This is a genomic window from Haloarcula sp. JP-Z28 (assembly GCF_011440255.1).
In the GTDB taxonomy this organism is placed as follows: Archaea; Halobacteriota; Halobacteria; order Halobacteriales; family Haloarculaceae; genus Haloarcula; species Haloarcula marismortui.
This window is the reverse complement of sequence record NZ_JAAOHT010000026.1, coordinates 1-46,228: the sequence shown is the minus strand read 5'-3', so window position 1 is coordinate 46,228 and position 46,228 is coordinate 1. Positions and strand designations below refer to the sequence as shown.

Sequence of the window (46,228 nt, the reverse complement as noted above, 5' to 3'; positions counted from 1 at the left end):
TCGACGAGGAGGACGTTGTTGCCCACCTCCAGCGCGGTTGCGCCGCCGGTCCCACCGTCGGGAATCAGATCGTCAGGGTTCGACGGGAGGGTAATACTGGAGTGTGGGATCGGCTGTTTCGAGCCGTCTGTCGCCAGAATGAGTCGCTTGTTGGTGACGATGAGTCGACAGGAGCGCCACTTCGGGTCGGTCACCGTGTCACCGTCGCGGACGACGTACTGGAAGTCCCCCGACGTGTCGACTAGCTTGCGTTCGTCACCACTCATAGCCGCTGGTACTACAGATTTGACGCCGGAGAATAAATAAGTACCAGCACCGTTCTCACAGCGCGACAAGCAAGCCGCCGACGACCCCGAACCCACCGAACACCGTACAGACCGCCCAGAACGGGACCTGCCGGACCAGCCGGACCAGCGCGTCGACGGTGAGGTAGCCGACGAGGGCGCTCACGACGAGCGCGACAACGGCCGGCAGCGGGTCGATTGCGGGGACACCATCGTCAACGAGAACCAGGACGTTGGCAGCGAGCGCGGCCGGAATCGACAGTAGAAATGAGAGTCGAAGTGACGACTCACCCTCGTGGCCCCTGAGCAACAGCGCACTCACCGTCGTCCCAGACCGGGAGACTCCGGGGAGGATGGCCAGCCCCTGCAACACCCCGACTAGAACAGCGTCGAACCCGTCCGGAATCTCACGCTCGCCCAGCGACAGCGCCGCAGCGAACCGCTGGAGGAGACCAGTGATGACGAGTAGGCCGCCGACTAGCGCCAGAAAGAGCCCGCCCTCTAGCTCCGAAACAGCCGCGTCGAGGACCATATACGCGGGGAGGCCGGTGACAGCGGTTGCCGCCGTCGCGATGACAATAAACGAGAGGTCCGCCGTCTCGTCGGCGAACGGGCGACGCGAGAGTTGCCGTATCGAATGGAGGATGGTTCGGACCTCGGTGCGATAGTAGGCCGTGGCCGCAACCGCCGTCCCGGCGTGGAGAAAGAGTGCGAGGCGGGTCGAAGCGGCGGGTGAGACGCCTGTGACCACCGTCGACGCGAGGGCGACACCGCCCTCGCTGGAGACCGGAATCCACTCCAGTATCCCTTGCAGCAGGCCCAGCAGAATAGCGACGAGAATCGGGTTCATACCCACGGAGCGGACGCCGCGGGACAAAGGCCGTTCGGTTCGGGCCGTCGACGTGGCAGTATATATAGCGCCGGTGTCCAAACGGGGGTATGCAACTGGGAAGTGGGGTAGTAGACCTGCTGTCGGGGCTGCCGGCCTGGCAGGGGTTTCTGGTACTCGTCGGCAGCGGGGTCGCGCTCGCGCTGGTCATCCGTGTCCTCGGTGACCGGCTGATCAGACGGGTCACCCCACACATTGAGGGCGACGTCGACGACATCGTGTTCCGTGGGATTCACACCGCTGCGTACATCTCGATCGGCCTCGGCGGCGCATACGCCGGCGCGCAGATTTACGATATTCGGCCGGCCATCGCCGTCTCGCTTGAGGCCGGGACGCTCTCGTTGGTCGTCATCGTCTGGATGGTGACGCTGCTTCGCATTGGCCGGCAGGCGTCCGCCATCGCGACAGATTCAGCGTACATCGACCGCCAGATGGTCCCCATCCTCCAGAACGTCTGGAGCGCGCTCATCTCGGGCGGCGGGGTTCTGCTCCTGTTGGTTCTGTGGGACATCGACGTGACGCCGCTGCTGGCCTCAGCGGGGATTATGGGCATCATTGTCGGCCTAGCGGCCCGGGACACGCTGGCGAACTTTTTCGGGTCGCTATCGTTGTATCTCGACGGGACGTACGCAGTCGGCGACTTCGTCGTCCTCGAAAGCGGCGAACGCGGCCGCGTCGAGGACATCTCTGTCCGCTCGACAGTCATCCGCACCCGCGACGACATTCTCGTCACAGTTCCGAATTCGAAGCTCAATAGCGCTGCTATCGTCAACGAGTCGACGCCGCGACGCAAGCGCCGGATTCGGGTCCCTGTCGGCGTCGCCTACGGGACGGACATCGACAAAGTCGAGAATATCCTGCTGGAACTAGCCGAAGCCGAGGACCTCGTGCAGGACCGCCCGAACCCGCGGGTCCGGTTCCGAGAGTTCGGCGACTCAGCGCTGAAGTTTGAACTGCTGTGCTGGGTCAGCAACCCGGCCCTGACAGCTCGTGCAACCCACGAACTCAACAGCGCGATTTACAAACGGTTCCGGGCCGATAACATCGATATCCCGTTCCCCCAGCGGTCCATCTCCATCTCGGCCGAGGAGATTCCGGGCGAGCTATTCGACCAAGCGCAGTCGAAGAGCAAACCCACAGATGACGGCGGCGTGACCGGTGAGTAAGCGAAAGCAAGGTCACAGGGCCCTCCCCGGCCCAGACGACCGAGAGGTCGAAACGCAATTACGGGGGCGACGCGTCGGCTCAGGCAATGAGTATACTTGAGGACGCCCGTTCGGCGCTTGCCACCGGGCCGCTGTGTGATTCCTGTCTCGGCCGGCTTTTCGCCGACCGGAGCTTCGGGCTGGCCAACGCCGAACGGGGCCACGCCCTTCGGGTGACGCTTGCGCTTGCAGACGACGACCCATTTGAGGAGAGCGAGGACTGCTGGGTCTGTGAAGGAGAGTGTGACCGCTTTGACTGGTGGGCCGAGCAGGCCGCAAGCGCCGTCCGCGGCTACGAATTCGACACCTACCAAGTCGGGACGAAAGTGCCGCCTCTACTCGAAGAAAACGACGAACTGCTCCGGGAGGACGTGGGGCTGGACCCCGACGCCGGAGAGGCGCTGAAGACCGAACTCAACCGCGAAGTCGGCAAGCGAATCGGCGACCTGACCGGCGCGGAGGTGGAGTTTGGCCGTCCAGCAGTCCAGCTCACGCTCGACCTCGCGACGGACGAAGTAGAGACACACGTCAACTCGGCGTTCGTCTACGGCCGCTACCGCAAACTCGAACGCGACATACCCCAGACGAAGTGGCCCTGCAACGACTGCAATGGGACGGGGCTGTGGCAAGGCGAGCCCTGTGACGGCTGTGACGGCAGCGGCTACCGCTACGACGAGAGCGTCGAGCAACTGTCCGCGCCTGTCGTCCGTGAAGCGATGGACGGCGAGGAGGCCGTGTTCCACGGTGCCGGCCGCGAGGACGTCGACGCGCGAATGCTCGACTCGGGCCGTCCGTTCGTCATCGAAGTGATGGAACCGCGCAAACGCGACGTGGACGCCGACGAACTCGAAGCCGACATCAACGATTTCGCCGACGGGAAGGTCGAAGTGACGGACCTCCACCTGGCGACCCACGAAATGGTCGAGCGCGTCAAGGAACTGGACGCCTCCAAGACCTACCGGATGGACGTGGAGTTTGGCGACGCGGTCGACGCCGACGCCCTGCAGGACGCACTAACGGAGCTGGACGGAGCGACCATCCAGCAGGAGACGCCCCAGCGAGTGACCCACCGACGGGCCGACATCACACGGACGCGAGCAGTGTACGACGCCGAAGGCGAACTGACCGACGACCACCACGCCGAACTCCGCATCCACGGGGAAGGCGGCCTGTACGTGAAAGAACTCGTCTCCAGCGATGAGGGCCGCACGGAGCCGAGCCTAGCCGGCCTGCTCGACACCGACGCCGTGGTGACGGCGCTCGACGTAATCGACGTGCAGGGCGAGGACGAACCGTTCGCGACAGACGAGTTCCTCAAAGAGTAGCGCACTGGGCCGCTTCCAACCGGAACCTGTTTTTACACCGGCATCGACGTGCCAGCCATGCGATTTGGCGTTGACGAGGCTGGGAAAGGGCCGGTTCTGGGGTCGATGTTCGCCGCCGCCGTCCGGGTCGACCCTGCGGCCCTGCCCGGCGGGGTCGGCGACTCGAAGGACATCAGGCCGGAGCGACGCGAGCGACTGGCCAAGGAAATCCGCGAATCGGCAGACGCCGTTGGTATTGCTGAAATATCTGTCGAGCGCATCGATGCCGACGAGACGGACATGAACACACTGACTGTCGAAGGGCAGGCAGAGGCCCTATCCGCGGTGGCCCGAGACGGCCTGTCAGGGACGGTCGACGCCGGCGACACCGACGCGGCGCGGTTCGGTCGTCGGGTCGCGGACGCAGTCGACACCGACGTGGCTGTAACCGCGGAACATGGAGCCGACGAGACGGACTCGCTAGTCGGTGCGGCCTCAATTATTGCGAAGGTGGCCCGCGACACCCATGTCGCAGAGCTGGCAGCGGAGTACGGCGACGTGGGGTCAGGCTATCCCAGTGACCCGACAACGCGGACCTTCCTAGCGGACTACGTTGACCGACACGGCGAATTGCCGGCGTGTGCCCGCCGGTCGTGGTCGACGTGTGACGACGTACTGGCGGCGGCATCACAGTCAACGCTCAGTGACTTTTGAGCGTCGTGAACTCGGGAGAAAGCGACCGACGGTGTCAGTCTTCGTCCAGCACGAGACTCCGGAGGATATCACCGTAGGCCGGGCGCGTCACGAGCACGCCGACCAGCACGCCGACGATGGTGATGATGGCGAACCCGGAGAGGTCGCCAAGCGAGAGGACCATCAGCGGACTCATCGCGACGATGGTCGTCGCCGCGGCCGCGCCGATGACCCAGAACGCCTTGCGGAAGCGGCTCTGGAACACGCGGCCCGTTTCAACTTTCCCCTGCTGGAGGATCTCGTCGGCGATAATGATGAGGTCGTCCACCCCCGTCCCGATGACTGCGATAAACCCGGCCAGATGCGAGAGGTTCAGCGGATACTGGACGAAGGCAACGAATCCGAGGAGGATGAACACCTCCGACAGCGCCGTGACGATCATCGGGAGGGCGACCTCGGGACGCCCGTACCGGAGATACACCACCAGGCTCACCGCGATGACGGCGAGAATGCCCGTCAGGAGGGAGCGCTGCTGGAACTCCTGAGCGAGCGCAGACGAAAGCGTCTGACTTTCGGCGCTGTCAAAGTCAAGCGGGGCCGGTAGCCGACCGGCCTTGAGTGCGAGTTCCAGCTCGGTCGCTTCAGACATATTGCTGGTCTGCATGATGAACTGCGGATTGTTGGCGAACTCACCGTTCCGATAGGACTGTCCCAGCCCCGGGTCGACACCACCGATGAACACCGGCTCGCCGTTCAGTGTCGTCACCAGGCAGTCTGCCTGTGAGTTCTGGAGGTTCTCGTGGTCGTAGTCCGAGTCGCGGCAGGTCGACCCGCTCCCGAAGCCGGCCTCGACCATGTCGTTCGCGTAGCGCTCGGCCACGCTTTGTTTGACAGTCACCGGGACGTGCGTTCCCTGCGTTTCGCTTCGCTGTGCTGCCCCGATACCCGCGAAGTCGCCCTGTGAGAGGACTTGCTCACGGACGTAGGAGCCGTTCTCAGTATTGTCGTGGACAGCGTACACGCGGACGACACCACGCTCTTCGAGCAGGCCGATGAGCTCTTCGCGCCCCCTGTCCGGGGCTGTGACGCTGATGAAGCTCCGACCACCCGGCGAGCTGACTTGCTGCACCGAACCCCCTGTCAGCGCCGATTCGCGCAGTTTGTCGTTGATGACCGACACCATGTTCTCTCTGGTGTCCCGGGTCACGCCGGGACGGACCTCACTCGGTTCGTACCCCTCGGCTTCGAGTGCGGATTCGACCTCTCCGGTGGTGACGTTGTTCGAGAACACCTCGACGGTCTCAGTCTGGTTCGAAACGCGCACGTCAATCGGGTCGAGACCCAACCGGTCCGCCGTCGCTTGTGCCAAGTCGGCCTCGTCTGCGGGTGCAACATCGACACCTTCAGCGGTAGTGCCAACGATCGGGGCCTGAATACGCGTCCCGCCGCTGAGCTGAATCCCGTACTGGAGGTTCGTCGACTGGTTCGCGGCCCCAGCTCCTTCAGTATCCGAGGTCCCTGGCGGAACGCCGGGGATGAACAGCGCGACGGCGCTGAGTAGCAACAGCGTGACCAGCGCAACGACGCGCCAGTTTTCCTTGAGTGTGCTCATCGGTTGACCCCCTCATACTTGTACCAGCGAAGCAACGTGACGTTAAGCATGTAGGTGTTCATCAGGTCAGCAGCCAAGCCCACGACGAGAACGAACCCGATAGAAGCCATCAGTTCGATACCGAATATCGTCGCCGAAATCGCCATCACCGCCATCGCCGCCATCGACGTCAGCGTCATCGTCACACCGGTCCGCATCGCGCGGTACGTCGACTCGTAGAACCCGCCAGACCGCCGGAGGACGTGGTTGTTCAACAGGATATCGGAGTCCACACTGTAACCGATGAGCATCAGCAACGCGGCGACGGTCCCCAGCGAGAGCTTGATTCCGAGCAGGTTCATTACCGCGAGCGGGATGACAAGGTCCGAAAACGCCGACAGAACGACTGCGATGCTCGGTACGACCGACCGGAACATCGCAAAGACAAGCAAACTCATCCCGAGGAAGGCGACACCGATGCCGACGACCGCTAGCCGCTGGTTCTCCTGACCGAATATCGGCGACGTGGTCCCGCTACCGAGGAACTCCATCTGATCGCTCGAACGCGCGGTTTCCTCGATTGGCTCCAGATTCGACGAATCAAACGTGATGATATACCGGTTCTCACCCTCGACCTGTTGGACGGAAACCACGGGTTCGTCGAACGTATTGTCCCTGAGCTCCGCCTGTGAGAGAGACGACTCGACGGTGAGTTCCGAACCGCCCGTGAAGTCGATGCTCGGAGACACCGGCGCACCGGTGACCAGATACCAGCCACCGAGCACCGCAAGCGCCAGACCGAGCACCACCAGCGGAACCGCCACCAGTTGGCGGTTCGAATACTGGGTGTAATCGACTTCCGGGACCTCGAACTCGAACATGACCGAACGATGTGAGACGGGCCCGAATAAGCCTTCTCAATCACTGCCGCTGACATCCGTTGTGGCGCACATCTATGCCAGTATATCACGTATATCCACCCATGTCCGAGCACGCAATCAGGGTCGAACTCTCGTATCCGGCGGACCTCAGCGGGTGGGGTCGGGACAAAGTCGACGGGTCGCCGTTCCGCGCGTACCTCCGGAAGACACACGACACCGCCGCGCCGGGCGACGTGTGGACAGAGTTTGTCGGCGTTGGCTGCTGTGGCGACACGCTGGACTTCCCGCTCCAGGTCGAATCCGTCGAGGGCGGGTCCGCGGTGACCGAAGACACCGAGTTCGTGTACACCGAGCGCGAGGCGTGTGGCATCGCCGGTGGCTGGCAGGTCCAGAGCGCCGCGGGCCCGACCGAATAAGAAGTCGAGGCGAGTGAGAGAACGCGTCAGTCCGGCAAGTAGCGCACGCTGACAACGCCCGCTGCGGTCCGAACCTCGACACGGTCGACGCCGAGCCTGGCCGCCCGCGAGAGGGTCGCCTCGTCCTCGACGACATCCGTTGCGGCCTCGGTCGTCTCGTCTTCCGGAACCGTGAGGACGTGTACCTCGCCCTCACCAGCGCGTTCGACCGTCGTTAGCTCGCCGGGGGCCTGCTCGGCCGCGATTTCGGTCGTCTGGGTCGTCGGCGCGAGGTCGACCGTCTCGACGGGAATTGTGCGCCGCTCGGCGACCTCGGTGACGGTGTAGGTGACCTCCATTGGCGGCTCCGGTTCGACTGTTCCCTCCACTACTTCGCCGGCCTCAACGCCGGGATTGTCAGACAGTGTCAGCACCTGTGAGTCTGCGACGTTCCGAAGCGTCGCCGACCCGTCGTCGGCGTTCGTGACAAGAAATGTCCCTTCAATCGCTGTCATGGACACACGTTCGTGGCGGGCGTTCTTGCCCGTTTCGACCCGGTAACGGGCTGGAGTGGTATGCCGTAAGAGTGGACAGCCGTGGACTGGCGGTGCTACTTCAACAGTCGGTGAGTCAGATATATCCCCAGCGTCGCGAGCATCGGCGGGACGACGCCGGCAATCGGCGGCAACGAGTAGAAGAAGCCGACGACAGCGCTCTGTGTCGGCTCTCGAAGCTCCGCCGGAGCGGAGGTCAACAGCGCGAGGTATATCGACCCGATGAATATGAACGCCGAAAGGGCGAGGGCGCGGTCGTAGGCGACCGAGGATGCGGTCCGTCGATGGCGGCGCGCGACGGAGAGCACTGGAGCCAGCAGCGGCGCGACGAGCAACAGTCCAACGAACAGGAAGAAGCTCCGGGAGAAGGTGAACGTCCCACCGCGGACGCTGCCGGTTTCGGCGAGTTGCGTTATCAGCCCGAACGAGAACACGAGCGTAATCGCCACGGACAGCAACAACGCGACCGGAACGTAAGCTTTGAACAGCAACGAGTCAGTGGCCCGGAACGCGTACGGGAATGCGCCGGGGAGCCCGTTGTACGGTTCGGGCTTGTCGTCGGCGTCGGCTGTGACGGACTGCTCTGCCGTCGCGTCTGTCATACCTGATGCTTAGGCAAGCGCGTGGTTAAGCGCGGTGTTGTCTGGCCAGCGGTGACAACGGAGCCACGTCTGCTGCCATGCCGTCCGGGAGTTGTTTGTACCCGCCCATCGACACCCCCAGTATGCACGTCGATATCGGAGCCGCGCTTGCCAGTGCCGCCGACCCGGGCGTCGATCGTGCGACGCTTGACGACTTGGACAAGCAGGTGGCTGTGGCCCACGAGCGAATCGAGCAGGGTCGAAACAAGGGCGAGTTCGGCTACGCCTCGCTGAACCTCCCCGAAGCAACCGATGCCGAGACCATCCACGACGCCGTCGCGCCGGTGGCCGACGCCGAATCGGTCATCACCGTCGGCATCGGTGGCTCCGCGCTGGGAGCGAAAACCATCACAGAGGCGCTGGCTGAGGACCCGGGCAGTCACGTCGTGCTGGACAACGTCGACCCGGAGCACGTCCGGCGGACGCTCGATGGCCTCTCACTCGCCGACACGGCCATCAACGTCGTCTCGCGTTCGGGGACGACGGCGGAGACGCTGGCAAACTTCCTCGTCGTCCGCGAGGCCTACGAGGACCGCGGCGTCGACTGGACCGAGCGAATCGTCGTCACGACGGGCGAGTCCGGCCCGCTCCGGGCGCTCGCCGATCAGCACGACCTGCCGACGCTGCCGGTCCCCGAGGGCGTTCCGGGCCGCTTCAGCGCGCTGTCGGCGGTCGGACTCGTCCCGCCAGCCATCCTCGGCATCGACATCGAGGGGCTGCTTGCCGGCGGTCAGAAGGCGGCTGACGACCTCGCGCCGTCGCTGTATGACTCGCCGGCCTACGCCTACGGCGCGATGGCCTACGCGCTGGAAGAAGCGGGCGCGACGGTCAACGCCGTCATGCCCTACGCCGAGCGCCTGGAGTCCTTCGGCGAGTGGTTCGCACAGCTCTGGGCCGAGAGCCTGGGTAAGGACGGGCGAGGCCAGACGCCGGCGCGGGCGCTTGGCGCGACCGACCAGCACTCTCAGCTCCAGCTGTACCGCGCCGGCCACCGCGACAAGGTCGTCACGTTCGTCCGACCGCGCGAGCGTGCCGACGTGTCGATTCCCGACCCGGACCACGAAGACCTGTCGTATCTCGCCGGAACTGACCTCGGCGGCCTCATTGACGCCGAGTACGAGGCGACGGTGGCGAGCCTGCCGGCGGCTGACCGGCCGGCACTGGAAGTCGAAATCGACCGTCTCGACGCCGAAAGCGTCGGCGAATTGCTGTACGCGATGGAGGCGGCTTGTGTCCTCGTCGGCGAACTCGCGGACGTGGAGACGTTCACCCAGCCGGCCGTCGAGTGGGGCAAAAACGCCACGCGGGCGCTCATCCGCGGCGAAGCGACGGACGAGACGGCGGTCATCGACGAGCGCGAGCGACTGCGTATCGGCGAAACGGAGTCCCTTTAGGCCGGCGCAACGGACTGCCGATAATGGACGATACCGCCGCGAACTGGGGTGTTCTCGCCGCTGGCCTCGGTCTCGTCGTACTCGTCGCCACAGAAACCGGCATCGCTGGCTGGATGACACCGGCGACGACTGTCGGCCCGGTCACCGCCCGACAGGTCGCCGCCGCCGGCTTCGTCGTCGCCGCGCTCGCCTTCTCGCTTGTTCGTCACGGCGCACTCGACGGCAGACAGGCGGGTCTGGGCGCAGCAGGCGCGAGCATCGTCACAACCCTCGCCACGCTCGTCGCCTTCTTCGGGCCGGAGTTCCGTGCTGGCGTTGCGGCGACCGTCGGCATCGCGGTCTATCTCACAGTGCTGGCCGGGGGTCTGACGGTTGCGCTGGGCTGGGCGCTGGCGACCGGCATCCCGAACGACCGGCTGTACACGGTCGCCAGAGCGCTCTCGGTCGCAACGGGAATCGGGCTGGCCGGCTTCCTCGTGGGCACGGTGTTCGCCCAGTTCGTCGTTCTCGGGGTCGCGGCCGCAGGGCTTGTCAGCGCCACGGCGCTGGAAGGCGGGACTGTCACCGGCCCCGCGTATGTCACGCTCACTATCGGCATCGGCGTCGGATTCATCGGTTTCGGGGCGGCCGTCGCCAGCCGGCTAGACCGTACTTGGACCGACCTAGACCTGCAGCGCCCCGGTCTCCGTGACATCGGCTACAGCGTCGGCGGCGTCGTCGTCCTCATGGTCGCGCTGTTTGGCTTCAGTTACCTCATTCAGGCGCTCGGGCTCGAAGCGGCCCGGAGCAGCGTCGAGGAACTGGCCCGCGAGGACCCGTCATTCCTGCTCGTGATGGTCCCACTCGCGTTTCTGACTATCGCGCCGAGCGAGGAGTTTATTTACCGGAACCTCATCCAGAAGTACCTCTACGACGATTTCGGTGAATTCCAGGCGATTATACTCACCAGCGCCGTTTTCGGTGTCGTCCACTTCGGACAGTACGCCGCCGGGACGCCGACACAGACCGTCCTCTCGCTACTGCTAGTGTTCGTCCTCTCGACGCTGCTGGGCCTGAGCTATCTCAAGACCGAGAACCTGCTCGTGCCCATCTTTATTCACGGGGCGTTCAACGCAATCCAGTTTCTCACATTGTACATCGAGATTACAGGAAATCCGGCGATCTGAGCTGTCTGACTGCTGTCTGACGGGTGTTTATGCGACCTACTGTTGTATGCGATGACATGGCTCGGCGGTTCACTATCGTCTGTGATGACGACCAAGCGCGGAGTGTCGAAACGCTTGCGCGGCGCTACGGCATCACAGAGGCGGAAGTGCTGTCGCAGCTAGTCGAGCTCGGGCTCAACGCCCGGGACAAACAGACCGTCTAAGCCGGGTTTTTCCGCGAGAGCGAACTCCCACAGATGGGACAGCGGTCGCGGTTCTCGTCGAACTCGCGGCCACAGCCAGCACACTGGAACAGCCACTCCCGCTGTTCGGAGATCCCCTCACGGGCGATAACTTCGACCGCCACATCGAGTTTCTCCGCGACGTTTTGCATCGCGTAATCGTCCGTGACGAGGCGGCTGTCGAGTTCGAACGCGGCCGCAATCAGCCGGATATCGGTTGCCGAGAGCTCCGCAAGATCACCGGTCTCGCTGGCAGCGCGCTCGATGCGCTCAACAGTGTTGTCCTCGGGAATGTGAAGGTGCATCCCAGAGCCTTCGAGCGCGTCGAAGCGATAGGCGGCCTCGTCCTCCAGTTCTTCTCTGACGAGTGGAATCGTTGCTATCTGCTCGTCGGTGTGATACTCGTTGATAAATGCCGAGGAGTCAAGAACGTACATCTAGCGTTTAACGATCATGTGGTCTTTCACTGCCTTGACCCGCTCAACCGGGACAAGCAGGCGGCCCTGGTCGCTGTACTCGAAGTTTGTGTTACGGAGCGACTCCGCGGGGTCGATAACGAGGTTGTGCAGCGCGCCCGAGGAGAAGTCCATCGTGATGTTGTAGAGACTGCCGATCTCCGCGCCATCAGTCCCCATCACGTCTTTCCCCGACAGGTTTTCTGCGAGTATTGCAGCCATACCCCCTTGTTCCGAACGAGGTTACATAAACGCCACGGGGATATCCGACGAAAGAACGATGGTCGCCGACAGCGACAGTCACGGATAGAAACGCTGGGTAAGCAAGTGTTGAGAGTCCCAGTGGAGTCGTTCTGTGACCGGGATCGCACAGTCACAGTAGGCAGCAGCCCTAAGCGGCAGGCATCCTACGAGTACGCATGGACCGGAACAGGCGTCAGTTTCTCGGCGCGCTCACGGCCGTCGTTACCGGGACTATCGCGGGCTGCAGTGGTGGCGACAGCGGTGAATCATCCCCAACAGCGACGGCCACCGCTACGCAAGTATCAGCCCGTACTGCGACAGCAACGCCGACTGATTCGGTGACGACGTCGACGGAGACCGCAACCCCAACCGAAACACCAACACCGACTGAGACTGCCACTTCGACCGAAACGCCGGCCTCCACTGGAACGTCGGTGGACGCCGAACAGGAGGTCGCCGTCGCGCCGGGAAGCTTCAGTTTCGCCCCGGAAACGTTCGAGGTCCCCGCTGGAAGCACCGTGCTGTGGGTCTGGGAGGCCGGCGGCCACAACGTCAAATCGACCGCGACGCCGGAAGGCAGCGACTGGACGGGGACGCCCGGAGACGACGGAAAGACGTACAGTTCCGGCTACGAGTACGCCTACACGTTTGAGGTCCCCGGAGAGTACGAGTACCACTGCGTCCCTCACCAGAGCATCGGCATGACAGGGTCGTTCACTGTAACCGAGTGACGCCCGCTTAGCCCCACGTTCGGTTGCGTGCGTTTGATGACGACGAACTTAACTGCCACCGACGACTCGGTTCTGACAACTTCTGGAGCCATCTATGTCTGACACGGACCCCACAACAGCCACCGACGACACCCTGCGGACGCCCATCGTCGCCGTTCTGGGCCACGTCGACCACGGGAAGACGAGCCTGCTCGACAAGATCCGCGGTTCGGCCGTCACCGCCGGCGAATCGGGCGCGATTACACAGCACATCGGCGCGACAGCCGTCCCGCTTGACGTGATTTCCGAGATTGCTGGTGACCTAGTCGACCCGACGGACTTCGACCTGCCCGGCCTGCTGTTCATTGACACGCCGGGCCACCACTCCTTCTCGACGCTCCGTTCCCGCGGTGGCGCGCTCGCCGACATCGCCATCCTCGTCGTCGATGTCAACGACGGCTTCCAGCCCCAGACGCTGGAGGCCATCGACATCCTCAAGCGAACCCAGACGCCGTTTATCGTCGCCGCAAACAAGATTGACACCGTCCCCGGCTGGAACCCTAACGAGGGGCAACCGGTCCAGCAGACGATGGACGCACAGTCCGACCGCGTGCAGACCGACCTCAACGAGAAGCTGTACGAGATTATCGGCGAACTCTCGGACAACGGCTTCTCCGCGGATATGTACTGGCGCGTCCAGAACTTCCAGGCCAACATCGGCGTCGTGCCGGTCTCGGCCGAAACGAGCGAGGGCATCCCTGACCTGCTGACGGTGATGATGGGGCTGTCCCAGCGCTACATGAAAGAGGAGATGGAAATCGACACCAGCGGTCCCGGTGTTGGGACTGTCCTCGAAGTGAAAGACACCCAGGGGTTCGGGACGACGCTCGACGCCATCATCTACGACGGGACCATCCGCAACGACGATACCATCGTCGTCGGCGGGCTGCAAGGGCCGATCATCACTGACGTGCGTGCGCTGCTTCGGCCACGCCCGCTCGAAGAGATCCGGACCGAACAGGAGTTCGAGCAGGTCGACGAGGTCGCCGCCGCCGACGGTGTCAAAATCGCCGCGCCGGAACTCGGCGATGCGATGGCCGGCGCGCCGATCCGCGTCATCCGCGACCGCGACCGAAGCGAGGTCATCGCCGAGGTGGAGGAGGAACTCGCCGAAATCGAAGTGACGACACAGGAAGAAGGGGTCGTCATCAAGGCCGACACGCTCGGGTCGCTGGAGGCCCTCTCCAGTACGCTCGAAGAGGAAGAAATCCCGGTGATGCGGGCCGAGGTCGGCGCGGTCGCACCGCGGGACGTGCGAGTCGCCGAAACGGCCGGCGAGTCGACCAATCAGGCGATTCTGGCGTTCAGCGTCGACGTGCTCGACGACGCGCGGGACCTCGCCGAACAGGAGGACGTGAAACTGTTCGAGGACGACGTCATCTACCAGCTCGTCGAGTCCTACGACGACCACGTCACCGCCATCGAGGAGGCCCAGCAGGAGCAGATTCTGGAGAACATCACCCGCCCGGCGAAGTTCCGGATTCTGCAGGACCACACCTTCCGCCAGTCCGACCCAGCCGTCGTCGGCGTCGAAATCCTCTCCGGTGAACTCCGTCGGAACGTCAACGTCGTCAGGTGGGAGAACGGCGAGGCGAACCGCGTCGGGACCCTCAAAACGATTCAGGACGAGGGCGAAGACGTCGACTCGGCTCGCGCCGGCGAGCGCATGGCCGTCTCGATTCAGGGGCCGACCGTCGGCCGCCAAGTCGAGGAAGGCGACGACCTCTGGGTCGAAATCCCCGAAAAGCACGCAAAGATTCTCGAACAGGAACTCAAGGAAGACATCTCCGTCGACGAGCGCGAGGCGCTGTCGATGTATCTGGAGAAACACCGGAACCGCGACCCCTTCTGGGGCAAATAGGCGGTACTCGGTGCGCTGTTTGCGCGAGTAATAATATTTAATTAGGAGGCGTGTCTCCATACAGACACGAATGCCTGGGTCCCTGTCGATGCCTGACCTCGTGCTTGCCAGCATCGCCCTCTCGATGCTACTGGCGTCGCTCGGTGCCGTGGTTACTTCGCTTAGTTTCATCACGGCGCTGAGTGCCGGCAGCCTCCCAGCGACCGGCTCCATCGGCTACGCGCTGTTTTATGACCCGCCGGTCACCAGCGGCGGTCACGACTGATAGCAACGACTACGCGTCACCACGACTGTGCTGCAGAAAACTGAGAGCAGCGACTGTTACTGCGCTGTCGGCGACGTGTCGTCGCCCATCACTTGCTTGACCTGCAGAGCGGCGGAGGCGGCGATGCCCTGCGCGAGGTCGTCGCGCTCGGCATCGGAGATGCTCGCGCTTTCCGGGTCTTCCGGCGTGTAGTCAGCGCTGACGACCGACCCGACCGGAGGCTGGACTGCAATTGTGGCCCGTGGGCCCGTCGTGCTGTTACTGATTTCCGAGCCGACGACGAACTCGCCGGGCAGGAGTTCGCGGGTCCGGGCGGCGACGCTCGAGAGGTCCCGGCGGAGGTTCTCGCGCTGTTCCGCGGTCAGCGTCACTTCTTCCGTCTCCCCACCAAACGACGTATTACCGTACATGAACGTTCTCTGTCTCTATGGGGGGGAGCACTAAAAACCCAGTGTCGAGCACAGTTCTGACCGGCACCGTCGGCACACGCACTACACGACGGGGTGGCTCTCGCCGTAGGTGGCGAGAACGACGGCACTGGCGTACTCGGCGTCGTCGGACGCCGATTCAACGTAGACGTTCTCCTCGACGAACTCCCAGTCCCGAAGGTCCCGACCAGCGGCCAGCCCCTCACGGATTTCCATCCGGACCGCATCCTCGCTGGTGCCGTCGACCTCGTAGAAGATACCCGGCCCGTCCTCGCTACGGGCCCAGCCGATGCCCGCCGCGCCGCGTTCACCCGGTGCGACGGTCGCCGAGGACTGGACGACCTCTAGCGCTTCGCCGGGCGGCCCCAGATCCGGCGCTGTCTCAGTCACCTCGATAGTCGGTTCGGCAGGAATGACCGACGAGAGCGAGATGAGGTTGTAGTTGTGGACGCCCGCCTCGGCGAGTGCCGCGTCGTATGCGGCCAGCGCGGTCGGGCCGGTCGCAGTCCCCCATACGACCCGAATGGTACTCATAGGCGAGAGTCGACGGTCCGTGGTGTAAGGGGTTTCGCTTCGTTATGCCGGAACGAGTCCGTAGCACATCCCCGGGCGGTCGGGGTCGCCGTCGACAGCGCGTTCTGTGTAGTAGATGCCATCAGCGGTCACCAGCGGCGCACTCGTCACGTGGCCGTGGTTCTCAATGGTCCAGGCCACCGCACCCGAGTCCCGCTCCAGTGCGTACAGCCGCCCGTTGTAGGACCCGACGAGTACGTGGTCCCGGGTGGCGACGACGCTCCCGATAATCCACCCGCCGGTGTCGTAGCGCCACAGTTCTTCGCCGCTGGCGAGATTGATTGCATACACGCGGTCGTCGTGGCTGCCGACGTAGACGGTGCCGTCGTGGACCGCTGGCGCACACATCACGTCGGCGTCGGCTTCGAAGGTCCACCGTTCCGAACCGTCGGTCACGTCGACGGCAGTGACTGTCTCAGCCCACGACGGCACGATGGCGGTCCCATCAGCAACGGCGATGGGGGCTTTCACGTCGCCGCCAGTGTCGTAGCGCCAGACCTGTTCGAGACCCGGAAACGACCACGCGTAGCAGTAGCCGTCGTTCGAGCCAAACAGCAGGCGGCCGTGCTCGCGGTCCAGTGCCACCGTCGAGTGGGGGTGGTCGGTCGGTCGGCTGTCGCGCCACTGCACGTCGCCGGTCGCGGCGTTGACGGCGACAACGCTCCCGCTCGGAGCCGCGTGCTCGACAGCGACGTACAGCGACCCGTTGTAGTAGGTCGGACTCGCGCCGATGGCATCGCCCAAGTCCGTCCGCCAGCGCCGCCGCCCGGTTCCGAGATCCAGCGCCGACAGCGCGCCGTCGTAGGCCCCGATGTAGACGGTATCGTTGGCGATGGCCGGCGTGCCGTGGCTCCCTCGCGTCGCCTGTGTAATTGTTGTTGCCCACTGGACCTCGCCGTCCGGCGCGATGGCCCGCACGCGGCCGGTGTCGTCGGCCAGAATCAGGTCGCCAGTCGGTGCCAGCGCAGGGCTCCCTTTTGCCGCGGTGTGGTCCCCGCGGTTGGCCGGGAGTTCCCAGGCCCGCTCGACAGCGTCCGGAACGGACGTATCCTGATATCCCTGGTTCAAGAGCCCCTGCCGGAACTGCGTGGCGGCGTGTTCATCGAGCGCCGTCGATGCAAGCGGATTGAACTGTGACTGACACCCCGCGACCGACCCGACTGTTGTCGCTGCGAGCGTCCCCAGAAATGCCCGCCGTGTCCGTCCGCGCTCTGTCACGGGCACCGATACCGGGCGGGGTGGCTTAAATCGCGCGGCGTTATGTGGGTCACAGGCGACCTGTGGAGTCTCGATGCAGGACCGAATGACGGCAGTCCGATCGAGACGGTTACCAGGTCTGCACGATTCGGTGAATGGTTCGTTCAAATCATGCCCCAATTCAGGTTTGTGAGCGAAATCAATCACGCAAAACAGTAGTTCCAAATTAATAAATAATATTACTATAAGATAGTTGTGCCTTCAAATCCTATTTTAGACGCTAAAAAGCCAATAGAAAAGCCTGTGTCATAAACTATAATATTTATCTTCATATTTAATAACCCCCATAATTTATAATCCATGGCTGTTTCGTGAGCGATTGTATGCAAGAGAGTTCAAACCGCACTCGTCGAACGTTCATCAAAAGTGCCGGTGTCATCGGGGCAGCGGCGCTTGCTGGCTGCAGTGGCGGCTCCGATTCGAGCACCGAAGACGGCTCCGGTGGCGATAGTTCCGACGGTGAGAGTTCAGACGGTGCCACAACCGGCACTGGGTCGGAGACGATGGCAGACGAAATCGTGTTCTATAACGCCGGGTCGCTGGAGTTCGACCCCGGAACCGAAGCCAACATTGAACGCTTCGAGGAGGAGACCGGTATCTCCGTGGAAGTCAACGAGGTTCCGTGGAGCAACCTCAAGACCAGTCTGACGACGATTTGGCGGAACCAGGACAGCACCGTCGACGCGTTCAACGGCCCGACCTGGTGGCTGGCTGACTTCGTCAGTTCCGACTGGCTCGAGCCGATCGACCTCGGAAGCGACCACATGAGCAAGTTCCCCGACTCGCTGAACGACCTCGTCCAATTCGACGGCCAGACCTACATGGCTCCCGAATTCGGGAAGTGGGGGAGCTACCTCTACGACCAGCAGTACCTGAACGACCAGGGCTTCGACGCGCCGCCGGACACGTGGGATGAGGTCCTGAGTCAGGGCGAACAGCTATCACAGGGCGACAAATCCGGGTTCGCGTTCACCTGGGCCGGCAAGTCCGTATTCAGTTTCAAGCAGTTCCTCTACCAAGCCGGCGGCCAGCTATTCAACGACAGCTACGAGCCGGTGTTTGTCGAGGAAGGCAAAGAGGTACTGGAGTTCTTCAATGGGCTCCGTGAGCGCGGCATCATGCCTGACGGGATGTCCAGTCTCGGCGAGGGTGGCGTCGGTGACAACTTCATCGCCGGCCAGTACGCGACCGTCGAATCCTGGACGCCGCTTGGAGCCCGCGCAATTGACGAATGGGACGAGAACCGCATCGGCAGCGCCAAGCCACCGAAGGGGCCGGAAAGCCGTGCAACGTTCCAGGACACGAACGGCATCAGCGTCTCTGCGTTCTCCGAGCGGAAGGACGCAGCCAAGGAGTTCGCCCGCTTCATGACGACGCGCGAGTCGTCCAAGAACAACATGCTCGTCGAAGGGAACCCAGCTGTCGTTCCGGAGGTGTACGAAGACGACGAGGTCCAAAGCGAGTACCCGTCCTGGCTGCTCGAAGACATGCGGTTCAACCTCGAAAACGCACAGAGCGAGACGTACATGGCACAGCCACAGGTCGACGACTACCTGAACGAGCAGCTCACGCCGGCACTGCTGGGTAACAAAGACCCCGAAGCGGCACTCAACGACGCCTACAGCAACATCGAGCGTCTCTACCAGGACATCGGCCTGCTCTGAGTGACGCGGGTCAGGATCTATATATTATGTCAATCGAAAAGAGCCCACTGCGTCGCAAACTCGACAAGCTGTTCGTCCCGTTAACCGTTGGGCCGACGCTGCTGTGGATCGCCGCAATAATCGTTTATCCGACCGCAAAACTGTTTCTCAGCAGCTTCCAGTTCCGGAACCCGATAACGAACGAGATGAAGTTCGTCGGCCTCCGGAACTTCCGGCGGCTGATTTTCGCGCGGGAAGGGGGCGAAGCCGCCCTCGGCGTGTTCAGTCCCAGTTTCGTTTCGATTACCACCAATACAGTCATCTACGTCGGTTTCAGCGTCTCTATCTCGTTCCTGCTGGGACTGGGCATCGCGCTGTTGCTCGATAAGGACCTGAAAGGGCGGGGCTGGTTCCGGACGGCGGTCATCGTTCCGTGGATTCTCCCGTACGTGATGAGCGGGCTGATGTGGCGCTGGATGTTCCAGTCCGACTTCGGCGCGATCAACGGCGCGCTCCAGCGACTCGGTGTCATCTCCGGCAACATCCCGTTCCTCTCAGACGGCGCGCTCGCCATGATGGCGCTCATTATCGCCGATGTCTGGGTGTTCACGCCGTTTATCATCATCATCCTGCTCGCGGGCCTGCAGAACGTCCCCGAGCAACTGTACGACGCCGCCGAAGTCGACGGCGCGAGTCGGTGGTCGCGGTTCTGGAACGTCACGTATCCCTTCCTGAAACCGTCGATACTGGTCGCGCTGACTATCCGTATCATCTTCGACATCCGGGCGCTGGATCTGGTCTGGGTGATGACACAGGGCGGCCCTGGGAAGGCGACTGAGGTATGGGCCTCCTGGCTGTACCGGACCGCACAGGTATTCAACGAACCCGGGACCGGCGCTGCACTTGGGGTCGTCCTACTGGCCGTGACCTTCGCCATCGTGGCCAGTCTGTACAAGATATTCGGCGAATCACCCTACGAAGCATGAGCACGAAGAAATCACCACTCAACCGACTACGTCGGTCGCTGGGACTGGAGACACAGAACGAGTGGCCGTCCGTTGCCCGCGAGCGACTGCTGGCTTACGGACTGCTCGCCGTATACGTCCTGATCATCTGGTTCCCGATCTACTACATCTTCATTACGAGCATCAAGCCATCAAGCGAAGTGCTGTCGCTGCCGATCACCTTCCTCCCACAGAGCCCGACGGCACAGAACTACGTGGATATCTTCACGAACCGACCGTTCGACAACTATACAATCAACAGCATGATCGTCGCGACGACGACGACGCTCATCTGTATCACTCTGGGAACGGTCACCGGCTACAGTTTCTCCCGATATGACTTCCTGGGGAACAAGTCGCTGCTGCTGTCGATTGTCGGCGCGCGGATGATTCCACCCATCGCGCTGATCGTCCCGTTTTTCCAGATCATGTCGAACCCGCCGCTCATCGGCGGACTCACCGGGAGCCTGTACGACACGCGGCTCGCGCTCATCCTCACGTACACGTTCTTCAACCTCCCGTTTGCCGTCTGGATAATGAAGAACTACTTCGACGGTATTCCCGAATCATTGGACGAGCAGGCCCGAATCGACGGTTGTTCCCGTTGGGAAGCGTTTGTCAAAATAATCCTGCCGATGGCGAAGCCGGGCATCGCGGCCACTGCTATCCTCGCGTTCATTTTCTCGTGGAACGAGTTTGTCTTCGCGCTCGTTCTCACATCCTCGGAACAGGCCCAGACGCTTCCGATCGCGGTCTCACTGTTCGTAGCTGACGACTTCGTGGACTGGGCGCATCTGGCAGCCGGCGGGATGATTGCCGCGTTACCCGGCATCCTGTTCGGCCTGTTCTTCCAACAGTACATCGTGAGCGGACTCACACAAGGAGCAGTCAAGGAGTAACTAACTATGGCACACGTAGAACTAACCGACCTCGTAAAGGAATTCGACGACGTTACGGCAGTTGATGGCATCTCGCTGGACATCCCCGACGAAAGTTTCACTGTCCTCGTCGGCCCGTCAGGGTGTGGGAAGACCACGACTCTGCGCCTCATCGCGGGGCTCGAACGGGCGACCGACGGTGAAATCAGAATCGGCGAGAATGTCGTCAACGACGCTCGCGCATACGAGCGGGACATCGCGATGGTGTTCCAGAACTACGCGCTGTATCCGCACAAGACGGTGCGGGACAACATGCGGTTCGGGCTGGAGCAACACGACACGGACGAAGAGATCATCACCGAACGAGTCCGAGAGACAGCGGAGCTGCTACAGATCGAAGAGTTACTGGAACGGCGGCCGTCGGAGCTATCCGGCGGTCAGCAACAGCGGGTCGCGCTGGGCCGCGCAATCGTCCGTGACCCGGCAGTGTTCCTGATGGACGAGCCACTGTCGAACTTAGACGCGAAGCTCCGCGTCCAGATGCGCGCCGAACTGAACAAACTTCACGAGGAGCTCTCGACGACGACTGTCTACGTCACCCACGATCAGGTGGAGGCGATGACCCTGGCCGACCAGATCGCAGTCATGGACAACGGGCAGATACAGCAGGTCGGCGAACCGACGCACGTGTACTCGAACCCGCGGAACATGTTCGTCGCCGGATTCCTCGGCTCACCGAGCATGAACTTCCTCGAAGGCACGCTCGAAGAGTCGTCTGCCGGCAAGTTCGAACTGGACCTCGGCGGCGCTATCCACAACGTTCCCGACGAGTTCACCGATGCGCTCAGCTCGTATCTCGGAGACCGCGTGACGCTGGGCATCCGCCCGGAGAACATCGCGCTTAATCAGGACGGCGTCCCGGCGAACGTCCACCCGGCAACAGTGGAGGTCGTCGAACCGCAGGGCGAGAAGACCGTACTCGAACTCGAACTCGAAACCGGCCAGAGCATCAAGGCCGCAGTTGACCCCGACACGACGGTCGAGATGGGGGATGCGGTGAACCTCCGGTTCGACAGGGACTCGCTCCAGTATTTCGATCCCGCCACGGGCGAATCGCTCACGTACGACGCGAAGATCGAACAGCAGGCGACGATCTGACGATGGCTATGGAACTCGCCGATAGGATGGCACCCGCCGATATGCTCGTGTTCGGGACTGCGTTCGGGCTGGCAGGCCTCGCAGTCTTCAATTACGCGACCGGTGTCTACGGCGGCGCAATCGTCAGCAGTGTCGGGACAGTCGTCACGACGCTGTTTGGTGTTTTCACCGATTAGTACTGGGAGAGAGTTTTTCATGAACGTCTACATACTGAATGATATACCCCTAAACGCCGTCGAGCAATCTCGCAAATCACTAGACTGTGTCGCCGGCCCTGAGAGCAGGGCCGATTCTATTGAAAGAGATGATACGAACTAACACATACATCAGTCGGAGGCCACCCTCACCTGCAGAGTCCGGGCCCGCTGTACTAGAACATGATTCCTGATGAACGACGGAAAGAAATCGTTCGACAAGTAAACAGATCGGATCGGGTCACCGTCGAAGAACTCACCGAAGAGTTCGGTGTCTCCGAGGCGACGATCCGACGAGACCTCTCGTCACTCGCAGAAGACGGGCTTATCGAACGGTTTCACGGCGGTGCCCTTCCGGCGTCGGAGAAAGACGGGTCCAGTACGGCCGATAGTATCGACAACCCAAGTGGCAAGCGGGCTATCGCTAAGCGCGCCGTCGATGAACTGAGCGACGGCGACGCCGTCTTCTTCGACACAGGGCCGACAGCGCGCGAAATAGCGAAAGCCATCCCGGAGCAGTTGTCGCTGCTTGCCGCGACGAACTCACCGGAGAGCGCGTTCGAACTCCGCGAGACTTGTGGCGAGGTCAAGGTCGTCGGCGACTCACTGCGCCAGACCTCGGACGCGCTCGTCGGTCCCAGCGCCGAGTCATACCTTCGGAAAACGAACTTCGACATCGTGTTTCTCGAAACCGATGCGGTCCAGATCGATGGCGGTCTCTCCGTCTCGAACGAAGACGAAGCGCGCATCAAGACACTGCTCTGTGAAGGCGGCCGACACGTCATTCTGGTGGCCGATGGGAGCAAACTGGACAGTCAGAGCTTCCGCGAGTTCGCGACTGTCGAGGATATTGACATGTTCATAACGGACGTGTCGCTGAGCGACGAGATGCGGGCAGTGTTCGAGCAGGCGAACGTCGCGGTGATCGACAATTTGCTGGCCGTTCCGTGATCCTATCCCTGTCTAAAATCTGCTTTCCTCCAGCGTCAGGCGAACGCGACCGGAACGCTGCTGGCGTCGTCGTCGGCTTCGATTTTCTCTAAGGCGTCGTGGAGGTCGGCCTGCTGGACCGTTGTTCGGCCGTCGCGGATGGCGAACATCCCAGCCTCGGTCGCCAGTGAGGCCAGTTCCGCGCCGGAGAGGCCGTCAGTTTCGGTGGCAAACGCGCCCAGGTCCACGTCGTCGTCGAGGTTCATCTCCTGCGTGTGGATTTCGAGGATGCGCTCGCGGCCTTCGACGTCGGGGTTCGGAACTTCGATGAGGCGGTCGAAGCGGCCAGGGCGGAGGATAGCCCGGTCGAGCATATCGAAGCGGTTCGTCGCGGCGATGATACGGATTTCCCCGCGCTCGTCGAAGCCGTCCATCTCCGAGAGCAGTTGCATCATCGTCCGCTGGACCTCGGCGTCGCCGGAGGTCTTCGACTCCGTTCGCTTGGCTGCGATGGCGTCGATCTCGTCGATGAAGATGATAGCCGGTTCGCGCTCGGCGGCAAGCTCGAATAGGTCTCGGACCAGTCGCGCGCCCTCACCAATGAACTTCCGGACCAGTTCGGAGCCGGCCATCTTGATGAACGTCGCGTCGGTCTCGTTGGCGACGGCCTTCGCCAGCATCGTTTTCCCGGTGCCGGGCGGGCCGTGTAACAGGACACCGCTTGGCGGTTCGATACCGACCTCACGGAACTGTTCGGCGTTGACGAGCGGTTCCTCGACGGCCTCTCGGACCTCACGGATCTGTTCTTCGAGGCCGCCGATGTCCGAATAGCTCACGTCCGGCGAGCCATCGACCTGCATCGCCTGTGCGCGGGCGTCGGTTTCGGGATCGAGGATCTGTTTGACGCCGAAAGAGTCGTTGATGGCGACGCGGTCACCGGCCTCAAGGCCGTCACGGATAGACGGCGAAACTTCCGTCAGCACTTCCTGATTGTTGCCGTGCTGTTTGACGACGACGCCGTCGTCGGTCAGCTCCTCGGCTGTCGCGATGTACAGCGACGAGGTTTTGAGCGTCTCGTTTTCCCGTTCGAGCTGGTCGACCTCGTCCGTGAGGTCGTGTTGCCGGTCACGGGCAGCGTCGAGCTGTTCTGTCAGCTGTTCGTTGACCTGTACTATCTCTTTGAAATGTTCCCGGAGTGCCTCCAGACGCTCGTCAGGCGTCATATCGGGATCAAGTTCCAACCGTGGTCGTTCCGGAAGCGAGGGACTGCGCGACATTTGGATGGTCGGTACTATACGGTTGAGACACAAAGTGCCTTCGGGTCACAGGGGGTGAAACAGTTATCCGTGTCGAGACGGGGCTGTACCGTTCAGTTAGACCGGTGGCTCGACTAGCCGGGCAGGCACCGAATAGCTACTGACCGCCCTACAGCAGCTCGGCGAACTCATCGAGGTAGTCGCTGTACGTCGAGAGCGCGGACTCGACCGGGTCCGGACTGGCCATGTCGACGCCGGCGTCGCGCAGCAGTTCCAGCGGGTACTGCCGCGACCCGCTCCGGAGGAAGTCGATATACCGCTGGGCAGCGGGCTCGCCGTCATCGAGGATGCCGTCGACAAGCGCGACGGCCGCCGAGATGCCGGTCGCGTACTGGTAGACGTAGAACGCCCGGTAGAAGTGCGGGATGCGCATCCACTCGCGGGTGATGCGGTCGTCGAGCACCGCCGGCTCGTAGTAGTCGCCTTTCAGCTCCCGGTAAAGGTCGTCAAGCCGGTCGGGCGTCAGCGGCTCACCGGCCTCAGACATCTCGTGGGTGCGGTGCTCGAACTCGGCGAACATCGTCTGCCGATAGAGGGTGGAGCGGAACCGTTCGAGGTACTCGTTGAGGATGTGCCGGCGGAGGCGTTCGTCCTCGACGGTGTCAAGCAGGTGGTGGGTCAACAGCGTCTCGTTGACAGTGCTCGCGACCTCGGCGACGAATATCTCGTAGCCGGAGTAGACGAAGGGCTGCTCCTCGCTGGTGTACTCCGAGTGCATCGAGTGGCCGAGTTCGTGCGCCAGCGTGTACATCGACTCCACGTCGTCCTGATAGTTCATCAGGATGAACGGCTGGGAGTCGTAGGTACCGCCGGAGTACGCGCCGGACTGCTTGTGCTCGGTCTCGTAGACGTCGACCCACCGCGAGTCTAGCCCGTCTGCGAGCCGAGACTGGTAGTCATCGCCCAGTGGTGCGACAGCTTCGGTTACGTACTCACAGGCCTGTTCGTACTCGATTTCCGGCGATTCCTCCTGAACGAGTGGGGTGTAAAGGTCCCACATTCGGAGTTCGTCGGCCCCGATTGACTGGCGTTTGAGGTCGGCGTGGCGGTGGAGCGTATCGAGGTTGTCGTGGACGGTGTCGACGAGCGTGTCGTACACCTCAACAGGGACGTTCGGGCCGTCCAATGCTGCCTCGCGGGCGGTGTCATAGTCGCGGGCGTTGGCCATCTTCACATCCGTCTTGACGGCGTTCTTGTAGGCCGTGCCGACGGCGTTGCGGACGGTCTCCCACTCGTCGTAGAACGCCTCGTAGACGCGCTGGCGGAAGTCGCGGTCAGGGTGTTTCTGGAGCGTCGTGAAGTTGTTGAGCGTGATCGGCTGCTGGTCGCCATCGGGGTCCTCGACGGTCGGGAACGTCATATCGGCGTTGGCCAGCATATTGTACACCTCGCCGGGCGCGCCGGTGACCTCGCCGAGTTCGGCGAGGAGGTTCTCGACCTCGGCCGAGCGGGTGTGGTCTTTCATCCGGAGCACGTCGTCGAAGTAGTGCTCGTAGGGCTCCAGCGCCGGTTCCTCGTCGACCATCGCCTCGATGTCGTCGTAGTCCAGATCCTGCAGTTCGGGGTCGAGGAACGAGGCCGCCGAACTGGCCTCTGACGAGAGTGACTGTGAGCGGGCGGTCAGTGCCTGATACGTGTCGTCGGTCGTGTCCTCGTCCCGTCGCATTCGGGCGTAGGCGGCGACGTTCGAGACGGTCCGCATCAGGTCCTCGTAGGTCTCCAGTGTCTCTAGCAGAGTCGCAGCGTCCTCGGTGGCCCGTCCCTCGTAGGCGGACAGGTCCTCGATCAGTTCCTCCGCCTCCTCGTAGGCGGCCTCCCAGTCTTCGTCGGTGGCGTAGAGGGAGTCGAGGTCCCACTTGTACGCCTCATCGATGTCGCTCCGTGCGGGTACCGAACTCATAGCCCGCTCTTGGGACGGGGCCGAAGTAAGCCTTCGTTTCGGGAGCTACAGCCCGTCGGTGATGTGGTCGGCGACCCGTGCAGTTGTTCTGGCGGTCGCTCGCCGGCGGGCGAAGACCGTTCGGGCGTCAACCGCGGCGTCTTCGTCCCGGGTGAAGCGCACGTTCGGGTAGCGGACGTCGGTCAGCACCAGCGGTTCGGGCGGGGCCGGTGGAACCCCGTCGGGGCCGCTAACGGGTTCCGGCGAGAGGATGCGGTCGACCTTCGAGAGCGGGGCCGAGCCGTCCGCGACGGCCGCCGCGAGCGAGACGAGTCGGCGAACCAGCTGGCGGCAGAACCCGCCGGCCGTAAGCTGGACGACGAGGAACTGACCGTCCCGGGTCCAGTCGATGGCGACGGTCCGCTCAGTACCGGTCTCGTCCGTGGTAAGATTGTGGAAGTCGTGTGTCCCGGCGAGCGCGTCGACAGCGTCGGCCCACCGCCCGTCGTCGACCGGTTCGTGTTCGGGTCGGTCCGCATCCGCCGGCGCGTACAGGTAGTAGGTGTAGGTGCGCTCGGCGGCGTCGTGGGTTGCGTGGAAGTCCTCGGGAACATCGGCGCTGGCCCACACGCGAACGTCATTTGGGAGTTCGCCGTTGAACGCCGCCGGTGAGAGCCACGCTGGCGCGTCGAAGGCGACGGTCTGTGTCCGCGCAGAGACGCCGGCATCAGTCCGGCCGGCGGCCGCGTACCGGTCAGGCAGCCCCTCGCCACGCTCACAGACACCGAGGCGGACGAGCGCTGAACGCAGTCGGCCCTCGACGGTGTCGACGTCGGGCTGGCGCTGGAACCCGTGATACGGTTGGCCGTCGTAGGCCACGCGATAGGCGCGCATACCGATTTGTCGACTGCGAACCACTTGTCTCACCCGAATCTCAGTCGCTGGGAAGGATAGACGAACTTAGGCGTCCTGAGGACAAAGACGGGGGTATGTCCAACGCCGCCGCGGCGGATCACGACTTCCCTCGCCCGCCCGAAACGTTCACCGACCACGACGGGCGGACGGTGACAATCGAGGCCTATGACGGCGACATCGACCCACTGGTGGAGATGTATGCTGACTTCGGGACCGACTCCCGGTCACAGGGCGTCCCACCCCGGACCGAAGCAGACATCCGCAACTGGCTGCCAAACCTCGTCGAAGACGGCCTGAACGTCGTTGTCTGGCACGAGGATCAAGCCGTCGGCCACGCCGTCCTCGTCCCGTATCAGGACACGTCGGAGCTGGCAATTTTCGTCCACCCGGACTACCAGCACGCCGGCATCGGTTCACAGCTCATCCGCGTCCTGCTTGGCTACGGGCAGGAGAATGGACTCGACCGCGTCTGGCTTTCGGTCTCGAACACGAACCACGTCGCCCGGGCACTGTACGAATCAGTCGGCTTCGAGACGATCGCCAAAGAGCGCGTCGAAATGGAGATGCAGCGGGCGCTCTGAGCGGACGGCTCCACACAGCGATAAATAGCGGCTACACAAAAACTGTGTATGGACCTCGCCTCGCACCCGGAGACACTGATTTGTGCGGAGTGTGGCTCGACAATCGAGGACGCGGGCTACTTGCCGGCGACAGAGCGGGACGAAACGTACCACCCGCTGGTCGACGCGGCGGTCTGTGACGCCTGTGGCTTCAACGACCTCGGAATGACCGGCTGTGCGCCCGAACTCGACGACGTGGTCGATCCGGGCCCGGACGATGCGCTTCTGCACGTTCGCCTGACCGACAGTGATCTCGAGGTCGTTAGCTCGAAGGAGTGAGGCCGCAAGTGCCTCGACTGCACACGCACCCGCGGTACGGCCAGAGGGCGATGACTCGCCAGTTCACTCGGTTTCGAGGCTGACTTCCCTGTCGGTCTCACCGGTCGTGTTCTCTGCCTCGCTGGTCGCTGAGAGCGATTCGGTCTCCAGCAGGCGGTCCAGCCGCCGCTCGAACTCGCTGTCTGTCAGTTCACCGCGGGCGTAGCGCTCTCGGAGGTGATCGACCGGGTCCACCGTCGGTTCCGTTGCGTTGGGTGCATCGGTTTCATCCTGGGCTGTCTCGTCTTCCGGGGACTCGATCATCGGTAGTTTCGAACCCAGAAGGGCGACGAGCGGGGCCAGAATGAACCAGCCGAGGATGATCGACACCGGTGCAATCGACCCGCCAAGGCCGGCCGCACCTGCGAGCATAGCAAGGCCCGTCGACAGTATCGCGATGGTCGCGACGAGCTTCCACCTCGGGAGAGCGATGGAGGGGAGTGTCATGTCGACCACTCAACACGCTGGTCGCAAAAAGCTGCTGTCGTGGGCCGGCCGCTCAGCCGTGTTACTCTGCGAAGTCCTCGAACGTCGGCCGGTCGTAGTCGCCGGGGAACGCCGAGAGCGGGACGCTGACCTGCTCGCCGTCCTCCATCTCCTTGAGCGTCACTTCGTCGTTTTCCAGGTCCTGCTCGCCGACGATGACGACCGTCTCGGCGTTGATGCCGTCTGCGTACCCCATCTGCGCGCCGAACGAGCGGTCGGCAACGTCGCTCTCGACGACGTGACCCCGCTCGCGCAGGTCACGAGCGATGCGGGCCGCGGTCGGGCGCGTGTCGCCGACCTGCAGGACGTAGTAGTCCGTCGACAGCTCCTCGGCGGGCCAGACGCCGGCGCGCTGGCAGAGGAGTTGGAGCGTGGCATGGCCGGGCGCGAAGCCGACGGCCGGCGTCGGCTGGCCGCCGAAGCCCTCGATGAGATCGTCGTAGCGGCCGCCGCCAAACACCGAGCGGGACACCTCGCCCGTCGAATCGAAGCACTCGAAGACGACGCCGGTGTAGTAGTCCAGCCCGCGCGCGGTCGTCAACGAGACGGTGAGGTGCTCGCGGACGCCGAAGTCCTCGGCCGCGTCGAGCACTGCCTGAAGGTTGTCGGTCGCCTCGCGGACATCCTCGGAGCCAGTGAGGTCCGCGAGCGCGTCGATTTCCTCGGCGTCGATCTGCAGCATCTCGTCGAACTTGTCGGCCTGCCCGTAGTTGAGCCCCGCTTCGACGAGCGCATCGAGGTAGTCGTCGTGGTCGACCTTCGCCCGCTTGTCGACCGCGCGTATCGCCTCGGGCACGTCCACGTCGGCCCCAAAGGACTCCAGCACGCCAGCGAGGATGTCCCGGTGGGAGACGCGGATCTCGAAGTCCTCGCCCGTTAGCCCGAGGTCAGTGAGCATATCCACGGCAACGGCCAGAATCTCGGCGTCGGCCGTCGGCTCCGCCGACCCGAAGATGTCGACGTTGGTCTGGTAGAACTCCCGGAACCGCCCTTGCTGGGGCTCCTCGTAGCGCCAGAACGGCCGCGTCGATACCCACTTGATCGGCTTCGAGAGCTCCTGTTGCTTGGCGACAAACATCCGCGCAACGGTCGGCGTTAGCTCCGGCGTGAGCGCGACCTCGCGCCCGCCCTTGTCCTCGAAGCTGTACAGCTCCTCGACGATCTCCTCGCCGCTCTTGTCGACGTACATCTCGGTCGGCTCCAAGGCCGGCGTGCCGATCTCCCGGAAGCCGTAGCGCTGTGCGACGTCTTCCAGCGTGTCCATGGCCCACCGCCGAGCCTGCATCTCCTCGGGGTAGAAATCACGAAAGCCCTTGACGGAGTCGTACATGTCCGCGTCTACAGCAAGGGCGCGCTTGAACCTGTTCGTTCACGCTGACCAGACCCACGAACCATGGGCCGGTACCGCCCGGTAGAGAGTGGCTAAACTGTCTGTCACGACTGTCTCTGCCAATGGACTGTGAGGAGGGGCGGGCATGGCTAGCAGACGCTGGCGGTAAGCGAGCTAGAGGCTGACTATGCGGTGAATGGCCCGTATTAGAGAACGGACAACAAAGAGACGCTCCACCGAGTGTGGCTGTATGGGATGGGCAGTGAATCGGTGGGGACATCGCGGGGTGAGACAGTGACACAACGATTCGAGACGGGGGTTCGAGCACTAGACCGGAAGCTCAACGGCGGCATTCCGACTGGAAGCCTCGTCACACTGCTTGCCGAACCGGCGAGCCAGGCGGAGCTGTTCCTCTCCGAGTTCGTCGCCCGGCAGGAAACGGTGTATCTCTCCGGCGAGCAGGCACCCACGACGGTCACGTCGGCGCTGCGGTCACAGCGAGGGTCCTACGACGATCTCGCAGTCAGCCAACTGGACCGGGAGGCCCCGGTCAGCGATGCGCTCGCCCACGTCGAGGAACTCACCGAAGGGTCGCTCCTCGTCGTCGACCCGGTCGAACCGCTCGAACGCGCAAACAAAGGAGAGTTTCGGGCCTTCCTTGAAACGCTGCAGGCCAGACTCACACAGACAGACAGCGCCGCGGTCCTGTACGCGCTCAAACACGACAGGACGCCGTCGCAACGACACCGAACGGAGTACACGAGCGACGTCGTGCTCGACCTCGAAACGAAGCGACGCGACGACGCCATCGAAAACAGGCTCTTTATCCCGAAGTTCCGCGGGGGCCGCGCGCTCACTGAACCGATATGCCTCGACCTCACTGACCGCATCAGCGTGGACACCACCCGGGATATTGCTTAGTTTGACGGGCACACCGCAGACTCGAACCGCCAGCGGCTATCGCAGGCCCTGGACGCGGGACTGCGTGTGCTCGGGGAACACGTCAGCCACGGCACCCTCGCCGTAGCGCTTCCGCAGGAGTTCGCGGAGTTCGACCTCGTAGTCGGCCTTCGGAATCTCGGCGCTAGGGCCGCTCTCGACGACGAGGCGGTCGGCGGCCATCGCGTCGATAGCACCGCGACCGATGCCCGCAAGCGGCGCGAGGTAGTCCACGTCGAAACGGTCCTCGATGCTCTGGGCGAGCGGGCGGTCCACCGTCGGCACCCGGTCGTCGCGGCGGGTGCCGTCAGCCACGGCGTCGAGTGTATCGAGACCGTCGGCATCGGCGACCCAGTCGGCGCGGGCGACGGTTTCGACGGCGTGCTCGTGGACCCGCTGGATGCCATTTCGCGGGTAGCCGTCATCGAACATCTGCTTGACGGCGTCGTGGGCCACGTCCGGGTCCAGATCGACCGTCACGTGATCGAAGCCGACGGCTGTTGCGCTCTCCTGTGCAGGGTCGGTGTCACGGACGCCGAAAGAGCCGCTGACGAGCGTCACGTCATAAAAGGGGTCAAGCAAAAGCGCCGCCAGCGTCGAGTCTTTTCCGCCGCTGTACAACAGAGCACAGTGCATCTACCGGCGCTTGATATCGAAGCTCTTGGAGTCGGGCGTCAGCTCCGAGAGGAGTTCTTTCATCTGGTCCTCGTCGATCTGGCCCTGCACGCGACCGCTACGTGCCAGCGCGACGACTTGCTGTTCGATCTGTTCGCCAACCTGCGGTTTCGACATCTTGACCGTGTTGAGCCGCTTACGTGCGCCGTCAGTAAGGTTCTGTTTGAGGACGGCCTGTTTCTGGGCTTCAGCCTGTTGTTGCGCGGCCTCCTGGCCCTCGCCCTCGCCGCCCTGCTGTTCCTTGAGCTGCTCCATCTTCTTTTTTCGGAGCTCTTCAAGTTCTTCCTCGCTGGGGTCGCCACTCATAGTTGTATCAACGTACTGGTGTCGGTCGGAAAACGATTTCGGAGCAGGGGCTACGGAACGAGAAAAACAGCGAGAAAGGCGCCAGTTACGCGTAGCGTTCGAGTTCCGGACGGTCGAGTTCCGTCAGGAGGTCACCTGCGGTGTCATCAAGGAGGCTGCGACCGTCACCCGTGACACGGCGGCCGTCGTTTTCGCTGGTCTCGACGTAGCCGGCGTCTTCGAGCTGCTGGAGCGCCGTCCGGATGATGTTGCCCGAGCCCTTGGTCTTCTGGTGGGGGCGGACGCGGTAGCGGGTCGTCCCCTGCTTCGATGTACCGTACTCGGAGCGGAGGGCGTTAACGCCGACAGGACCGTCGACGGCGACCTTTCGGAGGAGGCTGGCGGCCCGTCGCGTCCAGAAGTCCTCCTGCTCAGGAGGGAGTTCGCGGTCGACACCGGTCTTGGTGAACTCGGCCCAGTCCGGCGCTTCGATGTCGTCTTCGTCTGCGAGCGTCTCCGTGAGTGCCTCGATGAGTTCCTCGGGGGGAACGTCGTAGAGTGTAGCCATTGCAGATTTCTTTCCGTCGCCGTCATTTAAACGCGTCGTTCGCAGTCGGCGGGCGTGAACCGTTCACTCGCCCACAGGGCAGCAATGCTCCCACTCCCATCAGGAGTCGCGAGGGTCACTCCTCTGGCGACGCGGCCCGGTCGACGCCGAGTGCAGCGGCGACACCGCCGCCGATAACAGTCGGCAGCAGGTAGCTCCCAACGCGGTGGATCAGCACCGCAGAGGTGGCGAGGGCGGCCGAAACCGGGGCTGTCGAGACCAGCAGCGTCACGAGCACCGTCTCGATAGCCCCAGACCCGCCGGGAAGCGGTACGACACTGGCGATGCTCCCGACAGGGACGACAAGCAGGACGACCTCGACCGGGACTGGTGCCCCAACGGCGTACAGCGACGTCCACAGCGACGCCGACAGGCAGACCCAGCCAAACGCTGAGAGCCCAAAGGTCTGGAGGACCGTCCGCCGGTCGGTCGCGATGCGCTCGATGGCGGAAAAGAACCCCTCGATTCGTGCCTCGATGTTTTCTGCGGACGGCGGTGACCATCGGGGCACGACGTTCGACAGCGCGGTCAGAGCCGGTGAGACACCGCGAATGACCAGCGCCTGAACCCGGTCTCGGTGTCGCCAGCCAAGGACAGCAGCAGTGGGGATGCCGACCGCGAGCACCGCGACAGCACCGGCGGCAAACGCCAGGTTCCGGGTCAACTGGACCGCACCGGCTGCGACGAAGGTGAAGCCGACGATGGCGTACCCGACTGACGGCAGGAAATGGACCGTGTCGACGGTGGCGATGGCCGCCAGCCCGGTCTCGTACTCGGTGTCGGCAGCCGTCGAAATGAGCAACGCGCTCACTGGCTCGCCACCGGCTTGCCCGAAGGGCGTGACGTTGTTCGAGAACACGGCGGCGACGAACACGAGGACGGCGGTGCGTGGCGCCACTGGCGCGCCAAGCGCCTGAAGAACCGTCCACAGCGCTAGCCCCCACGAGACGAGCCACAGTATGGCGATGCCTGCGACGGCGAGAAGCGCCCCTGGGTCCGCCGTCGTAAGCGCGTCCAGCGTCTCGCCGATGCCGACAAGCCACACCAGCCCCGAGAGGACGGCGAGCGCTGCCGCGAACCCGACGACCGTCGCCACCCGGTTCCCATCCATGTGGATGGGATTGGCAGTCTCCGATTTCAACCCACCGACCCTGTCTCGCCGGCGGATATCCGCGGGGGTTTTGCCCCGGGAACCCGACGACGGGGTATGGACGAGCGGGCCGCACTCGCTGACCTCGCCGACCGACTTCCCGACGCAGGCGACGACTGCGCCGTCGTGGACGGGCAAGTCATCACGACCGATATGCTCCACGAGCGGACGGACTTCCCGGCGGGGACGAGCCGCTACACGGCGGGCTGGCGGGCCGTCGCCGCCTCGCTGTCGGACGTTGCGGCGATGGGGGCCGAGGCAACGGCGGCGGTGGCCGCGTACGGCGCGCCGTCGTTCGACGCGGACGAACTCGCGGCGTTCGTCGACGGCGCACAGGACGTGTGTCACGCGGTCGGCGCGGAGTACGTCGGCGGCGACCTGGATAGCCACGACGAGTTCACCGTCGCGTCGACGGCCATCGGCTCCGCAGCTGAGCCGGTTCGTCGCTCGGGCGCTTCGCCCGGCGACGCGGTCTGTGTCACCGGAACGCTCGGCCGGTCAGCCGCCGCCCTCAAACTGTTCGACCGTGGCGACACCGACCGGGCGAACGAGCTATTCCAGTTCGAGCCTCGCGTCAGTGCGGGCGTCGCGCTCCGACCGCACGCGACAGCGATGATGGATTCGAGCGACGGGCTGGCCCGCTCGCTGCACCAGCTAGCCGAGGCCAGCGGCTGTGGCTTCGCTATCGAAGCGCCACTGCCGATAGACCCGCAGGTCGACACGTTCGCGGAGACGGAGCAGGAGCGCAGAGATCTGGGTGTGTTCTTCGGTGAGGACTTCGAGCTGGTGTGTACGCTGCCTGAATCCGACGTGCTCGAAGCCAGAGAGGCCACGCCGTGCCCGCTCCACCGGATCGGAACGGTCACCGAGGACGGCGTGACGCTCAATGGCGAGCCGCTTCCGGACCAAGGGTACTCACACTGAGAACAGCCACAGCGACACCGCCTGACAGTTAGACCGCGCTGATCTCGAACGGAACCGGCGTGAAACAGGCGATTCCCAGCAGGAATGTAAACAGGCCAAGCAGCGCTCGCCATCGGTCCAGCGTCGTATCCACGGTCGGGCGGGCCGGACCGGCGTACGCGAGCCCGGTGGCGAACAGACCCCAGAACACCCACAGGCCCCAGACGCCGAAGCCGACCGGCGGGGGGTCGCGGGTAAAGTACAGGTAGCCGGCGAGTGCGAACAACGCGCCAGGCACCGCGGCGGCGATGGTTTCCTGACGACGTCCGACGATGGACCGCACGATGTGACCGCCGTCAAGTTGCCCCACCGGAAGCAGATTCAGGAACGTGAAGAACATCCCGGCCCAGCCGGCGAACACGATGGGGTGGACTGACTCGCCGGGGCCGACCTCGGTTCCGAGCCCCAGCGCGTTCACCAGAGCTTCCAGCGCCTGAAACAGGAGTGGATAGTTGAACGTGATGATGACGCCGGTGTCGCTGTTTGCCACGCGTTCCGGGACGGTAATCGGGTCTATCGAGAGGCCGATGACCGTGACGATTGTTGTCGCAACGAGGCCGGCAAGCGGGCCGGCCACGCCGATATCGAACAGCGCCGTCCGGTCGGGGATGCGTCCGCGAATGTTGATGACCGCCCCCATCGTGCCGAGATACGACGGGAATGGGATGAAATACGGGAGCGTCACGTCGACGCCGTGATAGCGGGCCGCGGCGTAGTGACCCAGTTCGTGGATACCGAGCACACCGAGCATCGCGACCATGAACGGCCAAGCTTCGAACACGCGAAGTGGGTTCTCAGCGACCGGGATATAGTACCAGGCGCTCGCCCCGACATAGAGGGTCGACGCGATAGTCGCGAGCAACAGCCCGATGTTGAGCCACGGAACGCCGCCGGTGTCCGTACCGACAGGCTCCGCCACCAGTGCGTACTGGCCCGGGCGCGTGTTCACCGCGCCACCGGGAGCAATCGAGTCATTGGCGCCCGGGTCGTCGACAACGGTAGTCCCACCGTTGCTCGTCACAGTAGTCCCAGTAGCCGATTCGGGACCAAGTTCTTCGAGCCGAACGTCGTAGCCCCGCTGTCGGAACACCGGCCTGAGTTGCTCAGCGACGGCATCCGGTGGCACTAGTGGGTTGCCGAGATACTGGACAGTTCCGTCCGTCCGCCGCACTGACGAGACGGAGAACACGCCGGCCAATCGGTCAGGCGACGGCGGGTCCGCGGCGGAGCCACTCATCAACTGCTCGTAAACGATGCGGGCACAAATACTCCGCGAACGATCGCACAGCTAGCAGGTACTCCGTGCAAAAACTGTACGCGGGGACCAGTCGCCTACGCCGGCTCAATACGCCAGGTGGTCGCGCTCGTGTACGACCACTTTTCGACATTAATCTCGGACGCGCTGTCCTTGAGCTTGACCATTAGGGCACCGATCTCTTTGGGGGAGAGACCGACTTCATCAGCGATGAACTTGCTCTTGAAATACATCTCGCCGTCACTGGCCTTCTCTGCGAGGAACGACTTCAGTCGCTCTTCTTTGGAGGGCTCTTCCTCGCCGGAGGGCGTTGCGGTAGCGCTCATCTTTGTCACCTCACTTTCTCGTAACCCCGCCGAGAGTATATAAAGGAAGGAACCTTCAGGTCACTTCGGTCACTTTCAGGACAAATCGAGCTAAAACGCATTTTTTATAACCGTTTCAGATTTCTTTAGACGTTTTACAAAGCTTTCTTAGCCAATGGATTGGCACTAGTTCCGTGGTGCTTTGAACGGTCTGTGAAAGAGAGATATCACCCTCTGGGAAGGCCGGTAAACGGCATATTTCACCGGTAGAGTGTCAGAACCGTCAGACGTGCGTCAGCACGTCGGGCACACGTCATACAGACATTCCCACCGGTACGCGACCGACAGCAGTCACTGTGGGCACCAGAAAGGGCGGACTAGAGAGACAGCAGTCAGTGGCCTTGACAACCCTTAAGAGTGCATCGCGGTTACGGCGGGCTAATGAAAGTCGTCGTCTCCATTGGCGGAAGCGTACTGGCCCCGGACCTCGACGCGGACCGGGTCGCCGACTACGCCGACGCCATCCAGTCGCTCGATGCACAGGGGCACACGCTCGGGACCGTTGTCGGCGGTGGCCCGACAGCACGTGATTACATCGGCAGCGCTCGGGATCTGGGCGCGAACGAGATCGAACTCGACCAGCTCGGCATCGCCGTCACGCGGCTGAACGGCCGACTGCTGATCGCCGCTCTAGACGACCGTGCCGCGCCGACACCCGCTGAAAGCTACGACGAGGGCCGGGAAGCCATCCGTCGCGGGGATATCCCCGTTCTCGGTGGCATCGTCGCCGCACAGACCACCGACGCCGTGGCGGCCGCCTTCGCGGAGTACGTCGGCGCTGACCTGCTCGTGTACGCAACATCGGTTCCGGGCGTCTACAACGCCGACCCGAACGAGGACGACGACGCGACGCGGTTCGACGAACTCGGCGCGGACGAACTCGTCGACGTGATCGCCGACATCGAGATGGACGCCGGCAGCAGCGCACCGGTCGACCTGCTAGCCGCGAAAATCATCCAGCGGTCCGGCATCCGGACGATGGTGCTCGACGGCACTGATCCCGAACGTGTCGTGCGCGCAGTCGAAGACGGCGAGTTCGACGGGTCCGAAATCCTTCCGGAGGCATAGATGGCGGAAGACCCCTACGAGGTCGGCCGCGGCGGTTCCCGGGCGTTCTGGGCCGACTCCGTCGCCGACGCCATCGAGGCACGAGACCCCGACGAACCAATCGTCATTAAGGGCGGCGTCTCCCCGTCTGGCGTCCCCCACATCGGTCACTTCAACGAGATAATGCGGGGCTACTACGTCGCCGAGGCCCTGCGGGACCGCGGTCACGAGGTTCGACAGGTGTTCACCGCCGACGACAAGGACCGGCTGCGGGCGGTCCCCCGCCAGCTCGCCGACCTCGACTGGAACATCGTCGGCCTCGGGGAAGTCGACGCCGGCGCACTCGGGCGGAACCTCGGGAAGCCATACACGGATATTCCGGACCCATTCGGCTGCTGTGATTCTTACGGCGCCCACTTCACGGCGCTCCTGCAGAAAAGCGCCGAGCTGGTCGGCGTCGACGTGGAGTTCGTCTCGAACACCGAGCTGTACGCCGACAGCGAGTTCGAAGCAGTCACGCGCCGGGTGCTCGAACGCGCCGACCGGGCCCGTGACGTGCTCGCGGAGTATCAGAACAAGGTCGACGACGACTACGTCCCGTTCCTGCCCCAGTGTGCCGAGTGTGGGAAGATTACTGAGGGCGTCACCGCGGTCGACCTCGACGCCGGCGAAGTCGAATACATCTGTGAAGACGTCGAGGCCGGCGACCAGACCATTGATGGCTGTGGCCACGAAGGCACGGCGACGCTCCGGGACGGAAAGCTTCCGTGGCGGTTCGAGTGGCCCGCTCAGTGGGAGATTCTGGGCGTCGACTTCGAGCCCTTCGGCAAGGACCACGCCGAGGGCTCCTGGCCATCAGGTGAGGATGTCGCTGAGAACGTGCTGGACATCCAGCCGCCGGTCCCGATGGTGTACGAGTGGTTCACCCTCGACGGCGAACCGCTCTCCTCTTCCTCCGGCAACGTCATCACCGTCGACGAAGTGCTGGACATCCTCGAACCGGAGGTGTTCAAGTACTTCTTTGTGAAGGACCCGCGGAAACAGCGGGACTTCTCCGTCGAGAATATCGACCAGCTCGTCGACGAGTTCGACCGGTTCGAACGGCGATATTTCGAAGAAATCGAAGCCAGCGAGGACGACGCCGAACTTGCAGAGCGAGCCTATCCGATGGTCGTGGACGACCCACGCGAACAGCGGATACGGATTCCCTACACATTTGCGGCCGTGCTCGGGATGACCGACGACCCGGCGCTCCGGGAGCAGATCGCCCGGAAAGAAGGCCATATCCCGGACGATGCGCCGGAGTGGGCCGTCGAGCAGGCGCTTGCCCGCGTCGAGCGAGCCCAAGAGTGGGCCAGCCTGACGAACAACGAATTCAACTACGAACTCAAGCGCGCCGAGATACCCGAGGTCTCATTCGACGACGCAACGGCGGCCGCACTGGATGAACTGGCCGATTTCATCGCCGAAGGCCACGACGGCGAGGCAATCCAGTCGGAAATCTACGAGACGGCAAAGCGAAACGACATCGACATCAGCGAGTTCTTCTCGGCCGGCTACCGGCTGCTGTTCGACGACACCGAAGGCCCACAGCTCGGGACGTTCATCGCGAAACTTGACCGGGAGTTCGTCGTGGAGCGTTTCCGTCGCAACGAGTAATCCGGGTAGGAGGGGCCTACCCGTCCGTAACACCCTGTTGAAGGGTGTCTTCAGGGTGACTGTTCCTGCGTGTCGACCCGCTCGAACATCGGTCCGAGCTGCTCGTCGTAGCAGTCCTGACAGACGTACGCGTCGATGACGCCCGTCTCGCTGTGCGTGTGAATCATCGCGTGGACGGTAGCGTCAAAAGGGACCGTCTCGCCACAGATACCGCAGGTTTCTGGCATTGTCCGGCACCTCATTGTACTATGTTTCCACACTACATAGAACGGGTGGTTCGTCCACCCCTCAGTTCGAACGGGGCGTCACCAGCACAGGGACATCGACGGTTCGGAGCAGTTGCGACGTAACGCTACCGAGCAACTGGCGTTTCAGGTTCGAACGGCCGTGTGACGCCATCACGACGAAGTCAATGTCATTGTCGGAGACGTACTCTTGGATGCCGGCGGCAACGCCGTCAAGCGAGGTCGTCTGTTCCACGGCCGTTTCAACCGAGATGTCCGGGGCCGCCGTCCGAAGTTCGTCGGCGGTTGTTGCGACGGCGTCGCGTCCATTCGCCTCCAGTCGTTCGATGAACGTCTCGTTCAACCCGCCAGCGTTGAACGCTCCGCCAGCGGCCTGGATATCAACGACATTGAGCACGTGTACTAGCGCGTCGTATCTGTCTGCTACCGCCGCGGCGTGTCGTGTCGCCGTGTCAGCGTTCTCGCTCCCATCGGTTGTGACGAGTAGCCGCGAGTAATCGAATTCGTCCCTGTCAGCCTGCTTCTCCGCCGAAACGACGAACACGGGCACGGCAGTTCGGTGCAAGACCTGCTCGGTGACGCCGCCGAGTAGTCGCTTCCCGAGACCGGTCATCCCCTGTCGGCCAAGGACAATGAGTCCTGCGTCGGTTTCACGAGCGTATTCGTCTATCCGCGCACTTGGTTTCCCTTCTAGCAGTTCCGTCGTGACGGACTGACCAATGTCGGCGGCGAGTGACTCGATCTCCGCGAGGACTGACTCGCCGTGTTCCCGGAGACGGGCGCTCTCGCGGTCTGTTCGCGTGAGTGCGAGCGCGCGCTGCTCGACGACATAGACCGCTTCAGCCGTTGCGTCGAAATCCTTTGCCAGTGCGAGGCCACGTCGTGCGGCTGCCGTGGCTTCGTCGCTCCCATCGACGGGAACCAGAATATGGTCGTACATTGCGTTGTCGTTTGCGGCGGGGTCACTTCACCGTTGGCTGCTGTGGGCCAGCAGTGTGACCCAAACCAAACCCTCTTGCTTGGCTACGCCTATTTTCAGATAAATGGTGAGTACGCTGACGTGGGTCCTCGCGGGCCTTGTCGCCTACACCCTCCTCGCGATGGCGCTCCGGACTCGCGGCGTTGTCCCCGAGTATATTCGTTTTAGCGGCCCGATTACGACGATTCACACACAGAAGGGCAAAGCTGTGCTCGACTGGCTCGCACGGCCAAAGCGGTTCTGGCGGGCCTGGGGGAACCTCGGCGTCGGGTTCGGCCTCGTCGTGATGGTCGGCTCGTTCCTCCTCGTTGCGCTCGGAGCCTACCAGGCGCTCGTCAACCCACAGCCCTCCGCACTGAACGAACCGCGGAACGCACTGGCGATTCCCGGCGTCAATGACTTCCTCCCGCTGTCGGTCGCCCCGGAAATCGTGCTCGGATTGTTGCTCGGCCTCGTCGTCCACGAGGGCGGCCACGGACTCTTCTGTCGCGTCGAAGACATCGATATCGAGTCAATGGGGCTTGCCCTGCTGGCGATTATTCCGATTGGGGCGTTCGTCGAACCCGACGAAGATGAACTCCTCCGCACCGACCGTGGCTCCCAGACCCGGATGTACACGGCCGGCGTGACGAACAACTTCGCACTCGCTATCATCACGCTCCTGTTGCTGTTTGGACCGGTCGCTGGCGCTGTCGCCGTCGTTGACGGCGTGCCGGTCGGGAGCCCCATCAACGGAACCCCCGCCGCCGATGCGGGTATCGAGTCGGGTGATGTCATCACGGCGGTCAACGGCCAGTCGGTCGAGAACCAGCAGGCACTCGAATCAGTGCTCGCCGAAAGCGACGCACAGACTGTCGAAGTGGCGCGCAAGGATGCCGACACCGTCACCGTCGAACGGTCCGTCGTCGTCTCTGCGGCCCTTCAGAGCGCGTCACTTGGAACTGGGGAGACGATTGTCTCTGTCAACGGGACCGCAGTAGCAACCCGCAGTGAATTCGAACAGGCGGCCCAAGACCACCCCGTAGCGACGCTCGAAACCGAGTCTGGGGAGACAGTCACGACCCCGCTCGGCGCGTACGTGCTGGTCGCTGAAGACGGCCCGCTCGCCGGAGAGGGGGCACCGAGCGGCGAGGGCATGATTATCACCGCGGTCAACGGGGAACGAACACACAGCGGGGCGGCACTGATACAGACGCTTGAAGGCGGTGAACCCGGTGACGAGGTGACCGTCACCGGCTACGCCGACGGCTCCCGCGAGACCTACGAAGTGACGATGGCCGAAAGCGAGCAGGTCGACAACGGCATCATCGGCGTTAGCATCCAGCAGGGTATCAGTGGCATTCAGGTCAGTGACTTCGGTATCGACGCTTACCCCGCGGCCGCGTTCCTCGAATTCATCGGCGGCTCGCCGGACGCACCAACGTCGGTCTCCGAGTTCTCGTTCGCCCAGCGGATTTTCAGCACGCTCTTGCTCCCGTTCATCGGCGTCGCCGGCGGCTTCGGCTATAACTTCGCCGGCTTCACCGGCATTGCGACGAACTTCTACACTGTCCAGGGCCCGCTCGGGGCGCTCGGAACGACGCCGGTGTTCCTGCTTGCGAACGTCCTCTTCTGGACCGGCTGGATCAACCTCGTCATCGGCCAGTTCAACCTCATTCCGACGTTCCCACTCGACGGCGGCCACATTCTTCGGGCGTCAACCGAATCGTTCGTTTCGCGGCTGCCCGTTTCGGACGGGCGACGGGTGACGACGGCCGTCTCGATCGCGATTACGGTATCGATGATCAGCGGCCTTCTGTTGATGGTGTTTGGTCCGCGGCTCCTGACCTGAGACGGACTGCTGTCCCAGTTTCTCCGACACTCGCCTGAATAGCGGCGGTTGCTGTGGCTGTGGAGTCGGCCGGACCGTCTGTGGCGGTCGGGGTTTCGTTACCCATTTACTCTCCGCCGCGAAATCCGGGCGTATGTTCCTGCAGCTCCGTGCGGAGGTCGAGGACGCCCTCGCCGACGCACTCACAACCCTCGACCTGCCGGCCGAGGACCTCGGTATCGAGGAGCCACCGGAGGATGTCGACGCCGTGCTAGCGTCGAGCGTCGCCTTCCGGCTGGCCGGCGAGGTCGGTACCGCGCCGCCGAACGTCGCCAGCGACATCGCCGACACAATTGCCGTCGATGACCTCACCTACGTTAGCGACGTGACGACACAGGGGCCGTACGTCAATTTCCTCCCGAGCGAAGCATACTTCGCCGAGACCCTGCAGTCAGTCACAGAGAGCGGGTTTGGCCGGCTTCCCGACCGCGACACCAGCGTTGTCGTCGAGCACACGTCCGCGAACCCGACTGGCCCAGTCCACGTCGGGCGGGCACGCAACCCTATCATCGGCGATGCCGTTGCTCGCGTGCTTGATTACGCCGGCTACGACGTCGACCGCCACTACTACGTCAACGACGCGGGCCGACAGATTGCGGTGTTCACCTGGGCGTACGAGACCTTTGACGAGGATGACCTGCCCGAACCTGAGCGGGAGTCCCCGGAGTACGAGATGGTCCGGTACTACCGCAAGGGCAACACCGTCCTCGAAGATGGCGACCCCGACGAAGTCGAGGCGGCGGAGGCCGAGGTCCAGTCGATTTTGCAGGGCCTCGAAGACGGCGACGAAGAGACGTACGAACGCGTCGCCGAGGTCGTCGACACTGTGCTGGGTGGGATGCAGGACACACTCGGTCGCCTCCCGGCGGAGTTTGACGAGTTCGTCAAGGAGACGAAGTTCATGCGCAACGGCGACACGGACGACCTGGTCGACCGCCTGAAGGGGCTCGACTGCGCCGTCTACGAGGAGGATGCCTGGCAGCTGGACCTGCCCGATTTCGAGAAGAATCTCGTGTTCCTGCGCTCCGATGGGACCTCACTGTACACGACTCGGGACCTGGCTCACCACGAGTGGAAGTTCGACACCTACGACCGTGCCGTCACAGTGCTGGGCGAGGACCACAAGCTACAGGCCGACCAGCTCGCAGCAGCCCTCGAGCTGCTCGACAACGACACCGACCAGCTCCGGCAGGTGTTTTACTCTTGGGTGAACCTCCCGGAAGGCGGGATGAGCACGCGTGAGGGGACCGGCATCGACCTCGACGACCTGCTGGATGAAGCGATCGACCGCGCACGGGAGGAGGTCGAGTCCCGGCTGGACGACCGAACCCGGGGAGACCTTGACGAAGACGACATCGACCGCATCGCCCGCCAAGTCGGTATTGGCGCGGTACGCTATGACATCGTTTCGAAACAGCCGACCAAAGGCATCACCTTCGAGTGGGACCGCGCGCTGGACTTCGAGGCCCAGTCCGCGCCATACGTTCAGTACGTCCACGCGCGTTGCTGTGGCATCCTGGGCGACGTGGAAACCGACATCCCTGACGAACCCGACCTCGACCCGCTGTCGGAACCGGAAGAGCGCGACCTGCTCCGCGAACTGGCCCGGTTCCCTGCCGTCATCGAGGCGGCCGCGGACGACCTGACGCCCCACACCGTCGCCACCTACACCCGCGACCTCGCCGAGACGTTCAACGCCTTCTACCGGGAGTGCCCGGTCCTCGATGCCGACCCAGAGACCCGCGCTGCGCGGCTGGCGCTCGTCGACGGGACCCGAACGACGATTGCGAACGCGCTGGACGCACTGGGCGTCGAAGCACCGACCTCGATGTAGGCGCGGCAGTTTCGGGTATCCGGTGTGACAAGCGACGAGTAGAGAACCGGTCCGGCTGGCCGGGCTACGTTTTGCGGAACGCGTCGACTTCTGCTGCGATTAGTTCAGGTGCCTCGGCGGGGCCGCTGTGACTGACTCCATCGAACTCAACGAATCGACTCTGTGGCAGTGCGTCGTGAACGTCCCGTGCACTCTGTCGAAGGAAGTCCGGCCCGTCGGTGCCGGACAGAACGAGAGTGGGTACGTCAACGTCGAGGCAGTCTGGGAGCCGGTACTGTTCGACGGACCGATTCATCCGGACGACCTCCTCGGCGAGGGCCACACAGTCGGGCCAGACAGGCCACTCCGCAAGCCAGGCGTCGAGGTCCTCGATACCATCTGGGTGAAGGACCTGTTCGATGTAGCGTTTCACCGCTTCCTCTCGCTTTCCATCCTGTACGAGCGATGCCATTCGGTCAGCGAGGTCAGCGTCGGCCCGGTACTCGGCGGGAAGTACCGCCGGTTCGTACGCGATAACTGCCTCGACCGACGTACCCGTCGCGGCCTCGATAGCGGTGAGTGCGCCGTACGAGTGGCCGAACAGGATTGGGTCGCCATCGACAGCGTCGACAAGCGCCTGAACATACCTGACCTCGCGGTCCAGCACCTCGTCAGCGCTCGTCTCTGCGGGGGAGTCGAGACAGGTGCCGAACCCCGGTCGCTGGGGGACGACAGCGCCGTATCCCTCAGAGACCGATATGACCGGTCGCCAGTACTCTCGGGGAGCCATCCCGCCGTGCAGGAGGAGCAGGGGCTGGCCGTCACCGTAGCGCTCGAACTCGACTTCGATCGCGTCTGCAGACTGTGTCGGCTGCATACAACTGTACGGTCGAGCGCAGTCGGGCTAAGCCGTTCTCTCAGTGGTTGGGCCGTTTAAAAGGGGAGGATGTCAGCAGGGGCAGACGCGCTGTTCCGACAGGGGCTTCAGCCTCGCAAAGAGCAACAGTGTATGGGGCTCATTGCGGAGTTTCAGATACACTGTGATGCGTTGCCGCTCGTGTCGGTTGCAGCGACAGTCCCCGAAGCGTCGATTGTCCTTTCCCTCCAGTACAACCACGGCCGGCGGCCGCTGTTTATTGTAACCGTGACAGGTGGCACCGAGCAGGCTGTCGAGCGGGCACTCACTAACGCCGACGACATTCAGGAGTGGACGCAAATCGGGACGGCCGGCGACACCCGCCGGTATCAGGCAGTGCCGGCGCTGAGCTTCGAGGAGCAGCTTGGCGGCCAGATCGACGACCTCGACGGACTCGAAGCCCTCGCCACGGCAGACGCCATAATCGAACAGATAACTGTGACTGCGGACGGCTGGGAGCAAATGGGCTGGTTCGCCGACCGGGCGGCGTTCACCGATTTTTCCTCGTTCTGGCAACGGAACGCGGAGTTCAGACTGGAGCGGCTGACTCGGGATGCGGAGCCGAAGTCACCCGGGAACGGGCTCACTGACCGACAACTGGAGGCGCTACGGACGGCGTACGAGATGGGGCATTTCGAAATCCCGCGACGTGCATCACTGGACGCAGTGGCGACGGAACTGGACATTTCTGCGTCGTCACTCTCAGAGCGACTGCGCCGGGCACAGACCCAGCTCATTCAGGAAACGGTCGCGACGCTGTGGCCGCCGCTTCCAGAATGATCTAGAGGCAGTGAAATGCGGTCGGGGCGGCGGACTGCGACCGGAACAGCAGGCGGGTGCAAAAATATCAGTTAAACAGGCCAAACACGCCGCCAGAGTCCTCGTCGTCGGCATCGGAGTGGTCCTCGGTGTCTTCAATGAACCACTCGTCGTCAAGTATTGTCTCGATATCCCGTTCGGGGCTTTCGCCGTGGAAGAACACGCCTTCCAGCGCCTCGGACAGTCGCTGATAGGCATCGGCAGCCGTGCTCTCAGGGGCGTTGAGTACGAGCGGCTCCTCGGTCGTCGCCTGCGGGTCATCCGGGATGACCGCAAGCAGCGGGAACTCCATCTGCTCGGCGATGGACGCGACATCAGTGTGGCGGGTCGCGCGGTTGATGATTGAGCCGAGAACGGTCCCGTCAATGCGGTCCGCTAGCTGGGCTGTTTTGACTGTATCGCCCACCGCAACGTCATCGGGGGTCGTGACGAGGACGATGCCGTCAGCCAGTCCCAGCGGCACGGCGACTTCGTGGCTCAGTCCAGCCCCGGTGTCAATCAGCACCACGTCGTAGGCATTTCGGAGCGTCTTGATGACTTTCCTGAGCTTTGCGGGGTCAGCGTCCGCAAACGCCTCAAGGGACTGTTCGCCCGGAATCACCGTGAGCCCACCCGGGGCATCAGTCAGAGCCTCACTCACCGCAGCCTCGCCAGCCAGAATCTCGTGGAGGCTCTTTTCGGGCTCCACGGAGAGCATCGAGCCGAGATTCGCCATCCCCAGATCTGCGTCGACGACGGCCACGTCGTAGTCCATCTCCTGCAAGACGGCCCCGAGATTTACCGCGGTCGTCGTCTTCCCGACGCCGCCCTTGCCGCCTGCAATCGTACACACATACCCCGCCATAGTCTGATTGCTTGGGTACAATGCAGGCAGTCATATAAATTCGATTGTCATCCATC

Annotated in this window: 51 protein-coding genes; 25 read left to right on the top strand and 26 right to left on the bottom strand. The window is 63.3% G+C overall.

The genetic code is table 11. From position 1 onward, the window contains the following. Positions 1-266, bottom strand: a 266-nt coding sequence (locus G9463_RS11570; protein WP_240150021.1) for a CheF family chemotaxis protein, incomplete at its 3' end; no start/stop codon positions are given. A gap of 55 nt (positions 267-321) precedes the next feature. Then, on the bottom strand, positions 322-1,134 hold the full coding sequence (locus G9463_RS11565; protein WP_127013696.1) for an undecaprenyl-diphosphate phosphatase: 813 nt from the start codon (positions 1,132-1,134) through the stop codon (positions 322-324). An 89-nt stretch (positions 1,135-1,223) separates the two neighbouring features. Here G9463_RS11565 and G9463_RS11560 point away from each other — a divergent pair, with 89 nt between their 5' ends. The 3 genes from G9463_RS11560 to rnhB all read left to right on the top strand — a co-directional run bounded on the left by G9463_RS11560 (position 1,224) and on the right by rnhB (position 4,396). Beyond that, positions 1,224-2,339 carry a mechanosensitive ion channel family protein gene (locus G9463_RS11560; protein ID WP_165896785.1) on the top strand — a complete coding sequence of 372 codons (1,116 nt, stop codon included), beginning with the start codon at positions 1,224-1,226 and terminating at the stop codon, positions 2,337-2,339. Between the two features lie 86 nt (positions 2,340-2,425). Then, on the top strand, positions 2,426-3,703 hold the full coding sequence (locus tag G9463_RS11555; RefSeq protein WP_165896784.1) for a tRNA pseudouridine(54/55) synthase Pus10: 1,278 nt from the start codon (positions 2,426-2,428) through the stop codon (positions 3,701-3,703). 57 nt (positions 3,704-3,760) lie between these two features. After that, complete coding sequence (gene rnhB, locus G9463_RS11550; protein WP_165896783.1) at positions 3,761-4,396, top strand: ribonuclease HII; 636 nt, start codon at positions 3,761-3,763, stop codon at positions 4,394-4,396. A 34-nt stretch (positions 4,397-4,430) separates the two neighbouring features. Here the strand turns inward: rnhB and G9463_RS11545 are convergent, their stop codons facing one another. Continuing rightward, on the bottom strand, positions 4,431-5,987 hold the full coding sequence (locus G9463_RS11545; protein WP_165896782.1) for a preprotein translocase subunit SecD: 1,557 nt from the start codon (positions 5,985-5,987) through the stop codon (positions 4,431-4,433). Beyond that, positions 5,984-6,847, bottom strand: a complete 864-nt coding sequence (gene secF / locus G9463_RS11540) for a protein translocase subunit SecF (protein WP_165896781.1) — start codon at positions 6,845-6,847, stop codon at positions 5,984-5,986. The genes G9463_RS11545 and secF overlap by 4 nt, the downstream gene beginning before the upstream one ends. A 101-nt stretch (positions 6,848-6,948) precedes the next feature. Here secF and G9463_RS11535 point away from each other — a divergent pair, with 101 nt between their 5' ends. Continuing rightward, positions 6,949-7,263, top strand: coding sequence for a hypothetical protein (locus G9463_RS11535; protein ID WP_165896780.1), 315 nt, complete (start codon positions 6,949-6,951; stop codon positions 7,261-7,263). A 26-nt stretch (positions 7,264-7,289) separates the two neighbouring features. Here the strand turns inward: G9463_RS11535 and G9463_RS11530 are convergent, their stop codons facing one another. Next, positions 7,290-7,757 carry a DUF5812 family protein gene (locus G9463_RS11530; protein WP_165896779.1) on the bottom strand — a complete coding sequence of 156 codons (468 nt, stop codon included), beginning with the start codon at positions 7,755-7,757 and terminating at the stop codon, positions 7,290-7,292. Between the two features lie 95 nt (positions 7,758-7,852). Beyond that, positions 7,853-8,398, bottom strand: coding sequence for a hypothetical protein (locus G9463_RS11525; RefSeq protein ID WP_165896778.1), 546 nt, complete (start codon positions 8,396-8,398; stop codon positions 7,853-7,855). 122 nt (positions 8,399-8,520) lie between these two features. Here G9463_RS11525 and G9463_RS11520 point away from each other — a divergent pair, with 122 nt between their 5' ends. From G9463_RS11520 to G9463_RS11510, 3 genes are read left to right on the top strand one after another with little or no spacing between them, the layout of a single operon-like run. Next, a complete protein-coding gene (locus G9463_RS11520; RefSeq protein WP_165896777.1) occupies positions 8,521-9,831 on the top strand; it encodes a glucose-6-phosphate isomerase in 1,311 nt (436 codons plus the stop codon). Between the two features lie 23 nt (positions 9,832-9,854). Then, positions 9,855-10,997, top strand: coding sequence for a CPBP family intramembrane glutamic endopeptidase (locus G9463_RS11515; RefSeq protein WP_127013701.1), 1,143 nt, complete (start codon positions 9,855-9,857; stop codon positions 10,995-10,997). A gap of 56 nt (positions 10,998-11,053) precedes the next feature. Beyond that, positions 11,054-11,200 carry a CopG family transcriptional regulator gene (locus G9463_RS11510; RefSeq protein ID WP_165896776.1) on the top strand — a complete coding sequence of 49 codons (147 nt, stop codon included), beginning with the start codon at positions 11,054-11,056 and terminating at the stop codon, positions 11,198-11,200. Here G9463_RS11510 and G9463_RS11505 read toward each other — a convergent pair. Then, a complete protein-coding gene (locus G9463_RS11505; protein WP_011224669.1) occupies positions 11,197-11,655 on the bottom strand; it encodes an NOB1 family endonuclease in 459 nt (152 codons plus the stop codon). The two genes, G9463_RS11510 and G9463_RS11505, sit on opposite strands and share 4 nt — an antisense overlap. Then, the gene (locus tag G9463_RS11500) at positions 11,656-11,895 is read right to left on the bottom strand and encodes a PRC-barrel domain-containing protein (RefSeq protein ID WP_004518435.1); all 240 of its coding nucleotides are present in this window, start codon (positions 11,893-11,895) and stop codon (positions 11,656-11,658) included. It lies immediately after the preceding gene. 197 nt (positions 11,896-12,092) lie between these two features. Between G9463_RS11500 and G9463_RS11495 the strand changes: the two genes are divergently transcribed. The 3 genes from G9463_RS11495 (at position 12,093) to G9463_RS11485 (ending at position 14,812) form a co-directional block, all read left to right on the top strand. Further along, positions 12,093-12,647, top strand: coding sequence for a plastocyanin/azurin family copper-binding protein (locus tag G9463_RS11495; RefSeq protein ID WP_165896775.1), 555 nt, complete (start codon positions 12,093-12,095; stop codon positions 12,645-12,647). A gap of 94 nt (positions 12,648-12,741) precedes the next feature. Further along, on the top strand, positions 12,742-14,547 hold the full coding sequence (gene infB / locus G9463_RS11490; RefSeq protein ID WP_127013703.1) for a translation initiation factor IF-2: 1,806 nt from the start codon (positions 12,742-12,744) through the stop codon (positions 14,545-14,547). A gap of 70 nt (positions 14,548-14,617) precedes the next feature. Continuing rightward, positions 14,618-14,812: a hypothetical protein gene (locus G9463_RS11485; RefSeq protein WP_004964457.1), complete on the top strand. Its 195-nt coding sequence runs from the start codon at positions 14,618-14,620 to the stop codon at positions 14,810-14,812. Positions 14,813-14,868: 56 nt separating this feature from the next. Here the strand turns inward: G9463_RS11485 and G9463_RS11480 are convergent, their stop codons facing one another. From G9463_RS11480 to G9463_RS11470, 3 genes are all read right to left on the bottom strand, one after another. Beyond that, on the bottom strand, positions 14,869-15,222 hold the full coding sequence (locus G9463_RS11480) for a DUF5811 family protein (RefSeq protein ID WP_004593952.1): 354 nt from the start codon (positions 15,220-15,222) through the stop codon (positions 14,869-14,871). 81 nt (positions 15,223-15,303) lie between these two features. After that, positions 15,304-15,774 (bottom strand): pyruvoyl-dependent arginine decarboxylase, encoded by a 471-nt coding sequence (locus G9463_RS11475; protein ID WP_011224666.1) that lies wholly within the window; start codon positions 15,772-15,774, stop codon positions 15,304-15,306. A 42-nt stretch (positions 15,775-15,816) separates the two neighbouring features. Then, the gene (locus tag G9463_RS11470) at positions 15,817-17,031 is read right to left on the bottom strand and encodes a PQQ-binding-like beta-propeller repeat protein (RefSeq protein ID WP_165896774.1); all 1,215 of its coding nucleotides are present in this window, start codon (positions 17,029-17,031) and stop codon (positions 15,817-15,819) included. Between the two features lie 362 nt (positions 17,032-17,393). Between G9463_RS11470 and G9463_RS11465 the strand changes: the two genes are divergently transcribed. The 6 genes from G9463_RS11465 (at position 17,394) to glpR (ending at position 22,898) form a co-directional block, all read left to right on the top strand. Further along, the gene (locus G9463_RS11465; protein WP_165896773.1) at positions 17,394-18,734 is read left to right on the top strand and encodes a substrate-binding domain-containing protein; all 1,341 of its coding nucleotides are present in this window, start codon (positions 17,394-17,396) and stop codon (positions 18,732-18,734) included. Positions 18,735-18,760: 26 nt separating this feature from the next. Next, the gene (locus G9463_RS11460) at positions 18,761-19,699 is read left to right on the top strand and encodes a carbohydrate ABC transporter permease (protein ID WP_165896772.1); all 939 of its coding nucleotides are present in this window, start codon (positions 18,761-18,763) and stop codon (positions 19,697-19,699) included. Beyond that, complete coding sequence (locus tag G9463_RS11455; protein WP_004964475.1) at positions 19,696-20,616, top strand: carbohydrate ABC transporter permease; 921 nt, start codon at positions 19,696-19,698, stop codon at positions 20,614-20,616. Before G9463_RS11460 ends, G9463_RS11455 begins: the two co-directional genes overlap by 4 nt. Before the next feature lie 6 nt (positions 20,617-20,622). Continuing rightward, positions 20,623-21,753 carry an ABC transporter ATP-binding protein gene (locus tag G9463_RS11450; protein WP_004964477.1) on the top strand — a complete coding sequence of 377 codons (1,131 nt, stop codon included), beginning with the start codon at positions 20,623-20,625 and terminating at the stop codon, positions 21,751-21,753. 2 nt (positions 21,754-21,755) lie between these two features. Next, positions 21,756-21,929, top strand: a complete 174-nt coding sequence (locus G9463_RS11445) for a hypothetical protein (RefSeq protein WP_004964478.1) — start codon at positions 21,756-21,758, stop codon at positions 21,927-21,929. Between the two features lie 201 nt (positions 21,930-22,130). Then, positions 22,131-22,898 (top strand): HTH-type transcriptional regulator GlpR, encoded by a 768-nt coding sequence (gene glpR, locus G9463_RS11440; protein ID WP_004964479.1) that lies wholly within the window; start codon positions 22,131-22,133, stop codon positions 22,896-22,898. A gap of 35 nt (positions 22,899-22,933) precedes the next feature. Here glpR and G9463_RS11435 read toward each other — a convergent pair whose 3' ends face one another. The 3 genes from G9463_RS11435 to truA all read right to left on the bottom strand — a co-directional run bounded on the left by G9463_RS11435 (position 22,934) and on the right by truA (position 26,966). Then, the gene (locus tag G9463_RS11435) at positions 22,934-24,154 is read right to left on the bottom strand and encodes a proteasome-activating nucleotidase (protein ID WP_004964481.1); all 1,221 of its coding nucleotides are present in this window, start codon (positions 24,152-24,154) and stop codon (positions 22,934-22,936) included. Positions 24,155-24,302: 148 nt separating this feature from the next. Beyond that, the gene (gene pepF, locus G9463_RS11430) at positions 24,303-26,093 is read right to left on the bottom strand and encodes an oligoendopeptidase F (RefSeq protein WP_165896771.1); all 1,791 of its coding nucleotides are present in this window, start codon (positions 26,091-26,093) and stop codon (positions 24,303-24,305) included. A 45-nt stretch (positions 26,094-26,138) separates the two neighbouring features. Then, on the bottom strand, positions 26,139-26,966 hold the full coding sequence (gene truA / locus G9463_RS11425; protein WP_165896770.1) for a tRNA pseudouridine(38-40) synthase TruA: 828 nt from the start codon (positions 26,964-26,966) through the stop codon (positions 26,139-26,141). Positions 26,967-27,061: 95 nt separating this feature from the next. On the opposite strand from truA, the gene G9463_RS11420 reads away from it, so the two are divergent. Together G9463_RS11420 and G9463_RS11415 are read left to right on the top strand one after the other, a co-directional pair. Then, positions 27,062-27,568, top strand: coding sequence for a GNAT family N-acetyltransferase (locus tag G9463_RS11420; protein WP_165896769.1), 507 nt, complete (start codon positions 27,062-27,064; stop codon positions 27,566-27,568). A gap of 48 nt (positions 27,569-27,616) precedes the next feature. Then, positions 27,617-27,886, top strand: a complete 270-nt coding sequence (locus tag G9463_RS11415; protein WP_165896768.1) for a hypothetical protein — start codon at positions 27,617-27,619, stop codon at positions 27,884-27,886. 63 nt (positions 27,887-27,949) lie between these two features. Here G9463_RS11415 and G9463_RS11410 read toward each other — a convergent pair whose 3' ends face one another. Both G9463_RS11410 and hisS read right to left on the bottom strand, forming a co-directional pair. Beyond that, positions 27,950-28,372, bottom strand: coding sequence for an SHOCT domain-containing protein (locus tag G9463_RS11410; protein WP_165896767.1), 423 nt, complete (start codon positions 28,370-28,372; stop codon positions 27,950-27,952). Positions 28,373-28,433: 61 nt separating this feature from the next. Next, positions 28,434-29,741 carry a histidine--tRNA ligase gene (gene hisS, locus G9463_RS11405; RefSeq protein ID WP_165896766.1) on the bottom strand — a complete coding sequence of 436 codons (1,308 nt, stop codon included), beginning with the start codon at positions 29,739-29,741 and terminating at the stop codon, positions 28,434-28,436. 255 nt (positions 29,742-29,996) lie between these two features. Here hisS and G9463_RS11400 point away from each other — a divergent pair, with 255 nt between their 5' ends. Next, complete coding sequence (locus G9463_RS11400) at positions 29,997-30,662, top strand: ATPase domain-containing protein (protein WP_165896765.1); 666 nt, start codon at positions 29,997-29,999, stop codon at positions 30,660-30,662. Positions 30,663-30,698: 36 nt separating this feature from the next. Here the strand turns inward: G9463_RS11400 and G9463_RS11395 are convergent, their stop codons facing one another. The 4 genes from G9463_RS11395 to G9463_RS11380 all read right to left on the bottom strand — a co-directional run bounded on the left by G9463_RS11395 (position 30,699) and on the right by G9463_RS11380 (position 33,358). Beyond that, the gene (locus G9463_RS11395; RefSeq protein ID WP_121303857.1) at positions 30,699-31,316 is read right to left on the bottom strand and encodes an alpha hydrolase; all 618 of its coding nucleotides are present in this window, start codon (positions 31,314-31,316) and stop codon (positions 30,699-30,701) included. Beyond that, positions 31,317-31,661 carry a DNA-binding protein gene (locus G9463_RS11390; RefSeq protein ID WP_004518409.1) on the bottom strand — a complete coding sequence of 115 codons (345 nt, stop codon included), beginning with the start codon at positions 31,659-31,661 and terminating at the stop codon, positions 31,317-31,319. 85 nt (positions 31,662-31,746) lie between these two features. Continuing rightward, entirely contained in the window at positions 31,747-32,208 is a 462-nt protein-coding gene (locus tag G9463_RS11385) for a 30S ribosomal protein S19e (protein ID WP_004964492.1), read from the bottom strand. A gap of 115 nt (positions 32,209-32,323) precedes the next feature. Beyond that, positions 32,324-33,358, bottom strand: coding sequence for a lysylphosphatidylglycerol synthase transmembrane domain-containing protein (locus G9463_RS11380; RefSeq protein ID WP_127013712.1), 1,035 nt, complete (start codon positions 33,356-33,358; stop codon positions 32,324-32,326). A 96-nt stretch (positions 33,359-33,454) separates the two neighbouring features. On the opposite strand from G9463_RS11380, the gene thiL reads away from it, so the two are divergent. Then, positions 33,455-34,321, top strand: a complete 867-nt coding sequence (gene thiL / locus G9463_RS11375) for a thiamine-phosphate kinase (protein WP_165896764.1) — start codon at positions 33,455-33,457, stop codon at positions 34,319-34,321. Positions 34,322-34,349: 28 nt separating this feature from the next. Here the strand turns inward: thiL and G9463_RS11370 are convergent, their stop codons facing one another. Both G9463_RS11370 and G9463_RS11365 read right to left on the bottom strand, forming a co-directional pair. Continuing rightward, positions 34,350-35,597 carry a site-2 protease family protein gene (locus G9463_RS11370; RefSeq protein WP_165896763.1) on the bottom strand — a complete coding sequence of 416 codons (1,248 nt, stop codon included), beginning with the start codon at positions 35,595-35,597 and terminating at the stop codon, positions 34,350-34,352. 95 nt (positions 35,598-35,692) lie between these two features. After that, positions 35,693-35,941 (bottom strand): hypothetical protein, encoded by a 249-nt coding sequence (locus G9463_RS11365; RefSeq protein WP_004518404.1) that lies wholly within the window; start codon positions 35,939-35,941, stop codon positions 35,693-35,695. Between the two features lie 420 nt (positions 35,942-36,361). On the opposite strand from G9463_RS11365, the gene pyrH reads away from it, so the two are divergent. Both pyrH and lysS read left to right on the top strand, forming a co-directional pair. Beyond that, a complete protein-coding gene (gene pyrH / locus G9463_RS11360) occupies positions 36,362-37,048 on the top strand; it encodes a UMP kinase (RefSeq protein WP_011224653.1) in 687 nt (228 codons plus the stop codon). Beyond that, positions 37,049-38,686 carry a lysine--tRNA ligase gene (gene lysS, locus G9463_RS11355; protein ID WP_165896762.1) on the top strand — a complete coding sequence of 546 codons (1,638 nt, stop codon included), beginning with the start codon at positions 37,049-37,051 and terminating at the stop codon, positions 38,684-38,686. It begins immediately after the preceding gene. Positions 38,687-38,736: 50 nt separating this feature from the next. On the opposite strand, the gene G9463_RS11350 is transcribed toward lysS, so the two are convergent. After that, positions 38,737-38,913, bottom strand: coding sequence for a hypothetical protein (locus G9463_RS11350; RefSeq protein WP_007189212.1), 177 nt, complete (start codon positions 38,911-38,913; stop codon positions 38,737-38,739). Between the two features lie 61 nt (positions 38,914-38,974). Further along, complete coding sequence (locus G9463_RS11345; RefSeq protein ID WP_007189213.1) at positions 38,975-39,871, bottom strand: universal stress protein; 897 nt, start codon at positions 39,869-39,871, stop codon at positions 38,975-38,977. A gap of 103 nt (positions 39,872-39,974) precedes the next feature. On the opposite strand from G9463_RS11345, the gene G9463_RS11340 reads away from it, so the two are divergent. After that, the gene (locus G9463_RS11340; RefSeq protein ID WP_165896761.1) at positions 39,975-41,741 is read left to right on the top strand and encodes a site-2 protease family protein; all 1,767 of its coding nucleotides are present in this window, start codon (positions 39,975-39,977) and stop codon (positions 41,739-41,741) included. A 133-nt stretch (positions 41,742-41,874) separates the two neighbouring features. Continuing rightward, positions 41,875-43,614: an arginine--tRNA ligase gene (gene argS, locus G9463_RS11335; protein ID WP_165896760.1), complete on the top strand. Its 1,740-nt coding sequence runs from the start codon at positions 41,875-41,877 to the stop codon at positions 43,612-43,614. A gap of 64 nt (positions 43,615-43,678) precedes the next feature. Here the strand turns inward: argS and G9463_RS11330 are convergent, their stop codons facing one another. Continuing rightward, entirely contained in the window at positions 43,679-44,470 is a 792-nt protein-coding gene (locus G9463_RS11330; protein WP_165896759.1) for an alpha/beta fold hydrolase, read from the bottom strand. A gap of 132 nt (positions 44,471-44,602) precedes the next feature. Here G9463_RS11330 and G9463_RS11325 point away from each other — a divergent pair, with 132 nt between their 5' ends. After that, positions 44,603-45,289 carry a helix-turn-helix domain-containing protein gene (locus tag G9463_RS11325; protein ID WP_004964511.1) on the top strand — a complete coding sequence of 229 codons (687 nt, stop codon included), beginning with the start codon at positions 44,603-44,605 and terminating at the stop codon, positions 45,287-45,289. Between the two features lie 67 nt (positions 45,290-45,356). Here G9463_RS11325 and G9463_RS11320 read toward each other — a convergent pair whose 3' ends face one another. Then, positions 45,357-46,172: an AAA family ATPase gene (locus tag G9463_RS11320; protein WP_165896758.1), complete on the bottom strand. Its 816-nt coding sequence runs from the start codon at positions 46,170-46,172 to the stop codon at positions 45,357-45,359. Between the last annotated feature and the right edge of the window lie 56 nt (positions 46,173-46,228).

What these genes read in the sequence shown, in the direction of transcription:
- G9463_RS11565 (WP_127013696.1), bottom strand. Translation starts at nt 1,134, where the DNA reads ATGAACCCGATTCTCGTCGCTATTCTGCTGGGCCTGCTGCAAGGGATA.
- G9463_RS11560 (WP_165896785.1), top strand. Translation starts at nt 1,224, where the DNA reads ATGCAACTGGGAAGTGGGGTAGTAGACCTGCTGTCGGGGCTGCCGGCC.
- G9463_RS11555 (WP_165896784.1), top strand. Translation starts at nt 2,426, where the DNA reads ATGAGTATACTTGAGGACGCCCGTTCGGCGCTTGCCACCGGGCCGCTG.
- rnhB (WP_165896783.1), top strand. Translation starts at nt 3,761, where the DNA reads ATGCGATTTGGCGTTGACGAGGCTGGGAAAGGGCCGGTTCTGGGGTCG.
- G9463_RS11545 (WP_165896782.1), bottom strand. Translation starts at nt 5,987, where the DNA reads ATGAGCACACTCAAGGAAAACTGGCGCGTCGTTGCGCTGGTCACGCTG.
- secF (WP_165896781.1), bottom strand. Translation starts at nt 6,847, where the DNA reads ATGTTCGAGTTCGAGGTCCCGGAAGTCGATTACACCCAGTATTCGAAC.
- G9463_RS11535 (WP_165896780.1), top strand. Translation starts at nt 6,949, where the DNA reads ATGTCCGAGCACGCAATCAGGGTCGAACTCTCGTATCCGGCGGACCTC.
- G9463_RS11530 (WP_165896779.1), bottom strand. Translation starts at nt 7,757, where the DNA reads ATGACAGCGATTGAAGGGACATTTCTTGTCACGAACGCCGACGACGGG.
- G9463_RS11525 (WP_165896778.1), bottom strand. Translation starts at nt 8,398, where the DNA reads ATGACAGACGCGACGGCAGAGCAGTCCGTCACAGCCGACGCCGACGAC.
- G9463_RS11520 (WP_165896777.1), top strand. Translation starts at nt 8,521, where the DNA reads ATGCACGTCGATATCGGAGCCGCGCTTGCCAGTGCCGCCGACCCGGGC.
- G9463_RS11515 (WP_127013701.1), top strand. Translation starts at nt 9,855, where the DNA reads ATGGACGATACCGCCGCGAACTGGGGTGTTCTCGCCGCTGGCCTCGGT.
- G9463_RS11510 (WP_165896776.1), top strand. Translation starts at nt 11,054, where the DNA reads ATGGCTCGGCGGTTCACTATCGTCTGTGATGACGACCAAGCGCGGAGT.
- G9463_RS11505 (WP_011224669.1), bottom strand. Translation starts at nt 11,655, where the DNA reads ATGTACGTTCTTGACTCCTCGGCATTTATCAACGAGTATCACACCGAC.
- G9463_RS11500 (WP_004518435.1), bottom strand. Translation starts at nt 11,895, where the DNA reads ATGGCTGCAATACTCGCAGAAAACCTGTCGGGGAAAGACGTGATGGGG.
- G9463_RS11495 (WP_165896775.1), top strand. Translation starts at nt 12,093, where the DNA reads ATGGACCGGAACAGGCGTCAGTTTCTCGGCGCGCTCACGGCCGTCGTT.
- infB (WP_127013703.1), top strand. Translation starts at nt 12,742, where the DNA reads ATGTCTGACACGGACCCCACAACAGCCACCGACGACACCCTGCGGACG.
- G9463_RS11485 (WP_004964457.1), top strand. Translation starts at nt 14,618, where the DNA reads ATGCCTGGGTCCCTGTCGATGCCTGACCTCGTGCTTGCCAGCATCGCC.
- G9463_RS11480 (WP_004593952.1), bottom strand. Translation starts at nt 15,222, where the DNA reads ATGTACGGTAATACGTCGTTTGGTGGGGAGACGGAAGAAGTGACGCTG.
- G9463_RS11475 (WP_011224666.1), bottom strand. Translation starts at nt 15,774, where the DNA reads ATGAGTACCATTCGGGTCGTATGGGGGACTGCGACCGGCCCGACCGCG.
- G9463_RS11465 (WP_165896773.1), top strand. Translation starts at nt 17,394, where the DNA reads ATGCAAGAGAGTTCAAACCGCACTCGTCGAACGTTCATCAAAAGTGCC.
- G9463_RS11460 (WP_165896772.1), top strand. Translation starts at nt 18,761, where the DNA reads ATGTCAATCGAAAAGAGCCCACTGCGTCGCAAACTCGACAAGCTGTTC.
- G9463_RS11455 (WP_004964475.1), top strand. Translation starts at nt 19,696, where the DNA reads ATGAGCACGAAGAAATCACCACTCAACCGACTACGTCGGTCGCTGGGA.
- G9463_RS11450 (WP_004964477.1), top strand. Translation starts at nt 20,623, where the DNA reads ATGGCACACGTAGAACTAACCGACCTCGTAAAGGAATTCGACGACGTT.
- G9463_RS11445 (WP_004964478.1), top strand. Translation starts at nt 21,756, where the DNA reads ATGGCTATGGAACTCGCCGATAGGATGGCACCCGCCGATATGCTCGTG.
- glpR (WP_004964479.1), top strand. Translation starts at nt 22,131, where the DNA reads ATGATTCCTGATGAACGACGGAAAGAAATCGTTCGACAAGTAAACAGA.
- G9463_RS11435 (WP_004964481.1), bottom strand. Translation starts at nt 24,154, where the DNA reads ATGTCGCGCAGTCCCTCGCTTCCGGAACGACCACGGTTGGAACTTGAT.
- pepF (WP_165896771.1), bottom strand. Translation starts at nt 26,093, where the DNA reads ATGAGTTCGGTACCCGCACGGAGCGACATCGATGAGGCGTACAAGTGG.
- truA (WP_165896770.1), bottom strand. Translation starts at nt 26,966, where the DNA reads ATGCGCGCCTATCGCGTGGCCTACGACGGCCAACCGTATCACGGGTTC.
- G9463_RS11420 (WP_165896769.1), top strand. Translation starts at nt 27,062, where the DNA reads ATGTCCAACGCCGCCGCGGCGGATCACGACTTCCCTCGCCCGCCCGAA.
- G9463_RS11415 (WP_165896768.1), top strand. Translation starts at nt 27,617, where the DNA reads ATGGACCTCGCCTCGCACCCGGAGACACTGATTTGTGCGGAGTGTGGC.
- G9463_RS11410 (WP_165896767.1), bottom strand. Translation starts at nt 28,372, where the DNA reads ATGACACTCCCCTCCATCGCTCTCCCGAGGTGGAAGCTCGTCGCGACC.
- hisS (WP_165896766.1), bottom strand. Translation starts at nt 29,741, where the DNA reads ATGTACGACTCCGTCAAGGGCTTTCGTGATTTCTACCCCGAGGAGATG.
- G9463_RS11400 (WP_165896765.1), top strand. Translation starts at nt 29,997, where the DNA reads ATGGGCAGTGAATCGGTGGGGACATCGCGGGGTGAGACAGTGACACAA.
- G9463_RS11395 (WP_121303857.1), bottom strand. Translation starts at nt 31,316, where the DNA reads ATGCACTGTGCTCTGTTGTACAGCGGCGGAAAAGACTCGACGCTGGCG.
- G9463_RS11390 (WP_004518409.1), bottom strand. Translation starts at nt 31,661, where the DNA reads ATGAGTGGCGACCCCAGCGAGGAAGAACTTGAAGAGCTCCGAAAAAAG.
- G9463_RS11385 (WP_004964492.1), bottom strand. Translation starts at nt 32,208, where the DNA reads ATGGCTACACTCTACGACGTTCCCCCCGAGGAACTCATCGAGGCACTC.
- G9463_RS11380 (WP_127013712.1), bottom strand. Translation starts at nt 33,358, where the DNA reads ATGGATGGGAACCGGGTGGCGACGGTCGTCGGGTTCGCGGCAGCGCTC.
- thiL (WP_165896764.1), top strand. Translation starts at nt 33,455, where the DNA reads ATGGACGAGCGGGCCGCACTCGCTGACCTCGCCGACCGACTTCCCGAC.
- G9463_RS11370 (WP_165896763.1), bottom strand. Translation starts at nt 35,597, where the DNA reads ATGAGTGGCTCCGCCGCGGACCCGCCGTCGCCTGACCGATTGGCCGGC.
- G9463_RS11365 (WP_004518404.1), bottom strand. Translation starts at nt 35,941, where the DNA reads ATGAGCGCTACCGCAACGCCCTCCGGCGAGGAAGAGCCCTCCAAAGAA.
- pyrH (WP_011224653.1), top strand. Translation starts at nt 36,362, where the DNA reads ATGAAAGTCGTCGTCTCCATTGGCGGAAGCGTACTGGCCCCGGACCTC.
- lysS (WP_165896762.1), top strand. Translation starts at nt 37,049, where the DNA reads ATGGCGGAAGACCCCTACGAGGTCGGCCGCGGCGGTTCCCGGGCGTTC.
- G9463_RS11350 (WP_007189212.1), bottom strand. Translation starts at nt 38,913, where the DNA reads ATGCCAGAAACCTGCGGTATCTGTGGCGAGACGGTCCCTTTTGACGCT.
- G9463_RS11345 (WP_007189213.1), bottom strand. Translation starts at nt 39,871, where the DNA reads ATGTACGACCATATTCTGGTTCCCGTCGATGGGAGCGACGAAGCCACG.
- G9463_RS11340 (WP_165896761.1), top strand. Translation starts at nt 39,975, where the DNA reads ATGGTGAGTACGCTGACGTGGGTCCTCGCGGGCCTTGTCGCCTACACC.
- argS (WP_165896760.1), top strand. Translation starts at nt 41,875, where the DNA reads ATGTTCCTGCAGCTCCGTGCGGAGGTCGAGGACGCCCTCGCCGACGCA.
- G9463_RS11330 (WP_165896759.1), bottom strand. Translation starts at nt 44,470, where the DNA reads ATGCAGCCGACACAGTCTGCAGACGCGATCGAAGTCGAGTTCGAGCGC.
- G9463_RS11325 (WP_004964511.1), top strand. Translation starts at nt 44,603, where the DNA reads ATGGGGCTCATTGCGGAGTTTCAGATACACTGTGATGCGTTGCCGCTC.
- G9463_RS11320 (WP_165896758.1), bottom strand. Translation starts at nt 46,172, where the DNA reads ATGGCGGGGTATGTGTGTACGATTGCAGGCGGCAAGGGCGGCGTCGGG.